The organism is Burkholderia sp. YIM B11467 (assembly GCF_052952715.1).
This window is the reverse complement of record NZ_JBQVSQ010000001.1, coordinates 683398-740202: the sequence shown is the minus strand read 5'-3', so window position 1 is coordinate 740202 and position 56805 is coordinate 683398. Positions and strand designations below refer to the sequence as shown.

The 56805-nt window shown below is 62.4% G+C and carries 50 protein-coding genes and 2 pseudogenes (2 of these 52 cut by a window edge); 36 read left to right on the top strand and 16 right to left on the bottom strand.

Annotated features, from left to right (window positions below):
* The 8 genes and pseudogenes from ACTRWB_RS03310 to ACTRWB_RS03275 all read left to right on the top strand — a co-directional run.
* Window positions 1-50 carry the 3' end of a hydroxyquinol 1,2-dioxygenase gene (locus ACTRWB_RS03310; RefSeq protein ID WP_419687962.1) on the top strand. It extends 970 nt beyond the left edge of the window, so the window shows 50 of its 1020 coding nt (coding positions 971-1020); its start codon lies beyond the left edge, outside the window; it ends in the stop codon at window positions 48-50.
* 44 nt (window positions 51-94) lie between these two features.
* A complete protein-coding gene (locus tag ACTRWB_RS03305) occupies window positions 95-1561 on the top strand; it encodes an aldehyde dehydrogenase family protein (protein WP_446900923.1) in 1467 nt (488 codons plus the stop codon).
* A 7-nt stretch (window positions 1562-1568) separates the two neighbouring features.
* A complete protein-coding gene (locus ACTRWB_RS03300) occupies window positions 1569-2636 on the top strand; it encodes a maleylacetate reductase (RefSeq protein WP_446900922.1) in 1068 nt (355 codons plus the stop codon).
* A 28-nt stretch (window positions 2637-2664) separates the two neighbouring features.
* Window positions 2665-2793: pseudogene (locus ACTRWB_RS03295) on the top strand (6-chlorohydroxyquinol-1,2-dioxygenase); the annotation flags it as partial.
* A gap of 20 nt (window positions 2794-2813) precedes the next feature.
* Window positions 2814-3125 carry a YciI family protein gene (locus tag ACTRWB_RS03290; protein ID WP_096475194.1) on the top strand — a complete coding sequence of 104 codons (312 nt, stop codon included), beginning with the start codon at window positions 2814-2816 and terminating at the stop codon, window positions 3123-3125.
* A 3-nt stretch (window positions 3126-3128) separates the two neighbouring features.
* Window positions 3129-3464 (top strand): Rieske (2Fe-2S) protein, encoded by a 336-nt coding sequence (locus tag ACTRWB_RS03285; RefSeq protein WP_129516472.1) that lies wholly within the window; start codon window positions 3129-3131, stop codon window positions 3462-3464.
* Window positions 3465-3671: 207 nt separating this feature from the next.
* Window positions 3672-4760 (top strand): porin, encoded by a 1089-nt coding sequence (locus ACTRWB_RS03280; protein WP_446900921.1) that lies wholly within the window; start codon window positions 3672-3674, stop codon window positions 4758-4760.
* Window positions 4761-5035: 275 nt separating this feature from the next.
* The gene (locus ACTRWB_RS03275) at window positions 5036-5848 is read left to right on the top strand and encodes a hypothetical protein (RefSeq protein ID WP_446901407.1); all 813 of its coding nucleotides are present in this window, start codon (window positions 5036-5038) and stop codon (window positions 5846-5848) included.
* 137 nt (window positions 5849-5985) lie between these two features.
* Here the strand turns inward: ACTRWB_RS03275 and ACTRWB_RS03270 are convergent, their stop codons facing one another.
* Window positions 5986-6627: a TetR/AcrR family transcriptional regulator gene (locus tag ACTRWB_RS03270; protein WP_446900920.1), complete on the bottom strand. Its 642-nt coding sequence runs from the start codon at window positions 6625-6627 to the stop codon at window positions 5986-5988.
* 407 nt (window positions 6628-7034) lie between these two features.
* On the opposite strand from ACTRWB_RS03270, the gene purU reads away from it, so the two are divergent.
* From purU to ACTRWB_RS03245, 5 genes are read left to right on the top strand one after another with little or no spacing between them, the layout of a single operon-like run.
* Window positions 7035-7910 (top strand): formyltetrahydrofolate deformylase, encoded by an 876-nt coding sequence (purU, locus tag ACTRWB_RS03265; RefSeq protein WP_193101418.1) that lies wholly within the window; start codon window positions 7035-7037, stop codon window positions 7908-7910.
* A gap of 17 nt (window positions 7911-7927) precedes the next feature.
* The gene (locus ACTRWB_RS03260; RefSeq protein ID WP_193101416.1) at window positions 7928-9178 is read left to right on the top strand and encodes a sarcosine oxidase subunit beta family protein; all 1251 of its coding nucleotides are present in this window, start codon (window positions 7928-7930) and stop codon (window positions 9176-9178) included.
* Between the two features lie 12 nt (window positions 9179-9190).
* On the top strand, window positions 9191-9511 hold the full coding sequence (locus ACTRWB_RS03255) for a sarcosine oxidase subunit delta (protein WP_193101414.1): 321 nt from the start codon (window positions 9191-9193) through the stop codon (window positions 9509-9511).
* Window positions 9498-12497, top strand: a complete 3000-nt coding sequence (locus ACTRWB_RS03250; RefSeq protein ID WP_446900919.1) for a sarcosine oxidase subunit alpha family protein — start codon at window positions 9498-9500, stop codon at window positions 12495-12497. Before ACTRWB_RS03255 ends, ACTRWB_RS03250 begins: the two co-directional genes overlap by 14 nt.
* The gene (locus ACTRWB_RS03245) at window positions 12490-13074 is read left to right on the top strand and encodes a sarcosine oxidase subunit gamma (RefSeq protein ID WP_446900918.1); all 585 of its coding nucleotides are present in this window, start codon (window positions 12490-12492) and stop codon (window positions 13072-13074) included. The genes ACTRWB_RS03250 and ACTRWB_RS03245 overlap by 8 nt, the downstream gene beginning before the upstream one ends.
* A gap of 124 nt (window positions 13075-13198) precedes the next feature.
* Here ACTRWB_RS03245 and ACTRWB_RS03240 read toward each other — a convergent pair whose 3' ends face one another.
* Both ACTRWB_RS03240 and ACTRWB_RS03235 read right to left on the bottom strand, forming a co-directional pair.
* On the bottom strand, window positions 13199-14389 hold the full coding sequence (locus ACTRWB_RS03240) for an amino acid aminotransferase (protein WP_446900917.1): 1191 nt from the start codon (window positions 14387-14389) through the stop codon (window positions 13199-13201).
* 65 nt (window positions 14390-14454) lie between these two features.
* Window positions 14455-14808, bottom strand: a complete 354-nt coding sequence (locus tag ACTRWB_RS03235; RefSeq protein WP_446900916.1) for a hypothetical protein — start codon at window positions 14806-14808, stop codon at window positions 14455-14457.
* 196 nt (window positions 14809-15004) lie between these two features.
* Between ACTRWB_RS03235 and folD the strand changes: the two genes are divergently transcribed.
* The 4 genes from folD (at window position 15005) to ACTRWB_RS03215 (ending at window position 20089) form a co-directional block, all read left to right on the top strand.
* A complete protein-coding gene (gene folD / locus ACTRWB_RS03230; RefSeq protein WP_446900915.1) occupies window positions 15005-15868 on the top strand; it encodes a bifunctional methylenetetrahydrofolate dehydrogenase/methenyltetrahydrofolate cyclohydrolase FolD in 864 nt (287 codons plus the stop codon).
* Between the two features lie 433 nt (window positions 15869-16301).
* Window positions 16302-17444: a porin gene (locus tag ACTRWB_RS03225; RefSeq protein ID WP_446900914.1), complete on the top strand. Its 1143-nt coding sequence runs from the start codon at window positions 16302-16304 to the stop codon at window positions 17442-17444.
* Window positions 17445-17813: 369 nt separating this feature from the next.
* A complete protein-coding gene (locus tag ACTRWB_RS03220; RefSeq protein WP_446900913.1) occupies window positions 17814-19061 on the top strand; it encodes an aromatic ring-hydroxylating oxygenase subunit alpha in 1248 nt (415 codons plus the stop codon).
* Window positions 19058-20089, top strand: coding sequence for a flavin reductase family protein (locus tag ACTRWB_RS03215; protein ID WP_446900912.1), 1032 nt, complete (start codon window positions 19058-19060; stop codon window positions 20087-20089). Before ACTRWB_RS03220 ends, ACTRWB_RS03215 begins: the two co-directional genes overlap by 4 nt.
* 3 nt (window positions 20090-20092) lie before the next feature.
* Here ACTRWB_RS03215 and ACTRWB_RS03210 read toward each other — a convergent pair whose 3' ends face one another.
* Complete coding sequence (locus tag ACTRWB_RS03210) at window positions 20093-21004, bottom strand: LysR substrate-binding domain-containing protein (RefSeq protein WP_193101398.1); 912 nt, start codon at window positions 21002-21004, stop codon at window positions 20093-20095.
* Between the two features lie 360 nt (window positions 21005-21364).
* On the opposite strand from ACTRWB_RS03210, the gene ACTRWB_RS03205 reads away from it, so the two are divergent.
* The 12 genes from ACTRWB_RS03205 (at window position 21365) to ACTRWB_RS03150 (ending at window position 35973) form a co-directional block, all read left to right on the top strand.
* Complete coding sequence (locus tag ACTRWB_RS03205; protein WP_446900911.1) at window positions 21365-23788, top strand: GcvT family protein; 2424 nt, start codon at window positions 21365-21367, stop codon at window positions 23786-23788.
* Between the two features lie 17 nt (window positions 23789-23805).
* On the top strand, window positions 23806-24555 hold the full coding sequence (locus ACTRWB_RS03200) for an electron transfer flavoprotein subunit beta/FixA family protein (protein WP_446900910.1): 750 nt from the start codon (window positions 23806-23808) through the stop codon (window positions 24553-24555).
* A 10-nt stretch (window positions 24556-24565) separates the two neighbouring features.
* Window positions 24566-25510, top strand: a complete 945-nt coding sequence (locus ACTRWB_RS03195) for an electron transfer flavoprotein subunit alpha/FixB family protein (RefSeq protein WP_446900909.1) — start codon at window positions 24566-24568, stop codon at window positions 25508-25510.
* Between the two features lie 73 nt (window positions 25511-25583).
* Window positions 25584-26627, top strand: a complete 1044-nt coding sequence (locus ACTRWB_RS03190) for a glycine betaine ABC transporter substrate-binding protein (protein WP_446900908.1) — start codon at window positions 25584-25586, stop codon at window positions 26625-26627.
* 48 nt (window positions 26628-26675) lie between these two features.
* Complete coding sequence (locus ACTRWB_RS03185) at window positions 26676-27617, top strand: ABC transporter permease (protein ID WP_446900907.1); 942 nt, start codon at window positions 26676-26678, stop codon at window positions 27615-27617.
* Window positions 27602-28432: a quaternary amine ABC transporter ATP-binding protein gene (locus tag ACTRWB_RS03180; protein WP_446900906.1), complete on the top strand. Its 831-nt coding sequence runs from the start codon at window positions 27602-27604 to the stop codon at window positions 28430-28432. Before ACTRWB_RS03185 ends, ACTRWB_RS03180 begins: the two co-directional genes overlap by 16 nt.
* Before the next feature lie 92 nt (window positions 28433-28524).
* Window positions 28525-28989, top strand: a complete 465-nt coding sequence (locus ACTRWB_RS03175) for a hypothetical protein (RefSeq protein WP_446900905.1) — start codon at window positions 28525-28527, stop codon at window positions 28987-28989.
* Window positions 28990-29256: 267 nt separating this feature from the next.
* Entirely contained in the window at window positions 29257-30399 is a 1143-nt protein-coding gene (locus ACTRWB_RS03170; protein ID WP_446900904.1) for a branched-chain amino acid ABC transporter substrate-binding protein, read from the top strand.
* Between the two features lie 305 nt (window positions 30400-30704).
* Window positions 30705-31247 (top strand): fimbrial protein, encoded by a 543-nt coding sequence (locus ACTRWB_RS03165; protein ID WP_129516474.1) that lies wholly within the window; start codon window positions 30705-30707, stop codon window positions 31245-31247.
* An 89-nt stretch (window positions 31248-31336) separates the two neighbouring features.
* A complete protein-coding gene (locus ACTRWB_RS03160) occupies window positions 31337-32110 on the top strand; it encodes a fimbria/pilus periplasmic chaperone (protein WP_446900903.1) in 774 nt (257 codons plus the stop codon).
* A gap of 153 nt (window positions 32111-32263) precedes the next feature.
* The gene (locus tag ACTRWB_RS03155; protein ID WP_446901406.1) at window positions 32264-34810 is read left to right on the top strand and encodes a fimbria/pilus outer membrane usher protein; all 2547 of its coding nucleotides are present in this window, start codon (window positions 32264-32266) and stop codon (window positions 34808-34810) included.
* Complete coding sequence (locus tag ACTRWB_RS03150) at window positions 34798-35973, top strand: fimbrial protein (RefSeq protein WP_446900902.1); 1176 nt, start codon at window positions 34798-34800, stop codon at window positions 35971-35973. The genes ACTRWB_RS03155 and ACTRWB_RS03150 overlap by 13 nt, the downstream gene beginning before the upstream one ends.
* Window positions 35974-36075: 102 nt before the next feature.
* On the opposite strand, the pseudogene ACTRWB_RS03145 reads toward ACTRWB_RS03150, so the two are convergent.
* Window positions 36076-36249: pseudogene (locus tag ACTRWB_RS03145) on the bottom strand (competence protein CoiA family protein); the annotation flags it as partial.
* A gap of 228 nt (window positions 36250-36477) precedes the next feature.
* Here ACTRWB_RS03145 and ACTRWB_RS03140 point away from each other — a divergent pair.
* Both ACTRWB_RS03140 and ACTRWB_RS03135 read left to right on the top strand, forming a co-directional pair.
* Window positions 36478-38877, top strand: coding sequence for a hypothetical protein (locus ACTRWB_RS03140; RefSeq protein WP_446900901.1), 2400 nt, complete (start codon window positions 36478-36480; stop codon window positions 38875-38877).
* A 460-nt stretch (window positions 38878-39337) separates the two neighbouring features.
* Window positions 39338-39775 carry a hypothetical protein gene (locus ACTRWB_RS03135; RefSeq protein ID WP_446900900.1) on the top strand — a complete coding sequence of 146 codons (438 nt, stop codon included), beginning with the start codon at window positions 39338-39340 and terminating at the stop codon, window positions 39773-39775.
* Window positions 39776-40083: 308 nt separating this feature from the next.
* On the opposite strand, the gene ACTRWB_RS03130 is transcribed toward ACTRWB_RS03135, so the two are convergent.
* From ACTRWB_RS03130 to glmS, 4 genes are all read right to left on the bottom strand, one after another.
* Window positions 40084-41145: a hypothetical protein gene (locus tag ACTRWB_RS03130; protein ID WP_446900899.1), complete on the bottom strand. Its 1062-nt coding sequence runs from the start codon at window positions 41143-41145 to the stop codon at window positions 40084-40086.
* 101 nt (window positions 41146-41246) lie between these two features.
* Window positions 41247-42599 (bottom strand): nucleotide-binding domain-containing protein, encoded by a 1353-nt coding sequence (locus ACTRWB_RS03125; protein WP_446900898.1) that lies wholly within the window; start codon window positions 42597-42599, stop codon window positions 41247-41249.
* A 4-nt stretch (window positions 42600-42603) separates the two neighbouring features.
* A complete protein-coding gene (locus ACTRWB_RS03120) occupies window positions 42604-43893 on the bottom strand; it encodes an SAVED domain-containing protein (RefSeq protein ID WP_446900897.1) in 1290 nt (429 codons plus the stop codon).
* 1252 nt (window positions 43894-45145) lie between these two features.
* The gene (glmS, locus tag ACTRWB_RS03115; protein WP_446900896.1) at window positions 45146-46975 is read right to left on the bottom strand and encodes a glutamine--fructose-6-phosphate transaminase (isomerizing); all 1830 of its coding nucleotides are present in this window, start codon (window positions 46973-46975) and stop codon (window positions 45146-45148) included.
* 156 nt (window positions 46976-47131) lie between these two features.
* Between glmS and ACTRWB_RS03110 the strand changes: the two genes are divergently transcribed.
* Window positions 47132-47623 carry an Lrp/AsnC family transcriptional regulator gene (locus tag ACTRWB_RS03110; RefSeq protein ID WP_446900895.1) on the top strand — a complete coding sequence of 164 codons (492 nt, stop codon included), beginning with the start codon at window positions 47132-47134 and terminating at the stop codon, window positions 47621-47623.
* Between the two features lie 19 nt (window positions 47624-47642).
* On the opposite strand, the gene panB is transcribed toward ACTRWB_RS03110, so the two are convergent.
* Entirely contained in the window at window positions 47643-48494 is an 852-nt protein-coding gene (panB, locus tag ACTRWB_RS03105) for a 3-methyl-2-oxobutanoate hydroxymethyltransferase (RefSeq protein WP_446900894.1), read from the bottom strand.
* A 77-nt stretch (window positions 48495-48571) separates the two neighbouring features.
* Here panB and ACTRWB_RS03100 point away from each other — a divergent pair, with 77 nt between their 5' ends.
* On the top strand, window positions 48572-49390 hold the full coding sequence (locus ACTRWB_RS03100; RefSeq protein WP_446900893.1) for an AraC family transcriptional regulator: 819 nt from the start codon (window positions 48572-48574) through the stop codon (window positions 49388-49390).
* 28 nt (window positions 49391-49418) lie between these two features.
* Here the strand turns inward: ACTRWB_RS03100 and ACTRWB_RS03095 are convergent, their stop codons facing one another.
* From ACTRWB_RS03095 to ACTRWB_RS03085, 3 genes are read right to left on the bottom strand one after another with little or no spacing between them, the layout of a single operon-like run.
* Complete coding sequence (locus tag ACTRWB_RS03095; protein ID WP_446900892.1) at window positions 49419-49952, bottom strand: methylated-DNA--[protein]-cysteine S-methyltransferase; 534 nt, start codon at window positions 49950-49952, stop codon at window positions 49419-49421.
* Window positions 49949-51418, bottom strand: coding sequence for an AlkA N-terminal domain-containing protein (locus tag ACTRWB_RS03090; RefSeq protein ID WP_446900891.1), 1470 nt, complete (start codon window positions 51416-51418; stop codon window positions 49949-49951). Before ACTRWB_RS03090 ends, ACTRWB_RS03095 begins: the two co-directional genes overlap by 4 nt.
* Window positions 51390-51758: a hypothetical protein gene (locus ACTRWB_RS03085; RefSeq protein ID WP_446900890.1), complete on the bottom strand. Its 369-nt coding sequence runs from the start codon at window positions 51756-51758 to the stop codon at window positions 51390-51392. The genes ACTRWB_RS03090 and ACTRWB_RS03085 overlap by 29 nt, the downstream gene beginning before the upstream one ends.
* Here ACTRWB_RS03085 and ACTRWB_RS03080 point away from each other — a divergent pair.
* On the top strand, window positions 51757-53049 hold the full coding sequence (locus tag ACTRWB_RS03080) for an MFS transporter (RefSeq protein ID WP_446900889.1): 1293 nt from the start codon (window positions 51757-51759) through the stop codon (window positions 53047-53049). The two genes, ACTRWB_RS03085 and ACTRWB_RS03080, sit on opposite strands and share 2 nt — an antisense overlap.
* A gap of 84 nt (window positions 53050-53133) precedes the next feature.
* Here the strand turns inward: ACTRWB_RS03080 and ACTRWB_RS03075 are convergent, their stop codons facing one another.
* Complete coding sequence (locus tag ACTRWB_RS03075) at window positions 53134-54243, bottom strand: LacI family DNA-binding transcriptional regulator (RefSeq protein WP_193101367.1); 1110 nt, start codon at window positions 54241-54243, stop codon at window positions 53134-53136.
* 71 nt (window positions 54244-54314) lie between these two features.
* On the opposite strand from ACTRWB_RS03075, the gene ACTRWB_RS03070 reads away from it, so the two are divergent.
* Window positions 54315-55148: an NAD-dependent epimerase/dehydratase family protein gene (locus ACTRWB_RS03070; protein ID WP_048251719.1), complete on the top strand. Its 834-nt coding sequence runs from the start codon at window positions 54315-54317 to the stop codon at window positions 55146-55148.
* Window positions 55149-55351: 203 nt separating this feature from the next.
* Window positions 55352-56077, top strand: coding sequence for a tetratricopeptide repeat protein (locus ACTRWB_RS03065; RefSeq protein ID WP_446900888.1), 726 nt, complete (start codon window positions 55352-55354; stop codon window positions 56075-56077).
* 66 nt (window positions 56078-56143) lie between these two features.
* Here ACTRWB_RS03065 and ACTRWB_RS03060 read toward each other — a convergent pair whose 3' ends face one another.
* The gene (locus tag ACTRWB_RS03060; RefSeq protein WP_343490819.1) at window positions 56144-56464 is read right to left on the bottom strand and encodes a DUF1330 domain-containing protein; all 321 of its coding nucleotides are present in this window, start codon (window positions 56462-56464) and stop codon (window positions 56144-56146) included.
* Between the two features lie 113 nt (window positions 56465-56577).
* Window positions 56578-56805, bottom strand: partial view of a hypothetical protein gene (locus tag ACTRWB_RS03055; protein ID WP_446900887.1) — the 3' portion only. The gene runs 468 nt beyond the window's last position; only the last 228 of its 696 coding nucleotides appear in the window; its start codon lies off the right edge, out of view; it ends in the stop codon at window positions 56578-56580.

Sequence of the window (56805 nt, the reverse complement as noted above, 5' to 3'; positions counted from 1 at the left end):
CGCAACGCTACGAAAGCGGCGAGCTGGCGCCGTATCCGATCGCGTTCTGAGCAGCGCACCCGCTTCCGCTTCAGCACAATACCGAGGACGATTCATGCAAACCCAACTCTTCATCGACGGCCGCTTCGTTGACGCCGTCGACCGCGGCACGATCGACGTGCTGAATCCGCACGACGGTTCCGTCATCACGAAGATCGCGGCGGCCACAGCGGCGGACGTCGATCTGGCCGTCGAAGCCGCGACCCGCGCGTTTCCCAAATGGTCGGCGATGCCGGCCGCCGAACGCGGCCGGCTGCTGCTGCGCCTGGCCGACGCGATCGAGGCCAACGCCGAGGAGCTGGCACAGCTCGAATCGCTGGACACCGGCCACCCGATTCGCGATTCGCGCGCGCTCGACGTGCCGCGCACGGCGGCCTGCTTTCGCTATTTCGGCGGCATGGCCGACAAACTGCAGGGCTCGGTGATTCCCGTCGAAACCGGCTTCCTGAACTACGTGCAGCGTGCGCCGATCGGCGTCGTGGGCCAGATCGTGCCGTGGAATTTTCCGCTGATGTTCACGAGCTGGAAGATGGGTCCGGCGCTGGCCGCCGGCAACACGGTCGTGCTCAAGCCGTCGGAGATCACGCCGCTGTCGACGTTGCGTATCGTCGAACTGATGGCCGAGGTCGGATTTCCCGCAGGCGTCGTCAACATCGTCCCCGGTTACGGGCATACGGCCGGCCAGCGGCTCGCCGAACACCCGGGCGTCGGCAAGATCGCGTTCACCGGTTCGACGGCGACCGGCCGCCAGATCGTCGAAGCATCGCAGGGCAACCTGAAGCGCGTTCAACTGGAGCTGGGCGGCAAGGGCGCCAACATCGTGTTCGACGATGCCGATCTCGATGCGGCCATCAACGGCGCCGCATGGGCGATCTTTCACAACCAGGGGCAGGCGTGTATCGCGGGTTCGCGTCTGGTGCTGCACGAACGCATCGCGGACGCGTTCCTCGAACGATTCGTTGCGCTCGCATCGTCCATCCGCATCGGCAACCCGCTCGACGCCGATACCGAAATGGGGCCGCTGACGTCGAAGCAACACCTCGAGCGCGTGCTGTCGTTCGTCGACGTGGCGCGCGAGCAGGGCGGTCGCGTGCTCGCGGGCGGCAGCGCGCCGCAAGATCCGGCGCTCGCCAACGGCTACTACGTGCGCCCGACGGTTATCGAAGCGAGGAGCGCGAACGACCGCGTCGCGCAGGAGGAAGTGTTCGGTCCGTTCGTCACCGTGCTGCGGTTCGGCAGCGACGACGAAGCGCTGTCCATCGCCAACGCAACCGAATACGGGCTTGGCAGCGGCCTGTGGACCCAGAACCTCTCCCGCGCGCACAAGATGGCGTCGCAGATCAACGCGGGCATGTGCTGGATCAACTGCTACAAGCGCGTCAATCCGGGCAGCCCGTTCGGCGGTGTCGGGAAATCGGGTTACGGCCGCGAGATGGGCTTCGAGGCCATGCACGACTACACGGAAGCGCGGTCGGTGTGGGTCAACGTCGACGGCAACGTGCCGCCGCACTTCAAGCGCTGAGGCCTTCATGGAGCGCTTCGTCTATCAGGGAACCCCTTCGCGCGTGGTGTTCGAATGGGGCGCGCTCGCCAGACTGCCGGACGAGCTGTCGACGCTCGGCGCCCGCCGCGCGCTCATTCTGTCCACGCCGGAGCAGTGGCATCTCGCCGATCGCGTGAAGGAGGTGCTCGGCGAGCGTGCCGCCGGCGTGTGTGCGCAGGCGGTCATGCACGTTCCGGTCGAAGTCGCGCGCGCTGCACGCGAGATGGCCGCCGAACTGGGCGCGGACTGTTGCATCGCGATCGGCGGCGGCTCGACGATCGGGTTGGGCAAGGCCATTGCGCTTGAATCGTCGCTGCCGATCCTGGCGGTGCCGACGACTTACGCCGGTTCGGAGATGACGCCGATTTACGGACTCACCGAAGGCCGGTTGAAGCGCACCGGGCGCGACGCGCGCGTGCTGCCGCGTACCGTGCTCTACGACCCGTCGTTGACGGTGTCGCTGCCGCCTGGCATTTCGGCGGCGTCCGGTGTCAATGCGATGGCGCACGCGGTCGAGGCGCTCTATGCGGAAGACGCGAACCCGGTGATCAGCCTGATGGCCGAAGAATCGATTCGCGCGCTCGGTGAAGCATTGCCAGTCGTGGTGCGCGATCCGGACGACCGAACGATGCGCAGCCGCGCGTTGTATGGCGCCTGGCTCGCGGGAACCTGCCTCGGCGCGGTCGGCATGGCGTTGCACCACAAGCTCTGTCACACGCTCGGCGGCACCTTCAACCTGCCGCACGCGCAGACGCACGCGGCCATGTTGCCGCATACCGCGCATTACAACCACACCGCCGCGCCTGATGCGCTGCGCCGCGTCGCGCGGGCGTTGGGCGGCAACGACGCGGCCGACACCGGCCCGCTGCTGTTCAAGCTGAACGCGCAGCTCGGCATCGCGCCGGCGCTTGCCGATATCGGCATGCCGGAGGATGGCCTCGATGAAGCGGCCGACATCGCGTGCCGGAACCCGTATGCGAATCCGCGGCCGATCGAACGCGCGGCGATTCGCGCGTTGCTTCAGGACGCGTGGGAAGGGCGTGCGCCGCATTGATTGGCCGGATGCTCAAACGGAGACAGACGTGATGAATGACCACCATGACGGCGACACGAGGCTGACCGAGCAGGTCGTCGCGAGCTTCGGCGGCACGCCGGGCCCGCGCTTGTGCGTGCTGATGCAGAGCCTCGCGCGGCAGTTTCATGCGTTCGTTCTCGACCGGAGCTGATCGACATGGCTCGATTTTTCGCGGTGTTTGCAACGGACCAGCCTGGTATGCGCGAGGTGCGCGACCGCGTACGGCCGAGTCATCGGAGCTACCTGCGCGCGGCAGCCCAGCACGGCGTGTATGTGCGGCTCGGCGGCCCGACGCTGGACCCGCAGGGCGACGCGATGAACGGAACGCTGCTCGTCGTCGAGGCCGACGATATCCATGCGGTAATGCAGTTCGTCGGCAACGACCCGTACGTGAAGGAGGGGTTGTTCTCGCGCGTGGAAGTGCGCCCTTGGGACTGGAGCCTCGGAAACCCCGAGCAGAGAGTGTGATTCATGGAGGCCAGACAACTCTGCCGTGTTTCCGATGTGCCGGACGGCGGCGCGCGGGTCGTCGATGAAGCTTGCATCGGACGTCCCGTCATCGTGGTGCGACGCGGCGAGCAGGTGTGGGCGTACGTGAATCGTTGCCCGCACTTTTCGGTGCCGCTCGATTTCGTACCGGGCAGTGTTTCCTGCTACCGGTCGCAGGTATTGATGTGTGCCCATCACAGCGCACTGTTTCGATTCGACGATGGGGTGTGCATCGACGGACCTTGCTCGGGATCGGCGTTGGAAGCCGTGGCGGTCGAGGTGGATTCGACGGCGTGGGTTGTCTGGCGAGGCGCTTGATTCGAACGTTGCGACCGGTGCGGTGTCGGGTCGATCCACGCGAGACTAAATAGAAGAAGTTGAGATCGAGCAATACGCGCGGCGCTGTTCATTCCATTAAATCAGTAAAACTAATCATATTTACAGCGTTGTCAAACCGAGCATTGGGCGAATACCCGCCACGTAGTGGGTGGCGGGTTCGCATTGACATAAAACGACGGAGACAGAATGAAACTCAGGTTTGGAGCAGTGGCGATTCTTGCCGTGGCGCAGGGCGCATGGGCACAGAGCAGCGTGACGATGTTCGGCCTTATCGACAGCGGCATCTCGTATGTCAGCAACGAGGGTGGCGGAAAGAACGTCAAATTCGACGATGGCATATACGCGCCCAATCTCTTCGGCTTCCGCGGTACGGAAGATCTCGGCGGCGGATATCGCGCGACGTTCGCGCTCGTGAACCAGTTCTCGACGGCGAACGGCAGCATCGTCGGAACCGGAATTTTCGGGCGCAACGCGTACGTGGGCCTCGAGAGCGACCGGTTCGGCAGCATCACGCTCGGCAATCAGTATGACTTCATGGTGGATTCCCTCTTTTCGAAGGGGAATGCGATTGCGAGGGACATCAATGGGCTATACGGTTTTCGGAATGGCCCGTTCCAGCGTCTCGCGCTGCCGGACAATCCGACCGGTGCGTTCGACTGGGACCGCACGGCAGGCAGCAAGCCGATCGCGAATTCCGTCAAATACAGCTCGCCGACGGTCGCGGGGCTGTCCGGCGGCGTGATGTATGCGTTCGGCGGCGTGGCCGGCTCGGTCGGGGCGGACAACGCCGTCAGTGCCGGGCTGAACTATGAGCCGGGGGCTTTCGGTATGGGCGCGGCCTACACGAACGAGAAGTACGGTCCGGCGCCCGGCGTGCCGTCGACGAGCGTGCGCAACTGGGGCGTCGGGATGCACTACGACTTTGGTATCGTGACCGCGAGTGCGCTGGTGACGACCGTGCACAACTCGTTCAACGATGCCGGCGTGTGGATGGCCGAAGGCGGCGGGGTGTGGCACGTCAGGCCGGACGTCGTCCTGGGGGCGAAATACATGTACATGAAGGGTAATGAAGCGGTGAACAACAACCACGCTCATCAACTCAGCGTGGCGCTTCAATACCTGTTGTCGAAGCGGACGATGGTCTATGTGTCGGCTGACTACCAGCGCGCGAACAGCGGGGCGAATGCGCAGGTGAATGGCGTGCTGGATCCGAACGGGGCTTCAAGTTCCGCTACTCAGGCGGTGGCGCGGGTCGGGTTGCATACGGTGTTTTGATTGGGGGGCGGCGGGCGGACCTTTCGTCAGGGTCCGCCCGGCACCGCACGGGTCGCGCGGCGACATGCCGACATGCGCGCCGTCGCTCGCTTCCGGCCGGTTGTTGTCGCCCGGGCAACACGGTAGTGTGCCTGTTGACCTGCTGCCGGGCCGACGATAAGCCTACGATGAGGTGCGCCGGCCATCGGTGAATTTCAAACAGGGGATGCGTTGCCGATCATTCCACCCTATAGTGCTCGTCGTTGACCGATCTGCAAGCCAATCAGGAGCGCGTCGTGTTTCACCGGAAATCCAGACTGGGACTTTCGAACTTCGTGTGCGTCGTCGCCCTGACGATGATGCTGGCGCCAGTCGCGGCGCATGCAGAGGCGGAGGCTGTCGACGGTGCGGCGCGCATCGCGACCGCGGCCAAGCACGACACGTCACCCGCACGACCGATTGTCGGCGATGACCCGGTTGCCATTCGGGATGCCCTGAAGAGGCTGCACATCAGAACCGCCGCGCCTTCCTTGAGCGACCGGGTTCGCGGCCTGGTCCCCGGCGCTACCGACCGGCATGGCGCGAATGCCGACCTGGCGGCCGTCGGTCTGGATCGTGACGTGACGTTCGTGGTGCCGGTGCGGTACGGGCTGAGGTACCGGTCACAGCAGCGCCTGTTGACGCTGGACGTCGACCTGTTCGACGCAGAGCGCGACGACCGGACGGGCATCCTGCTCAGAAAGGTCACGACGGGGCCACGCGGGCGAGGGCTCGTGATCGCACCCGAAGCGAAGGCAAAAGGGTATATCCAGCAGGTCGACATCATCGAACTCGAGTCCGGGAAAGGCAAAATGACTTCGGTTCGTAGCCGCATGCGGCTTTCGCCCGCCGTGTACGCCCAAACGCATGGCGACTTTGCACTCGTTTTTTCCGGGCGCCTGGTTCGGCCTTACCTGAGCGAACAAATCGAGCATGTCGATCCGAGCATCGAGGAGCCGACGGACATTACGACCAGGATCTCCAGCTTGCACATGGATCTCCATGCCATCTGGCTGGTGAGTCCGTCGAGCGGTGTCGTGCTGTCGAAGAAGCTGAGTCTGTCGAAGTAGCGACAGCGCGAAAGTTGGCGCCTTGCGAAAAATTTGAGGTGCGGTCGCAAATCTCACGTTCGGGATGGCCGATCTCGGTTGCCTCATGGGCGAGTCGCGGCGATCTCGCTCGCCCGCGTTTCGCGGGCCCCGGTTCGTTACTTGCCTTTCCCGGCCTGAACGATGACCTGCGTCAAGACCTCCAGCTGGCCGTCAGTCTCCGATTGAGCCACGTCGAATAGACCAAACAGGCTCATACCGCGCAGGGAGGCGAAGACGAAGCCCGCAAACTGCTCCGGATTCGGATGGTTCGCTTCGATCTCCGGGAAGCACGATATGAATCGCGCAAAGAATACGGGGTCCGACCGAGCTCGGGTCGCGTCTATCTTCGCAAACAACTCCGGCGACGCCTTGCAGCCGAAGAACAAGCTCCACGCGGCGATATAGCTTGGGACGCCATAGATCGTCTGCCAGGCGAGGCGCACAAATTCGCGTGCACGTTCCTCCAGCGCGAGGCCGGCCGGCGGCCAGACCACGCCGTCGTCGGACAAGGGCGCCATCACCTCGTCGATCAGTCGCTCCATCAAGACCTGACGATTCGCGAAATGATGCTGAAGTGCGCCCAGCGTGACGCGCGCGCCGCGTGCGATGTCCTGCAGGTTCGTCGCCTTGAACCCCTTCTTGTGCAGCAGGCGCATGGCGGACTGCACGATGCGACGACGCGTGTTGTCGCTACGTTCTTCTTGTGTCCGGCGCGCAGGCGCGCGGCGAGACTTGTCGGATTTCGGTACGGTGCTCATCGGTCGAACGGTCGTTGGCATGCGGGCAGAAGTCTATTACACGGCGGCGGCGGGTGGGGCCTCGGGACGCAAAGTCGGGTTAACCACAAACAAGTAACAATAATTTTTAATTGTTTTTGTGCGCGAGTGCAATCTATACTTGGCCGCACGCACCGCATGAGAATGCTCGGCGCCGCAGGTCGGCACCGCTGCCGTGCCGGGTGGCCCCGCTTCGCTATGAAACATTAAATATTTATTGTTTTTGCGAAGGCCGCAGTGGTGGTTTCGGGGGCCGATGGCGTGCTCATCGCACGCTGCGCGTCTCGGGGACAACCGAGCCGCGCGGAACAACCAGATGGACTGGCAACCGTCTTTGCTTGCAGCGCCAGCCCAAGTACGACTTCGAACCTTTGCCCTTGTAAGCCATCATGACCGCAACGACGCAGACCCCCGAAGCTATCAGCTACCTGTTCACCTTCCAGTGCCCCGACCGGTTGGGCATTCTCGCGAAAGTCTCGAATCTGCTGTTCCGCGAGGGTGCCTATGTCACGGAGTCGTTGCATTACGGCGACCCGCGGACCGAGCAGTTTTTCGCGCGGATGGTCTTTGACGACCACCTGATGAAGGACGGTATCGGGGCGTTGACGCAGCAGATGGCGTCGCTTGCGCGCGAACTGGACATGCAGTTCGAGATTCGTCCGGCGGCGTATCGTCCGAAGGTGCTGATCGCCGTTTCAAAGTTCGATCACTGCCTGAACCTGCTCCTGACGAAGTGGCGCGCAGGCGCACTCGACATCGACATCGTCGGCGTGGTCTCGAATCACAACGACTGCCGCAGTCTCGTCGAGTGGTACGGCATCGCGTTTCACCACTTCCCGATTACGCCTGATACAAAGCCTCAACAGGAAGCACGGATTCTCGACCTGTTCGCCACGACGGGCGCGGAATTGCTCGTCCTGGCCCGGTACATGCAGATTCTGTCCGACGACCTGAGCCGCAAGCTCGAAGGGCGTGCGATCAACATTCACCATTCGTTCCTGCCCGGCTTCAAAGGTGCGCGCCCCTATCACCAGGCCTACGACCGCGGCGTCAAGGTGATTGGCGCCACCGCCCACTTCGTGACGAGCGACCTCGACGAGGGCCCGATTATCGCGCAAGAGGTCAAGACGATTGACCACGCCCATACGGCCGAAGACATGGTTCTCGTGGGGCACGACACGGAAGCGGTCGCGTTGGCAAACGCCGTGCGCCTCTTCGGAGAAGGCCGGATTTTCCTCAACGGCCATCGCACGGTCATCCTGTAATCAGTGACGAGGTTCGCTTGGAAAACTACTCTCTCTGGTCTCTCGCGAAGCATGCGCTCAGCGGTCATCGGCGCTGGGCTCCGGCGTGGCGGACAAGCGAGCCGAAAAGTCGCTACGACGTGGTGATCATCGGCGGTGGCGGTCAAGGGCTGTCGACTGCTTATTATCTGGCCAGGAATCACGGCATCACGAATGTGGCCGTCATCGAGAAGGGCTGGCTGGGCGGCGGCAATACCGGCCGCAACACGACAGCCATCCGCTCGAACTACTTCTATCCGGAAAGCACGCGATTCTTCGAGCGCTCGTTGCAACTCTACGAGGGGCTGAGCAAGGAGTTCAACTACAACGTGATGCTCAGCCAACGCGGCGTGCTCACGCTAGCTCACAGTCCGCATCAGCTGGACGGGCTGAACCGCTGGTCCAATTCGATTCAACTGCAAGGCATCGACGCCGAAATGCTCGGCGTCGAGCAGATTCGCGAGTACCTGCCGCTGCTGGATCTGAGCAAGGACGCACGATTCCCGGTGCTCGGCGGCTTCATTCAGCGTCGCGGTGGCGTCGCGCGACACGATGCGGTGGCATGGGGCTATGCTCGCGGCGCGGACGCGATGGGGGTCGACATCGTCCAGAACTGCGAAGTCACGGGTTTGCGTATCGGGGCAAATCGCATTCAAGGCGTCGAAACCAGCAAGGGATTCATCGCCGCCGACAAGGTGGTCGTCTCGGTCGCGGGAAATTCATCCGTGCTTGCCCGCATGGCGGGCATCAAGCTGCCCATCATTTCGATGCCCTTGCAAGCGATGGTCAGCGAGCCGGTGAAGCCGATCCTCGATGGCGTCGTGAACTCTCCGGCGGTGCATGCGTACGTGAGTCAGTCGGATCGCGGTGAAATCCTGATCGGTGGAAGAACCGACGCGTACCCGTCATACGGTCAGCGAGGATCGCTGCCCGCGCTCGAAGACACGCTGAGCGCAACGCTCAACCTGTTCCCGGCGTTCAGTCGATTGAAGCTCATGCGCCAATGGGCCGGCATCGTCGACATTTCGCCGGACTCGAGCCCGATTCTCGGCAAGACGCCGGTCAAGTCGCTGTTCATGAGCACGGGCTGGGGTACCGGCGGATTCAAGGCGATACCGGTTGGTGGCGAAACCATGGCCTATACCGTTGCCAATGACCGTCCGCATCCTCTCATCGAACCATTTGGCCTTGACCGGTTTTCCACGGGCCGCTTCGTCAACGAAGCGGCTGCCGCCGGCGTCGAACATTGAACGGAACGACTCATGTTACGCATTGCTTGCCCCTACTGCGGAAGCTCGCGGGATGAAGACGAGTTTTCATACGGCGGACCGTACCAGCGCGTGCGGCCTGCCGACCCGGCGCAACTGAGCGACGAGGAATGGGGCGACTACCTCTTCATTCGCGAGAACGCTCGAGGCGCCAGCCTCGAACGCTGGCGCCATACGTTCGGATGTCGCCAATGGTTCGGCATCGAGCGAGACACGGTCAGCCACGCACTGCTCAGGATTTTCACCTTCGACGAGGTTCCTCGCGGTGGTCCGTATGCGTTGCAGCAGGAAGGAGACGTTCATGAAGCGGTTTGAACGCGTCCCGGTCTTCGGCGAGGCGACAGTCACGCCACGTCAGTCGATCGAATTCTGGTTCGACGGAAAACGCTATGCGGGACTCAAGGGAGACACGCTCGCATCGGCGTTGCTTGCCAATGGCATCGGCATCGTTGGCCGAAGTTTCAAGCTGCATCGCCCTCGCGGCATCATGGGCCGCGGTATCGAGGAGCCCAATGGCCTCGTGCAACTCGAGTCGGGAGGTTTCGACGAGCCGAACGTTCGCGCGACGCTCATGCCGCTCTATCCCGGTCTGAAGGCAACCAGCCAGAACGCCTGGCCCAGCGCCAAACACGACGTCATGGGGATGCTCGACACGTTTTCGAGCGTGTTGCCTGCGTCGTTCTATTACAAGTCGATGATCTGGCCCAGCTGGCATTTCTATGAGCGGATGGTCCGCCCGATTGCCGGCCTCGGAACATCGCCGACCGTTGCCGACGCGCAGAAGTATCAGAAGCGCAATGTTCATTGCGACGTTCTGGTCGTCGGCGGTGGTCCCGCCGGGCTCATTGCCGCTTATGTCGCCGGCTTGTCCGGGCTCAGGGTTATCCTCGCGGACGATGCCGAAGCGTTCGGTGGTTCCGTCCTGGGCGAGCGTTTTGAAGTCGACGGCGCGCCTGCCGCACTGTGGGTCCGTGCGATCGTTGCGAAGCTGGAGCAGTTGCCGAATGTTCAGCTTCTATCGCGAACGAACGTGAGCGGTTACTACGAGCACAACGTCGTGTCAGCACAGCAGCGTGTCGCGAATCATCTTGGCCCAGCCGGTCAAGCCGGGCGGCTTCGCGAGCGCCTTTGGAAAATCCGTGCGCGCGCCGTGATCCTCGCAACAGGCGCCATCGAACGTCCTTTGGTTTTTGCAAACAACGACCGGCCAGGCGTCATGCTGGCATCCGCGGTCCGGATGTATGCGAATCAGCATGGCGTCGTGCCCGGCAGCCGCGTTGTCATCGCAACCAACAACGACAACGCATATCTGACGGCATTCGACCTTCACTCGGTAGGCGTGCGGGCTCTCACGGTCGTCGATACGCGGTCGGTGGTCGACGGGGCGCTGACCGCAAAACTGAAGGCGGCGGGTATCAGGCATTACGTTGGCTACGGAATTGCGGACGTCGTCGGGAAGCGCGGAGTCAAGGCGATCAAGCTCGCGCAACATGCCGGTGACGGCGCGCTCGTCGGGCCGACCGAAACCGTGTCATGCGACCTGGTCGCGATGTCGAGCGGCTGGACCCCGACCATCCATCTATACAGTCAGGCCGGCGGTACGCTGAAGCTCGATGCCGAGCAGATGTGTCTCGTTCCCGATTCCTGCGCGCAGAACGTTCGCGTAATCGGTGCGGCCAATGGTGCGTTTTCGTTGGCGGCATGCGTGACTTCCGCCGCTACCGCAACGACGGAAACGCTGCGCGAGCTCGGGCATCAGGACGTGCCCGAATTCCTCGAGCCTCGTGTGCAAGCTGAAGAGCAAGACTCGCTTCACATTCAACCGTACTGGTACACGCAGAGCTCGCCCACCAACAAGCAGTGGCTGGATTTTCAGTACGACGTGAAGGTCTCGGACGTCGAGCTCGCGATGCGGGAGAACTTCGTGTCGGTCGAGCATGTGAAGCGCTACACGACGGGCGGCATGAGCGTCGACCAGGGAAAATCGAGCAACTTCAACATCCTCGCCGTGATGGCCGAGGTGAGCGGCCGTCCGATCGTCAAGGTGGGAACGACGCGGTTCCGGCCGCCTTACCAGCCGGTCACGCTTGGCACATTTGCCGGAGGTACGGTCGGCAAGCTTTACGCTCCGTATCAACGCTTGCACGCGGCGGATGCACATCGTGCACTGAACGCGGTGGTCGGAGATTACGGTTGGCAGCGCCCGGACTACTATCCACGCGAGTCCGAGGACATCCATCAGGCGACGCGCAGGGAAGTGGCGGCAGTTCGCGGCAACGTCGGCATGTTCGACGGCTCGCCGCTCGGAAAACTCGAAGTAAAGGGGCCCGACGCGGCAGAATTCCTGAACCGGATGTACGTCAACAACCTGTCGACAGTCAAACCCGGCTCGGCACGCTACGCGATGTTGGCGAACGAGAACGGCATTCTCATCGACGACGGTGTGGTCGTGCGTCTTGCCGAAGACCATTTTCTTGTCCATACGACAAGCGCGGCGTCCGGAAGGGTCTTTCTCCTGATGGAAGAGGTTCTTCAATGCGAATGGCCGGACCTGAAGGTCTACGTGAATAACGTCACCACGCAGTGGGCGAACGTCACGATTTCCGGCCCCAACGCGCGCGCCGTGATGCAGCGGGTGGAATCCGACATCGACTTCTCGGTCGCCGCATTTGCGCACATGCAGTTCAGGACGGGGCAGTTTGCTGGCGTGGACGCGCGTATCTTGCGTGCAAGCTTCACGGGCGAAGTGACTTACGAAATTTCGGTGCCGGCCCGATATGGGCGTGCGCTCTGGATCTTCATGGCAAAAGCCGGTGAGCCGTTCGGAATCACGCCGTATGGCGTCGAAGCGCTCGAAGTCATGCGTACGGAAAAAGGTTACCTCCACGTCGGCGCCGACACGGATGGTTGCTCCAACGCACTCGACATCGGTTGGGGAAAAATCGTCGAGAAGAAGGGCGGCGACTTCATCGGGCGCCGCTCGATGCAACGCCCGGAAGACAGGAAGAAGGGCCGCCTGGAGTTCGTCGGCCTTGAATGTCTCGACGCTTCGACGCAACTGCCTGTCGGTGGGCACTTTGTCGAAGACCATACGTCCGGACAACCATCACGTTCCGACGGCTACGTCACATCGTCTTGCCTCAGTCCTACCTTGAGCAAGTCGATTGGCCTGGGCATCCTGCGAGATGGGGCGAGCCGGCTTGGTCAGGAAGTACGAATCTATTCCAACGGTCGCATCCTTGCCGCGCGCGTCGTACCTGCCGCGCACTACGATCCGAAAGGAGAGCGTCTCAATGCATGACTTACAGGCCCGATCGACCGTCACGTCCCACCTCGTGACGGGCCGCGTATTCCGGATTGCTGCGCCTTCGTTGCAACTGTCGGAGATTCCGCTGCACGGCCTTGTCCGGATTCAGGGTGACGGAAAATCGTCGAAGTTGAAGGCGAGCATCGAGGCGGGGTTGGGTGTGGCCTTGCCGCTTCCGGAGCGTTCAACCTTGATTGGGACGACCCGGCTCGTGTGGGTGGGACCGAACGAATGGCTGGTACTTTGTGCGCTGGAGGATGAGGCGGCCATCGTCCGGAATCTGACGAACAGCCTTGCGAATCAATTCGTCGCCGTCACCCTGGTATCCGACGCACGCGTGTCATTCCTCGTATCCGGCGGCGAAGCCGTGGACTTCCTCGCCAAGGGGTGCGGGATCGACCTCGACGCCACGGTGTTTCCGGTCGATGCGGCGGTAACGACTCGCTTCGCCGGCCTGCCCGCGATGCTGCTACGCAGGGCGACCTTTGAATATGTGTTGTACTTCGATGTTTCCGTGGCCGGGTTTCTCGTCGACTGGATGACCGACGCGGCGGAAGAATTCGAAGCCTGAGCGTGTTCGTCGCGGAGGAAACAGGAGATCGGATCGTCCGCGACGTCGAGAGGGAGCGAGGGAAGTTCGTGCCGCGTTTTCCTCGATGCCGGTCAGGGCGTCTCCAGCAAGCTGCGATATCGCTTCATCGAAGAACTCGCGCAAAGGCCTCGCCGACGTAATCGATGTTCGAGTGATTCAGACCTGCGACGCAAATGCGGCCACTCGATACCGCGTACACACCGAAGTCGGATTGCAAGGAGGCCACCTGGCCTGCCGACAGCCCGGTATAGGCGAACATTCCGCGTTGCGCGACAAGGTATTCAAAGTCCTTCGATGGCACGAGTTCGCTGAGCGTGTCATACAGCCGCTTGCGCATCGCTGAAATACGAAGGCGCATTCCTTCGAGTTCGCCGGCCCACTGCTGCTGAAGGAGGCCATCGGAAAGAACGGTGGCGATGAGTCTCATCCCTTGAGTCGGCGGGCTGGAGTAGTTTCGGCGGACGGTGAACTTGAGTTGGCCGAGAACATTGGCGGTCTCCCTGGCTTTTGCGCAATGTACCGTCAGGGCGCCGCAACGCTCCCCGTACAGCGAGAAAATCTTCGAGAACGAGTTGCTGGCCAGGAAGTCGAGCTTTCTGCGCGCCAGCTCGCGAAGGACAAACGTGTCGTCAGCCAAGCTCTCGGCGAAACCCTGGTAGGCGATATCGACGAACGGGATAAGGCGACGCTGTTCGACGACATCGAGAATCTTGAGCCACTGGTCTCGCGTCGGGTCGACACCAGTCGGGTTGTGACAGCACGGATGAAAGAGAACGATGTCGTGTTTCGTCAGACGTGCCAGATCCTCGAGCATGCCATCGAGGTCGAGGCCTTTCGTTTCCGAATCGTAGTAGCGGTACCGACCGACCTTGAACCCCGCGCCTTCGAAGATACCGATGTGGTTATCCCAGGTCGGGTCGCTGACGAACACGGCGCTCTGCGGAAAGTGATGCCGGAGGAAGTCCGCGCCTACTTTCAGTGCGCCGCTTCCGCCCAGGGTCTGAATGACGGCGAGCGAATCGGCCGTTGCGTCGACCTCGTTTCCAAACAGCAGGCGAGTCACCCGTGATCGATAGGTTCGGTCACCTTCGATCGGCAGATAGGAAGTCGGCGCGTTGGATTCGAACACGCGCGCGGCAGCGGTCCTGACGGATTGAAGCACGGGAATTCGACCGTCCGCGTCGTAGTAGATGCCTACGCCGAGGTTGACCTTCTGCAGTCGCGAGTCCTGCGCGAATCGTTCCATCAGGCCGAGAATCGGGTCGCCGGCATAAGGCGGTACGTGCGAAAACATTGGGATGTTCCTTGAGCGGGAGAACGGTCGTGAAAACGGTCTGCGTGGACGTGCGGTGCCGGGTCCTAGCGCCATGCATAGCGCGAGCCGCGCCACGGCTTGCCGGGGCCTTCGTACACGAGTTCGACGTATGCGGCCTCGATCGGCGCGCTCATGAGCCCATCAAGTGCGCGGTCGACAAATGCCCACGAGTCTGGCGTACCTGCCTGCAGAAGCGCATCGCGCATCACGCTGTAGTCCAGAACGTCGTTCAGCTCGTCTGTCGTCGCCGAGGCGTTTTCGTAGCGAACCCAAACCTCGACGTTCACGTGCGTTCCATGGAGTTCGTCGACGGGCGCCGAAGGTTTCCAGCTCCGCAGAAAGAGACGTCGACAGTCAAGGCGCCAGTCCACTGGCAGGCAGCGATGCTCGGGTTTCATGATGGCTCATGTACAGGGATGCATTGAATCTATCGTTCGCCCAATGTCTTGGCAACACTCCGAAGTTCATGATTTCTGGCCCTGTAGATGCAAAAAAATGATGCATAGGGCGCTCGATTGCTTATGTAAAGTATGGACATCTGAACGATACAAGGCGGTTCACGAGCTGCCCATCACGGACCATGCGGAGCGGGATATGAGTCAGGCAACAGTCATCGACGGTGTGGCGGTGTCGCACCGCGTGCGGCAGGAAGTGTCGATTCGAGCGGAGGCGCTTCGGGCGAAGGGTGTGGTACCCGGGTTGTCGGTGATTCTGGTGGGGGACGACCCGGCCAGTGCCGTCTATGTGAGAAACAAGGTGAAGGCATGCGAGCAGCACGGATTGCGCTCCACGCTCGACCGCTTGCCGGCGGAGACGACGGAAGCGCAGCTGCTCGATCGGATTCGGGAACTCAACCTGGAACCGACCGTGCACGGCATTCTCGTTCAGCTGCCATTGCCCCGGCATATCGACAGCCACAAGGTAATCGAGGCGATCGCGGCTGAAAAGGATGTGGACGGGTTTCACGTCGCGAATGCCGGTGCCCTCATGACGGGCAGTGCCCGCTTCAAACCCTGCACGCCATATGGCGTGATGAAGCTGCTCGAAGCCTATGACGTTCCGGTCTCGGGGAAGCAGGCCGTCGTCATCGGCCGCTCGAATATTGTCGGGAAGCCGATGGCGCTGCTGCTGCTCGAGGCCGGGGCAACGGTCACCATCTGTCACAGCAAGACGCCCGATCTCACCGCACATACGAGGACGGCCGACATTGTCGTGGCCGCTGTCGGAAAACGGAATGTCGTGACGGGTTCGATGATCAAGCCCGGCGCGACTGTAGTCGACGTGGGCATGAACAAGAACGACGAAGGCAAGCTCTGCGGCGACATCGATTACGCGTCGGTGCGCGAGGTGGCAGGTTTCGCGACGCCTGTCCCGGGCGGTGTCGGCCCGATGACCATCACGATGCTTCTGGTCAATACCTTGCAGTCGGCGGAGCGCGCTGCGGCCGGACGGCTGTAAGGCACCCGCTCAAACCTTCCAATCAGGTTTCCAGTTCTGCCTGACGGGTCTTGCGATCCGTCGGGCTGCCCCTGCGTATCGAATCCGCGATATCTGCCGCTGTTTTCTCATCAGGTTGTTCAGCACTCCACGTTATTGAACATCGGGTTTCCGTGCCGGAATCTTGCGCGAGAGTGGCGAAGCCGCAACAACCCGAGCGTGCATGTACGCGTCGTGCATTGGTGTTTTCACTCAGTGCCCGATGCGTGCGGCCCGTCGAGGCCTTGTGCCACGCAGGCATTCCATAACGAATGCAGTGCATTCGTTTCTTTGGTTTGCGACGTGCATTTCGGCTTCTTAGGCTCCTCCATGCTTCATTTCGCAATGGCCAACAGTCAGGCGGTTCCTGCTCTGCCCGTAGCCACGTTCACAAAGTGCATGTCTGGAGATACAAATGAAAAAGCAACTTACTGTCCTCGCCCTGGCGCTTTCGGCGGCCCCGGCGGCTTTCGCGCAGTCGACGGTTACGTTGTACGGGGTGATCGATGAGGGGGTGAACTATACGAACAACACGGGCGGCCACAGTAACGTCGAGATGCAGTCCGGCTATGCGTACGGTAGCCGCTGGGGGATGAAGGGAGCAGAGGACCTGGGTGGCGGGATGAAAGCCATCTTCACGCTCGAGAACGGGTTCGACCTCAATACGGGACGAGCCAATCAGGGCGGCCGGATGTTCGGCCGGCAATCGTTCGTCGGCGTCTCGAGCCACTACGGCACCCTCACCATGGGCCGTCAGTACGATTCCGTGGTGGACTTTGTCGGCCCCACGACCGCGAATGGTTCGTGGGCGGGTTATCTCTTTGCCCATCCGTACGACAACGACAATACGGACAACTCGTTTCGCGTGAGCAACTCCGTGAAGTACACCAGTCCGGACCTGGGCGGCTTCAAGTTCGGTGGTGTTTATGGCTTCAGCAACACGGCAGGACAATTCGCCAACAACCGGCTGATGAGCATCGGCGCGAGCTATGCGGGCGGCCCCGTCACCGCCGGCGTCGCGTACATGGACATCGACAACGTCGGCGGCAATTCGACGGGTGCGGTCGCGACCAATGACAGCAGCTTCTTTGCGGGACATCAGCGCGAAGTCGCCGCGGGTATCAACTACAACATCGCCGCGGCGACCTTGGGGTTCGCCTACAGCCATGTTCGCCTCGAGAATCCGACGGGCAACGGATACCTGACCCCGGGGACGTTTCCGACGGGCGTCAGCGTCGGCTCCCTGACCTTCGACAACTTCGAAGTCAACGCGCTTTACCACTTCACGACGGCCTTCTATGTCGGCGGCATGTACACCTATACCCGCGGCCGCTATGAAGGCAGCAACGGTAGCTCGCACCCCAACTGGAACCAGTTCGGGCTGATGGCCGACTACAACCTCTCGAAACGGACGGATGTCTACGTGCAGGGCGTCTACCAGAAGGTTTCCGGTTCGACGGGCACGTTCCTCGATCAGGCCTATATCACCGGGACGGACAATTCTTCGTCGACCAGCAAGCAGTTCGTCGCACGTGTCGCACTCCGCCACCTCTTCTGATCAGCGTTTCGGTCGATGTTCATCATGCGAGGCCGCGTGCGGCCTTGCATGTTTCCGTCCCGTTCGGTCGGCGTTCCGCCGGAATTGCCAGGCAGGCCACTCAGGTTGGTGCGCATCGCGATTCAACCGCCACGCCGGGAATCCGCCTGCGCGATGCGAACCGTGTATGAAATTTTGAATGGCATGACGATGCGCTGAGCCGCGTCGACGCATGGGGCATGCGGACGAGTTGACGGATGGCGTTCCTGGCCTCGAAAAACACATGCAAAGCATCAAGAATTCTCGCTTGCGCGGGTTGCTCGTACGGATTCAAATCCGCATGTAGATCAGGTCTCCGCGAACCATCCGAAACGAACACAGGCCCCCATCATGCTGTCAAATTCGCAGCTTTCCGCACTCGTCGATTCCCGTCAGCCCGGCCGGTCGCTGCCGCAACCGTTCTATACGGATCAGGCCGTATTTGACCGGGAGCTCGAACTCATCTGGGAACGTCAGTGGCTGTTTGCGGGCATGACGGCGCAGATTCCGAAGCCGGGCAACTGGTTCACGGTTCAGGTTGGCAAAAGCTCCATCCTGGTCGTTCGCGATCGCACGAAGGCCGTCCGCGCGTTTTACAACACGTGTCGTCACCGTGGCTCGCGGATCTGCGCCGGCGAGAAGGGGTCATCGGGCACGCTGGTCTGTCCGTATCACCAGTGGACGTACGGGCTCGACGGCAAACTGATGTTCGCCAAGGAAATGGGCGAGGAATTCGACACGTCGGCATTCGCTTTGCGTTCGGTGCATTGCGAGACGGTCGAGGGCTACATCTTTTTTTCGCTCGCAGACGACCCCGCGCCGTTTGATGCATTCAAGGCAAAGGTGTCGCCGTATATTCAGCCTCACGGTCTCGATAACGCCAAGATCGCTCACCAGTCGACCATCATCGAAAAGGGAAACTGGAAGCTCGTCATCGAGAACAACCGCGAGTGTTATCACTGCGCCGGCAGTCATCCGGAGTTGCTTCGAACCATCTCCGAGTTCGATGGCCCGACCGACCCACGGTTCGGCGGGGATTACGCGGTCAAGTGCGCCAACGACGAAGCACGCTGGGATCGTGCCGGCTTGCCGCACAAGCCCATCGAAACGGACGAAGGCTACCGCCTTGTACGCGTGGCGATGGAACGCGGGTTGTCGTTCACGATGACGGGGGCGCTCGCCTGCAAGAAGCTGCTCGGAACGAACGAGGATGCGGATGTCGGTTCGCTTCGTCTCCTGCGCTTCCCCAATACCTGGAACCACGTCCTGTCGGACCATGCGGTTGCGTTCCGCGTGCTGCCTGTCAGTCCGACCGAGACCCAGGTGACGACGTGGTGGCTCGTCAGCGGCGACGCTATCGAAGGAGAGGATTACACCCTCGATGAGCTCACCGCAGTCTGGGCGGCGACCAATGCGCAGGATCAGACGCTGGTGGAGGCGAACCAGCAAGGGATCAATTCGAAGGGCTATCAGCCGGGTCCGTACTCGCCTCTGGTCGAGCGCGGCGTGACCGAGTTCATCGACTGGTATCTCGACACGCTTCGGCGTGAATTGGCGGCGGCGCCCAAAGTTTTCCCGGTGGAGTGTGTCGAAGCATGACCGGCAGTCCTTTCGTCGAGGCGACGTGCGTCGACATTCAACCCGAGAGCTGGAATGTGAAAACATTCCGCTTCCGCGTCTCCCGCGCCGGCCAGAAGTTCGATTTCCAGGCCGGTCAGTATGTCACGCTGGGATTGGAAATCGGCGGCGAGAATGTCTACCGTTGCTACACGGTTTCCTGTGCACCGGAAACGACGCAGGCCGGAGCGTTCGAGATCACGGTGAAGTACTCGCCGGGCGGCGTCGTCTCGACGTGGCTGCACGAGGCGCTGCAGGTTGGCACGCGCATCCAGGCGTCGCACGCCGCAGGCGACTTCGTGGTGCCGGAAGCCCACGACGAGCCGCTGCTGTTTGTCGCCGGTGGTGTGGGCGTCACGCCATTGATGTCGATGGCTCGTCACCTGCATGCACGCGCTCGGGCTTCGGACCTTCAGTTTTTCCAGTTCGCGAGAACACCTGAAGACCTCCTCTTTCGCGAGGAACTGGCGGTGATGAGCGCCGCTGGAAGAGGAATGATTCCGCATTTTTATGCGTCCCGTTCAAGCTCCGGCGATTGTCAGGCAGGGCGGCTGTGCGCCGACTTGCTCGACCGGGCTGTCCCCGGGTGGGAGGCTCGTCGCGTCCTTTGCTGCGGGCCGGATTCGTTCATGGCCGATATGCGGGAAGCGTTTGTGAGCAGCGGCGGAGACCCGTCGAAATTTCACCAGGAGAGCTTCACTATCCCGGACGCTCCGCCAGCCCACGTTGTCGCGCGTTCAAATGTGACAAGCGTTCGGCTCTCGGAATCCGGCTTCGACGCGTCGTGCGCGCCGGGCACCACCATTCTGGATGCGGTTCACGCGTCGCCTCAGGGCGTGAAGATTCCCAATGCGTGCCGCTCCGGCGTGTGCGGCACGTGCAAGGTGAAGAAGCTCGAGGGTGACGTGGACATGCGGCACAACGGCGGCATCATGGATGAAGAGGTCGAGGAGGGGTATATCCTCGCCTGCTGCTCGGTGCCGCTCTCCGACGTCACGATCGAATACTGATGGCTAGGTCCAGAGGCTGCGTTTGCCGAAGTCGATCAGCCACTCGAGAAACGTTTGAGCGGGCGCGCTCAATTCTTCGTTTTCCGTATAGATGATGTATTCCGAGAGACCGGTCTTGATGGAGATGTCGAGCGGTCGGACGAGCAGCGTTTCTCGCGCCTCATGCGGGATGCCGTACGCCCAGGCGAGCGCGACGCCTTTGCCGCTGCACGCAGCCCGATAGACGAGGTCGTAGTTGGATACGGTGAGGTTCTTGTGCAGAACACCCGGTTGAAATCCAGCGCCTTCGAGCCATGCGTCCCATGAGTTGAACTCGGAGATGCCCGAGTCCAGTTCAATCAACTCGCATTTCAGCAGATCCTCGATTTCCTTGATGCCGTGTTCGCGTTGGTAGGCGGGCGCGCACACCGGAAAAATCTCTTCGTCGAACAGCTTCACCTTGGTGACGTTCGGCCAGTGCCCATCGCCGTATCGGATCGCGAGATCGACAGGGTCCTGCCACGGGTCCACCGGCGAATTGCTCGCCAGGACGCGAATGTCGATGTTCGGATGCTGGCTCCGGAAATCGATGATGGCCGGCATCAGCCAGAAGCTGGCCATTGCATTGCTTGCCGCGATGGTCACCGTACTCGTGTCGAGCGCTTCGATCATCGTCACCGCACGACGGATCGAATTGAGACTCTGTGCGATCGCCTGCTGAAAGATGAGCCCGGCCCGGGTCAGCTGAATTTCCTTGTGGCGGCGGTTGAACAACGTCACGCCCATGCGCTCCTCGAGCACCTGGATCTGTCGACTCACCGCACCTTGCGAGAGGTGCAGCTCCTCGGCCGCGCGCGTGAAACTCATCAGGCGTGCTGACGCTTCGAAGGCCGCGATGGTGTTCAGGGGGGGAAGACGCTTTCTTTGGCTTGCCACGTATGAGACCTCACAAGGTGCAGGTCCGCTCCCGCACTCGACGCTACATCAGGGGTTCCCGGCAATTTACTGGATTCCAAAAAAGCAGGCTACGCACAGGCCGCCGAGCGGTGTAAGGAATTTCCCTAACCCGGTGACGCCCGTCCGGCATGGCAAGACGGGGAGCCCCGCTGTATCGGCCGTTTGGGCATCGTTTCCCTTTGCATGAGAATTTTCATGCTCAACCTCAGCTCTTTTCGGTTTCCGCCAGATTTCTGACTACCTATTTTTGAGGCTCGAAATTCACTTCCAGTGGATGCGCACTGACGGGCCTGCTCGATTCGCTCGCGCGCAGACGAACAGATTGGAAACTGGCAAAAAATGAAATCTCACTATCAGGCAGTCGTAATCGGCGGTGGTGTCGTCGGTTGTTCCGTCCTCTATCACCTCACCAAGTTCGGCTGGAAGGACGTCGCGCTTCTCGAACGCAAGGTCCTGACCGCCGGCTCGACATGGCACGCCGCAGCAGGTTTCCACTCCATCAACAGCGACCCGAACGTGGTCCGTCTGCAGGCCTACACGATCGCGTTGTACAAGGAAATTCAGGAGGCCGGCGACCAGGATGTCGGTCTGCACGTGCCGGGCGGCGTTGCGTTCGCCGCGACGCCCGAGCGTTGGGAGTTTCTGCGTACGGAGTGGAGCCGTCATCGCTTCATGGGCATCGAGAGCGAACTCATCACGCCTGCCGACATCAAGGCGCTGTGTCCGCTCGTGGAAGTCGGCGAAGTGCTGGGCGGCCTGTGGACCCCGGACGAGGGACACCTGGATCCCTACGGCGCGACGCAGGCCTATGCCCGGGCGGCCAGGAAGCAAGGGGCCGACATTTTTCAGCAGACGAAGGTGGAGCGTCTCGAACAGCGTCCCGACGGAACCTGGAACGTCTACACGGACAAGGGCGTCATCCATGCCGAACACGTCGTGAACGCGGCCGGCCTCTGGGCGCGCGAGGTCGGGATGATGGCCGGCGTGAAGCTGCCGCTCATCCCGATGGAACATCATTACCTGATCACGGAGACGATTCCGGAGCTCGAAGCGCACGGCAAGGAAATTCCCGTCATGGTGGACCTCGACGGCGAGATCTATATGCGGCAGGAGCACAACGGTGTGCTCTTCGGCGTCTATGAGAAGAACTCGACACCCTGGTCGCTGGCCGGCACGCCTTGGGAGTACGGCGAGACCGACCTCCTGCAACCGAATCTCGAGAAGCTCGAGAACGAACTCATGAAGGGCTTCGAGCGCTTCCCGAGCGTCGGCAACGCGGGCATCAAGCGCATCGTCAACGGCCCGTTCACCTTTACGCCGGACGGCAACCCGCTCGTCGGTCCGGTTCGCGGGAAGAAAAACTATTGGGCGGCATGCGGGTGCATGGCCGGTTTCAGTCAAGGCGGCGGCATGGGCCTCGCGCTGGCCCAGTGGATGATTCACGGCGAACCGTCCGACAACGTGTTCGGTTTCGATGTCGCACGCTTCCCGAAGCTGACGCAGAACTTCGTCACCGCCAAGGCTCAGGAATTCTACGAACACCGCTTCTATCTGACCCGCCCGAACGAGCAATGGCCGGCCGGCCGGCCGATGCGTACCACGCCGCTTTACGAGTATCAGCACGAAAAGAATGCGGTGTTCGGTGTCAGCTACGGCCTGGAAACGCCGATGTGGTTCGCGCGCCCCGGCGACGATGCCGTCGAGACGCCCACCTTCAAACGCTCGAACGCGTTCGAGGTGGTCGCCGAGGAGTGCGCGAATGTGCGCGAGAACGTGGGCCTGTTCGATGCGAGCGGGTACGCCAAATACGAAGTCACCGGCCCCGGCGCGTTTGCATGGCTCGACCGCATCTTCGCGTCGAAGATTCCCGCCGTCGGTCGCGCGCGTCTTGCCCCGATGCTCGGCGAGTCCGGGCGCCTGATGGGCGACCTCACCATTCTTCGGCCGGCCGAAGCAACGTTCTTCATCACCGGGTCGGGTTATCTGCAGGAATGGCACATGCGCTGGTTCGAGTCGCATCTGCCCGCCGACGGGTCGGTGCGTGTCGAAAACCGCAGCGATTCCCTTTCGATGCTGGCTGTTGCGGGCCCGAAGGCAGCCGAACTCGTGGAACGCCTGGTCGGCAGGACGGCCGTCGACGCGGCCAAACCGCTGCTTTCCGTGACGAACGCCGAGGCGGGTGTGGTGCCGGTCATGATGGCTCGCATGTCGCTGACCGGCGAGTACGGCTTCGAGCTTTACTGCGAATCCACTTATGTTCGCGCGCTCTACAAACAGCTGTTCGAGAACGGCACGGACCTCGGCCTGCGCGAATACGGTGTGTGGGCACTCCTGTCGATGCGACTGGAGAAGGGCTTCGGTATCTGGTCGCGCGAATTTGCGCCCGAATACACGCCGTTCCAGAACGAACTCGGACACTTCGTCGACCTCGCAAAACCCGCGTTCATCGGCAAGGAGGCGGCACTCAAGGCGAAGGACGAGAAGCCGACGCACCGGCTGGTGATGCTCGAAGTGGACGCGACCGACGCGGACGCGAGCGGCTTCGAGCCGATCTGGATCGGCGACAACGTCGTTGGCTTCACGACGTCCGGTGGTTACGGACATACGGTGAAGAAGAGTCTCGCGCTGGGCTACATCGAGACGGACGCCATCCACGCCGACACCGGCTATGAAGTTCACGTGCTCGGCGAGCGTCGGTCGGCGAGGCTGCTCTCGCAAGTTCCCTATGACCCGACGGGCGCTCGCATGCGCGCACCGAAGTAATTCAAGGATTCGAAAGCATGAAGATTCTGGTAGGCGTGAAGCGCGTCCCCGATCCGAACGTCAAGGTTCGCGTCCGTGCGGATGGCGCGGGTGTCGATCTCGCAAACATCAAGATGGCGGTCAATCCGTTCGACGAAATCGCGGTCGAGTCCGCGGTGAGGCTGAAGGAAAAGGGCGACGCGTCCGAGGTGGTGGTCGTGTCATGCGGAACCACTCAATCTCAGGAGACGTTGCGCACGGCATTGGCGATGGGAGCGGATCGGGCCATTCTGGTTCAGACGGATGTCGACCTTCAGCCGCTGGCCGTCGCAAAGATTCTCAAGAAACTGGTTGCCCGTGAAGCGGCGGAACTGGTGATTCTGGGCAAGCAGGCGATCGACGACGACGCCAATCAAACCGGCCAACTGCTCGCGGCCCTGCTCGACGTTCCTCAGGCGACGTATGCGTCGTCGATCGAGCGCCGGGACAACCAGCTCATCGTGGTGAAGGAAACGGACGACGGTCGGGAAACCGTCGAGATGGGCCTTCCTTCCGTCGTCACCGCGGACCTTCGGTTGAACGAACCGCGATACGTCACGTTGCCGAATCTGATGAAGGCGAAAAAGAAGCCTCTTGAGGTTGTCGACGCTGATAGCCTGGGCGTCGACATCGCGCCGCGTTTTCGCACCGTCGCCGTGCGAGAGCCCGCGTCGCGCAAGCCAGGCGAGCGGGTCGCGGATGTCGCGGCACTCGTGTCGCGTCTGCGTGCCGAGACAACCTTGAACTGAAGGGACGGACATGGCCATTCTTGTTATCGCAGACGTATTCGACGACTGCCTGCTTCCATCGACCCTGAACACCCTGACGGCGGCGCGCGAAGTTGCGCATCTCAACGGTGCCGACGTCCATTTGCTGCTGGCAGGCGATCGACTCGACGCGTCTGCAAATGCTGCGTCACGACTCCCGGTTGCCAAGGTGCTGACCGCAGCGTCCGAGCGGCTCGCCGACCGCAATGCCGAGGGCGTCGCGAAGACGGTGCTCGCCGTCGCTCGCGATGGTTACACGCACGTCTTCTTCAGCACGTCGAGTTTCGGCAAGAGCGTTGCGCCGCGTGTCGCGGCGAAGCTGGATGTCGCGCAGTTCTCCGACGTCACGGCAATCAAAGGGGAATCGCTTTTCGAGCGTCCCACCTACGCGGGCAACGTGTTCGCGACGGTCGAGGCGCTTGATGCGGTCAAGGTCATCACCGTCCGTTCCACGGCATTTCCCGCCGCGCCGAGCGTAGACGCCACGGCGCCCGTCGAGCCTCGTTCCGCCGAGATCGACGCGTGTCACGCGCGAGTGACGGAACGCCACAGCGAAGTGTCGGACCGGCCGGACCTCGGGTCCGCAAGAATCATCGTCTCGGGCGGCCGCGGGTTGGGCAGCAAGGAAAACTACGACCGGGTCCTGATTCCGCTGGCGGACAAGCTGGGTGCTGCGTTGGGCGCGTCACGTGCGGCGGTCGATGCCGGCTTTGCGCCGAACGACCGCCAAGTCGGACAGACGGGCAAAGTCGTCGCGCCCGACGTGTATGTCGCGATCGGCCTTTCCGGCGCCATCCAGCACCTTGCGGGGATGCGCGATTCGAAGATCATCGTCGCCGTGAATTCGGACCCGGACGCGCCGATTTTCGGCGTGGCGGACTATGGCCTCGTCGCCGACCTCTTTACTGCCGTGCCCCAATGGCTTGAGGCCCAGTAAGCGTTGTAACTGATCGACCCCGACTCGGCGGCACGCGTCGAGTCGAACTTTTCCCAGACCCCACGAGGCACCCATGAACCACAGAAAGATTCTCGGAGTAGCGACGCTTGCCATCGGCCTTGCCAGTATCTCTGCGTCGTCGTCAGCCGCGACGACGTCGCCCTGGTGTAGTGCGGGGAAGCCCATCAAGTTCGCGGAAATCGGCTGGGACAGCGGCAAGTTCTTCACCGAGGTCGCCCGTTATGTGCTGGAGAAGGGCTACGGGTGCAAGACCGAGACCGTCAACGGTTCCAACTCCATCACGCTGGGCGCTGTCGCGACCAACGACCTGCAGGTATTCGTCGAGTACTGGAATGGCCGTACCGCAGCGGTCGAGACCGCGGCCAAGGAAGGCAAGGTCAAGCTCGTCGGGGACCTCGTCAAGGGGGGCAGCGTGGAAGGCTTCTACGTGCCCGCTTACGTCGTGCAGGGTGATCCGAAACGCAATATCAAGCCGGTCGCCACCGACCTCAAGTCCGTTTCACAGCTCGCCTCGTTGAGCAAGGCATTTCCCGATCCGGAAGACCCTGGCAAAGGCAGCATCCTCAATTGTCCGATCGGCTGGCAGTGCGAATCGGACAACTCGCAGAAGCTGAAAGCGTACAAGCTGGATGCCGCGTATACCAACACGCATCCGGGAACGGGCGCCGCCATGGATGCCACCATCGCGTCGGCGTACGAGCGCGGCAAGCCGATTGTCTACTACTACTATCAGCCGTCGACGCTGCTCGCAAAGTACCCGTCGGTCCGGCTGAGCGAACCGGCATACAACGCGCAGTGCTGGAAAACCATCAACAACAGCAAGGACCCCAATCCGTGTCCGTCGGCGTCGCCGGTCACCAATCTCAAGGTGGTCGTATCTGCGCCGTTTGCCGAGGCCGACCCGACTGCGGTGGATTTCCTGAGCAAGATGTCATTGCCCATGTCGGCGGTGAATCAGGCGCTGGCGAGCATGGGCTCGACGAAAGCCGACCCGAAGACGCTCGCCATTCAGTATCTGAAGGCCAATCCGCAGGAACTTGCCACCTGGGTTCCCGCCGATGTGGCGCAGAAGGTCGAAGCGTCGATTTCGAAGTAGTCGCAATGCCCGGCGCCTCGCACGAGGCGCCGGGACCTGGAGCAAAGTGTGAAAGACATTTTCGTGTCGGTGAACCTGGCTGATGGCATCAACACAGGTTTCACCCATATCGTCCAGCAATACGCTGACCAGTTCCACGCAGTGAGCACCTGGCTGCTCGTCTGGATCCTCAACCCGGTGGAACACGGCCTCCAGGCCGCACCGCCGACGTTGCTCCTGTTCTCGCTCGGGCTGCTGGCCTGGTTCGGCACGCGGCGATTGGGGCCGACCTTGGTCCTGGTCGGCCTCACTTACGCGATCGGATGTCTCGGCTTGTGGGACAAGCTTGTTTCCACCGTATCGATCATGTTCGTGTCCGTGGTGGTGACGGTCGTCATCGGCATACCGATGGGCATTGCGATGGCGAAGTCGAAGATGTTGAGAAAGGTGCTCAATCCGATTCTCGACATGATGCAGACGCTGCCGTCGTTCGTTTATCTGATTCCGGTCCTGATGCTGTTTGGTCTTGGGCGCGTGCCCGCGGTTTTCGCGACTACTGTGTACGCGTTGCCGCCGCTGATGCGACTGACGGAGCTGGGCCTCAGGCAACTTCCTGAAGATGTGCTCGAGGCGTCTCAGGCTTTCGGGGCGACGCCATCGCAGCAATTGCTTGCTGTCGAGCTGCCGCTTGCGTTGCCGTCCATCATGGCGGGGCTGAATCAGGCGGTGATGATGTCGTTGGCGATGGTGGTCATCGCATCGATGATCGGCGCGAAAGGCCTTGGCGAAGACGTGCTCGCAAGCATCAACAACCTGGACATGGGGCAAGGCATTCAGGCGGGGTTGGCCATCGTCATGCTGGCCGTGGTGTTCGACCGCATCACCCAATCCTACGGCCGCTCGCGTCGTGAGCGTTTGAAGACATCGAAGGCGAACAGGTTGCGCGCACGCAAGTCGAGCAGCGTCGCCGCGATGGAGCAAAAGGAGGCGAAAGTATGGCTGATACGTTGATCGAGTTGCGGAACGTCTACAAGATCTTCGGCAGAGACGCATGGAGCCTTCGCGCCGCTCAGGAGGCCGCGCGCAACGGGGTGAGCCGACAGGACATCCTCGAGAGCACGCAGTGCACGGTTGCCGTTCGCGACGTATCGCTTGAAATCCGCGAGGGCGAAATCTTCGTCATCATGGGTTTGTCGGGGTCGGGGAAATCCACACTGGTCCGTCACTTCAACCGTCTCATCGAGCCGACCTCGGGGCAACTGCTCTTTCGCGGAAGGGACATCCTGAAGCTTTCGAAAGGCGAGGTGCGTCAGATCCGCCGATACAACATCGGCATGGTGTTTCAAAGCTTCGCGTTGTTGCCGCACAAGACGGTGATGGAGAACATCGTTTTCGGCAGGATGCTCAGAGGAGATCCGAAAGCCACGTCGATGGCAGACGCGCACAAGTGGCTCGAAGGTCGCATCGGGCTGCGCGGATACGGCGACAAGTTTCCGGACGAGCTTTCCGGTGGCATGCGGCAGCGCGTCGGCCTCGCGCGGGCACTGGTTTCGGACCCCGACATCCTGCTCATGGACGAGGCATTTTCAGCGCTGGACCCGCTGATTCGTGCGGACCTGCAGGATTTGCTGCTGGAGATGCAGAAGGAGTTGAAGAAGACGGTCATTTTCATCACCCATGACATCGACGAGGCGATGAAGCTGGGCTCTCGAATCGCCATCATGAAGGACGGCGAAGTCGTGCAGGTCGGTACGCCCGAAGAGATTCGCGACTGCCCCGCGAACGATTACGTGCGGCGCTTCTTCAAAAAAGGTGTGCCTCATTGAGTCATTCGGAGCACACGATGAAGGGACGCAAAACCGAACATTCGTCTGGGCATTCACGAGGGCCCATATCGCGAACCTACCGGAACGCACTGTTGGCCGCGCACGAAGGAGAGGTGTCGGGCCGCAGTTTCTTCAGCGAGATGGCGGGCCATTATCGCCGCGACTCGTATGCGAGGCGCGCGTTCTCGATATTGAGCGAGGTCGAACATGAAACCGGCCAACTGATGCTTGACTTGCTGGTCAAGCACCGCGTCGCCTGCTCGGACCGGCACGCAGCGGAGGTCAAGGGGCTGGTGGTTGCCTGGTTGCTCAGGCCGCTCGGCTGGCATGCGCTACTGGACGCGATGGGGCAACGCATCACGCCGGCGCTCTATCGATTCGAGGCGCTTCGAGGCATCGCGCCTGCTGATGACAGGGCGTCGATCGAGCTGTTGCTCGAACACGAACGAGCGCTTTACGCGTTTGTGCAGCGCGATGTGTCGAGGACGAATGACGCGCTTCGACCGAGCCTTCGATACTTGCGTCGGCTCAGAAGCGCCACGCACCTGGCACGTTGAGCCGAGCAGTTCGAGATGCCGCTCGTGAAGGGTTTCGTCTCCACGGTCATTTTTCGATGAGAGGATGACCTTCACGCGTCGTATGGAAGCGCTTCCGTACGGCGCGTTTTTTTATCGAACCCTTCATTTGTCTGGTGACGGCCGCTTGCCCTTCACAGCCGACGCGCGTCGGCGCTGCATCAATTTCCTCATGCAATGCCCCAGTTCTTTCGGGTTGACTGAGCCGTTTTGGCTCGAAATGATGAAACCGGAGACGAGGAGAACCCCATGAAAGCCAAAATCGCAGGCGGCGCCATCGCCGCGATACTCATGTTTGCATGTTGCGGGACTGCAATGGCGCAGCAAGTCGTGAAGATCGGCTATGCCGGACCGATTACCGGGCCGGTGGCCCAGATTGGCAAGGACGGCGAAAGCGGCGTTCGACTGGCCATCGATGAGGCCAATGCGAGCAACATCAGGATCGCTGGCCGGGCGGTCAAGTTCGAACTCGAATCCCAGGACGATATGGGCGACCCGAAGACGGCCACCACCGTGGCGCAGAAGCTGGTCGACGACGGAGTCGTGGGTGTGGTTGGGCACCTGAATTCCGGCGCCACGTTGCCGGCGTCGAAGATTTACTCGGACGCGGGTGTTCCGGAGGTTTCTCCCGCTTCGACCAACTCCCAGTACACGCGGCAGGGATTCAAGACCGCGCATCGCGTCATCGGCGACGACCATGACGTGGTCAGGGTGCTGGTCGCTTACGTTCTCGACAAGATGAAGGCCAGGCGGATCGCCGTCGTCGATGACCGCAGCGCGTACGGGCAATCGTTCTCGGACGATGTCGTCGCCCAGCTCAAGGAAAAGAACGTCACACCGGTCGACCGCCAATACGTCACGACGCAGACCATCGACTTTCGCGGCGTGCTGACGGCGTTGAAGGCCAAAAATCCCGACGTAATCATCTACGCGGGCGTGGACGCCCAGGCCGGACCGATGCGAAAACAGATGATCGCGCTGGGAATGTCCAGGACGCTCATCGCCGGCTGCGCCATCGAGACCGACAAGTTCGTCGACCTCGCCGGCGGCCCCGCCAATGCCGACGGCAACATCTCGTCCGAATCCGGGTTCGCGCTGGACGCGATGCCGAAGGGCAAGGCGTTCACTCAGAAGTTTTCGAAGTATGGAAAACCCGTCCTGTATTCGCCGTACGCGTACGACGCAACGTGGGCGTTGATCAAGGCAATGCAGGCAAGCAACTCGGTGAAGCGCGAGGACATCCAGGCGGGCTTGCGGAAAGTGAACTTCGATGGCGTGACCGGCAAGATTTCCTTTGACGACAAGGGTGATCTTCAGATTGCGCGTGTGACGATATTCAAGGTCGTCGGCGGGAAGTGGAAGGGCGTGGAGTCGGTTGCCGTGTCGAAATGATGCGCGCGCGACCATTGCTGGGACAGTTTCGCTGAGTTGATGCCTCGGGCCGCGGACCTCTTCACCCCCAGCCGGCCCGAAGATTCCACGCCGCATCGGTCACGATTGCATGGTGACAATAGTTCATATTACCGATAGAAAGGTCCGGGTAATATTTTAGAAGTCCAAGGGCAACCGGATCGAAAGCAATGCATCCGACCATGCAATGCGTTATTCGCGCTTGTCATTGGATGACGCGCGGCGATATTGAGTGAATATCGCCTCGGCGTCGTGAATCCATCCAGATCGCTTCTGAAACAAAACCCATGCAAACCAAACTCATTTCCGCGCTGTTGCTCGCGGGCGCCGCCACGGCTTCGCAAGTCGCATCTGCAGCCGACGGCACGATCACGTTCACCGGCAGCGTAACCGCGCAAACCTGCACGATCAACGGCAACGGCAGCAACTCGAACAACTTCAATGTTCCGCTGCTGAACGTGTCGACCAGCGCGCTGGCTGCCGCGGGCCAAACTGCCAGCGCCAAGGCGTTCAGCATCGCGCTGACGGCCTGCACGCCGGCGTCGGGCAAAGTCCACGCCTACTTCGAACCGGGCCCGACGGTCGACACCGCCACCGGCAACCTGTTCCTGAACGCAGGCGGCGCGACCAACGTCGAGATTCGCCTGCTGAACGGCGACTATACGCCCATCAAGCTTGGTGCCGCAGACGCTTCGCAGAACTCACAGTCGGTTGCAATCACCGCTACCGGCACCGCCACGCTGAACTACCTCGCGGAATACTACGCCACCGGCGCCGCAACGGCCGGTGCGGCGACGTCGAGCGTCATGTACTCGCTCGTTTATCAGTAATCGGTTATTTAGAAATACATAATAAGGTAGGGCGGGGCGAAGCGATTTCGTTCCTCCCCTCCTGTACGCTACCTGCATCGATCCCAACCATGAAGTCCCGAACAGCACTCAGATTCTCGATCGCCGCCGTGTGTATCGCATGGCTCGGTTACCTGGCGACACCCGCCGACGCGTCGGTGGTGATCGGCGGCACGCGCGTGATCTACGGCGCGGGCGAATCCGAGGTCACGCTGAAACTGTCGAACGCGGGCCAGGCGCCGGCGCTCGTGCAGTCATGGGTCGATGCAGGTGACGTGCGCAGCGCGCCGTCCAGTATCAAAGTGCCATTCACCGTCACGCCGCCGATTGCGCGGATCGATCCGTCCAAGTCGCAGACGCTGCGCATCGTCTATACCGGCGAGCCGCTGCCGGAGGATCGCGAGTCGGTGTTCTGGCTCAACGTGCTCGAAGTGCCGCCCAAGGCGAGCGCGGCGGACGCGGACATGAACCGGATCCAGCTCGCGTTCCGCTCGCGCATCAAGGTGTTCTATCGCCCGGACAAGCTCAAGGGTTCGTCGGCCGATGCGCCGGCGCAGCTCACGTGGCGCCTCACACAGGCCGACGGCAAGCCGGCCATCGAGGCGCATAACCCGACGCCGTTCCATGTTTCGCTGACCATGATCAGCGTGCAGTCGGGCGGCCGCCGCGCGATCTTCGACGATGGCGGCATGGTCGGGCCGGGCGAGACGCGTGCGTTCCCGCTGAAGGGCGATGCGCCCGACGCGGCTGGCGCCACCGTGCACTTCACGGCGCTGAACGACTACGGCGGCGCGGTCAGCAGCGAGACGCCATTGCGGCTCCGCACCGCGGCACCGTCGCAATGATGCGCGGCTGACCTCTTCGATTGCGCGCGGCGCGGCTAGCGCGCCACGTCCTTCTCATCGCAAGACCAAGCATGCCCGCCCCGGGCAGGGCGCAGGCTTGCTCACGCCCGGCTGTCTATCGTGATCCAACGTATATCTAGCTTGCCGCTGTCCATGCACTGGCGTCCGCGCCCGTGCTGCCTGCTCGCACTGGCGATGTTCGCATCGACTGGCGTGATCGCGGCGACCACGGATGCCACGCAAGTGGCGGAAGTCCAGTTCAACGATCTGTTTCTGCAGCGCCCGGGCGGCGCGCGGGTGGACGTGAGCCGCTTCGAGAAGGGCAATGTCGCGTTGCCGGGTTCGTATCGCGCCGATCTGTTCGTCAACACGAACTGGATCGGTCGCGCCGAGATCACGCTGCGCCAGGTGGGCGACAACCCGAGCAACGTCCAGCCCTGCTTCAATCGCGACCTGCTGCAGCAAGTCGGCGTGGATCTCGCGAAGCTGTCGCCCGAGGCGACGCACATGCTGACGGACCCGAACCAGGCTTGCGCGACGATCGGCATGCTGGTGCCGGACGCGGTTGCCACCTTCGACAATGGCGAGCAGCGGCTCGACGTCAGCATCCCGCAGGCGTCGCTGAGCCGCGCGGCGCGCGGCTACGTGGACCCGCGCTACTGGGACGAGGGCGTGCCGGCCGCGCTGCTGTCGTACAACGGCAATATCTATCGTGCCGAGAACCGCGGCGCATCGTCGACCCAGGCGTTCCTGGGCCTCACCGCCGGCCTGAACGTCGGGCCCTGGCGCTTCCGCCACAACGGCAACACTACCTACGACTCGCGCGGCGGCCCGCACTACCAGAGCGTGCAGACCAGCCTGCAGCGCTCGATCGCGCGCCTGAAGGCGCAGTTCGTGATCGGCGACGCGTTCACCGACGGCACGATGTTCGACAGCGTGGGCTTTCGCGGCGTGCAGCTCGCCAGCGACGAGCGTATGTATCCGGAATCGCAACGCGGTTACGCACCGACCATTCACGGCATCGCCAACAGCAATGCGCTGGTACAGGTGCGCCAGAACGGCAACGTCATCTACAGCGCCAACGTCGCGACCGGCCCGTTCGTGATCGACGATCTCTATACGACCGGTTATGGCGGCGACCTCGACGTCATCGTGACCGAGGCCGACGGCAGCATCCACACATTCAAGGTGCCGTATGCGTCTGCCCTCAGTTCGCTGAGGCCGGGCGTCACGCACTTCAGCGTGACGGCCGGCCAGTACCGCAGTCCGCTGCTGTCGAGCAAGCCGGCGCTGTTCCAGGCGACCGTCCAGCATGGTTTCACCAACCTGATCACCGGCTACGGCGGCGTGACGGCCGCGCCCGGCTACGTGGCCGGCGTGGTCGGCGCCGCGCTCAATACGCAGCTGGGCGCGTTCGCGCTCGACATCACGCAGGCCAATACCGATTTGCCCGGCATCGGCACGCGCCACGGCCAGAGCGTGCGGATCTCGTACAGCAAGCTGATCAGCCCGACCCATACCAATATCGCGGTGGCCGCCTATCGCTATTCGAGCAGCGGCTACCTGGGCCTGCAGGACGCGATGCAGTTGCGCGGCCAGCAGACGGGCGGCGTGAGCGGTCTGCTGTCGGGCGGCGTGCGTCGCGGCCAGTTCCAGGTCACGCTGAACCAGAGCTTGCCGGAGGGTTGGGGCGCTTTCTACCTGTCGGGCTCGACCGTCAACTACTGGAATCGCGGCGGCAACGACACGCAGTATCAGGCCGGCTACAACAATAATTTCCGGCGCATCAACTACGGCGTGTCGGCCGCGCGCCAATTCGACGTGACGCAAAACCGCTGGGACAACCGCTTCATGCTGAACGTGTCGATCCCGCTGAACCTCGGCTCGCGCACGGTGTATTCGTCGACCAGCCTGCAGCACGATTCCCGTGGTTCGACCGTGGTCCAGCAGTCGATGACGGGCGCGCTCGGCGTCGACAACGCGCTCAGCTACGGCGTGAACGTCGGTCGGACCAGTGGCGGCGGCGCGAGAGCGGCGACCAACGTGGGCGGCAACGTGTCCTACATGTCGCCGTATGCGACCGTCACGGGCAATGCTTCGACGGGCACCGGCTTCAAGCAGTACGGCGGCGGCATCTCGGGCGGCATGGTGGCCTATGCGGGCGGGGTTGCCTTTACGCCGACCATGGGCGAGACCGTCGCGATCGTCGAGGCCAAGGACGCGCACGGGGCACGCGTGACGGCCGGCAGTGGGCTGCGCGTCGATCCGTTCGGTCATGCGCTGGTGTCGAGCCTGACGCCGTTTTCGACCAACGAGGTGGAGATCGATCCCAAGGGTGTGCCGATGAGTGTCGAGCTGAAGTCGAGCGCGCAGCACATCGCGCCGACCGCAGGCGCGGTGGTGCGACTGAAGTTCGAGACCGAGGGCGGCGGGCGCGCGGTGATCATGCGCGCGCGCATGGCCGATGGCGAGCCGGTTCCGTTCGGCGCCGAGGTGAGCGATGCGGCGGGGCGGAATGTCGGCACCGTCGCGCAGGATGGCCGCATCGTACTGCGCGGCGTGAAGACCGACACCGGCACGCTGAATGTGAAGTGGGGCGATACGGTCGCCGAGGGCTGTTCGATGTCGTACACGCTGGCGACGGCAAGCAAGACGAGCAAACAACGCTGGACCGATGCGGAAGCGGTATGTACGAAATGAGCGAAGCGGGCGCGATGAACCTGGGAAAGATCATGAAACGAAACGAGACGCCGGCCTCGATGCGCAGGCGCGCAAGATCGGCGCGAGGCTTGGGCCGCCTGGTGGTTTGGCTGCTCACGCTGGCGGTGCTGATGCTTGGCCTTGGCACACGTACCGTGTTCGCCGCGAGCATAAGCTGCTCGGGAACAGCGCAGACGGTGACGTTGTCGATGCCGGCCTCGGTGACGATCCCGCGCGATGCCGCGGTCGGCACCCTTCTGACCGGCTGGGTCAGCACGCCGAATGTCACCAACTACTACACGTGCACGGTGTCGGGTGTGGTGTCCTCGGGTATGGTCTTCGAGCCGCAGTCGATGACCAGGGCCGGCATGACCGTGGCCGCGCCAAGTGGTGCAACCTATACCGTCTGGAATACCAATGTGCCTGGCGTCGGTGTCGCGATTGGCGCGGCTACTTTCGCGAACCAATGCGGAAACCAGCCCTGGAGGGATCTCGGCGTTCCGCTTTCGACATTCCCCAGTCCGTGGACGGGCACCGCCTGCAACACAACCGGCACGGTTTCTTCGATCACCAACGGTGGCCAGGTCCAGGCGGCGCTGGTCAAGACCGGCCCGATCACCGCAGGCACCGTGACGGGCGGCGTGCTGGCCGTGGGGGCGTCTGCAACGAATACCGGCGGCTCCGTCTATACGGTCGCCGCGTCGCCACTCGTGTCGTTTTCGCTAACCCCGACCATCGTCAACGTCGCGGCGTGCATCACGCCGAACGTGACGGTCAACATGGGTTCATATATGCAGTCGGCATTCAAGGGCATCGGCTCGACCACTTCACCGGCCATTCCGGTCACCGTGGCTGTCAATGCCTGCCCGTCGGGCCTGAACACGATCCAGTACCAGTTCATCCCGGTCAATGCCGTGCTCGACAGCACCAACGGCGTGCTGGCGCTGTCGAGCGATTCGACGGCCAGCGGCATCGGCCTGCAACTGAAGGACAACAACGGCAATGCGCTGAAGTACAACACGCAGTACACGTTGACTAGCTACAGCAAATCGACGGGCGGGTCCTACACGATCCCGCTCAAGGCCACGTACTACCAGACATCCGCCAGCGTGAAGGCCGGCAGCGCGAATGCGGTGCTGACCTTCACCATGACGTATCAGTAAGCCATCCACGCAAACTAGCGCTGGCACGCGCAGGTGCCGATGTTCGAGCAGAATTTGTTTAGCCAGTAGGTGGAGGGCCGTTTCGAAACCGCTTGCGCAGTCCGGGCCCGGCCGGTGCGCAAAATGGCAGGTCATTACTTCGCCTTGCTTCAGAATCACCGGGCTTCGGCAGGCCGCGCAAAGAAACGGACCTTCAGCATGCTTTGGCAGGTCGCGCGTGGCAACAAGACGCCCCAGCGGGTTCAGGGCAAATGGGATGGTCAAACCGGCGTTCATGGAGCGAGGGCACAAGGCAGAAGTGGCTACCATAGCAACACGACCTGACCTACTTGTCGGCACGGCGCTCCAATGCTGGGCCCGACCTCTTCTCTTTTCGCGTGTAGTCAAAGGCCGGGGGAGTAGCCATACTATCTTGTCTCTGCATACGTCGACGGGCGGAAAAGCCGGACACCGTTACCGGCCTGGTTGAGGCTCCCAATGAAGGGTTGCGCAGGAGAGGCGCAAATGGATACTGAGAAATACAAAAACGTCGGTGCCGCACAGGGCGCGGTGACGCCCGTTCCAATCGTTGCCGCGTTATTTATTGACCCCGTCAAGAAGTACGTGCCGGTGGGGGAGATTGCCGAAATGACTGCGCGAACCGTTCATTCGAATGGCGGCCTCTTATGGGCCGCTGCGCTGGATTACCACAGACAGCAACTCGACGCCTCGATACGTAGGGGCGAAATCCGCGGCTTTGAACCGTCAACAATGCGGTCGTTGACTGCCCAGCTAACCAGTCTTCCGCTGAAGGGAGCACCGCTTGCCAATGCGTGGGTACCCGTGGAAGACGTGCAGAAATTCGCAGCTGGCGTTGGGGTAAAGGTTACGTTTGACTTCTCCGAGGTCAACTACGAGTTCATGCCCGAAGCCCGCGCAGCGATAGCCGGCGAATCGCATTGGAGCGAAAAAGAGCTTGAGGCCCTTTGTCTTGGAGTGCCGCCTACCCAGTATGACGACGACTGCGCTCCGGAGGCTGAACGGGGGCCAATCCGGCAAGCCATCCTGTCCGCATGCAAGAGCGGCAAGTTAGACGCTCATGAAACTGGCGCTGGTAATGCGGTATACGGCGGGAAATGGAGCATCGAGCGGGTAAGCGCCGTGCGCTGGGCCATCACAAACGACTTCAACAGATTTCCGGAATGGCTGGCAAGGAGCTGCCACGCCGAAATCTGGCAGCAACAGGACGAGGAGCGCCGCACTGCGGGGCGTTACAGGCTTCAAGAAGCCGCCGATGCGCTGGAGCAGCACACGGGCACAACCGCAAAGGATTGGCTGGTCAAACTTGAGCAGGCAGTTCTCAATGACCATTTGCTGGTGTATCGCCCCGGCGAGCAGGCTCGTTACCGTCCGAAAACCGTGAGGCCTTACTATGACGAGGCTTATTGGGATGACCTGAGCGCGTGGTTAAAAGCGAACGAACCTCGCGTTAAGTTCCAATTCGCCGAGCCCGTCACTACCACCACATTGTCGCAGGGCGCGGTAGCGCCTGGAGCGGCAAACGAGCCAGCATCCGCACCGAGCGCCGGTGACGTCAGTTCGACAGAACAAGCGCACACGATGAGAAGGATTCACGTACAGGCCGATTTGTGGGCACGCCGCGAGCCTGCACGCCTTTACGGTGATGGTTTCAGCGAGGAGATGCAGAAACATACGACGCTCACTCGGTATCTCCAATACGACACGTGGACACCCGAAGCGGCTGCAATGCTCGTCTGCGGTCTGCAAGCCCCGATCATCGACGGCCAGCTTTGCACGGAAATTCCTGAAAAAGGCGTAATGGGACTCGATAACTCCCTCATCATTGGCAACCAAGACCCGTTCCACGAGGCGAAACACGTGCTCGGCATCTGGCGCAGCCAGGAGAAACCGCCTGCCAGGGTGCGTCCGCTCGACTTCATCCGGTGGTGTCAGGGCAGGGGCTTCGACACTGCCTGGTTGCGAAGCATCGAGACGGACGCAGCCAGCAAGGAGAAAGAGGACATGAAGGCCGCGCTGGGTTCGGGCGTGGTGGTGATTCCAAGTGCTCCACTGCTTTCCGCTGAGTGGCTGGCCGGCCATATTGCCTTTTCACTGGTCGCGATACCCGACGATGAACGGCTGTCTACGATAAAGAAGGAAGTGCCCGCCGGTGATGGCGTAGCACGTATCGAACTGCTGACCAACGACGACCGGCGGCTTGTACATTCGATATGCGGCAAGTCCCTGGCGGGTTGCTCACGTGCCGAATTTGAGGCGTACCGACAGAAATTCGACGCGGCAGAGGACCGGCCCAAGTGGTCCTTGACAGGTGAGTTCCGCGAGAGTGCCGAAATGACGAAGGCGCGGGCTCGATGGGGCGAAGTGTTGCTGGCGCACAAGCAGCAAATTGAGCAGTGGGCCAGCAATGGCGGCCTGTCGCTCGTGACGGCGGACCGTATCGCAACGACGGACATCGCCAGGGGATTTATTCGCAGGGAAGATGTGAAGCGGTATCTGGACGAATATAACCTGCCGTGGCGCGACATCCAGGCAAAAGTAGCTGCCGTAGACAGAAGCCGCAGCGCTATCGGTCAGCCGAAAATTCTGGAGGCCGACCAAGCACGCAACTCAGGACCAAGGGTCGTCATCACAAAGCGCTCCATCGGGACACGTAGTAATCCCCTCAAGGCGGTTATCGAAAAAGCCAAGTCTTCAGCCGCAGACCCGAGCGACAATCACTCGGTCTGGGCCGCCCTTGTGAAACTGGCACAGGACGCCAACCGTCCGGCCCCGTTGCTCGGATATGCCGATGCTGAGGGCGTCAAGTGGGACGATAACGGGACCGTGAAATTCTTCACGAAGAGGAACCTTGCGGACCGTGCGCGGCGCGCTAAAGCTCGCTAAGGCGCGCGACGCCTCGTCACGGCGCGCGTCTATCGGAGAACGCAACTACATGAAAAAAAATCCGTATCACCTTCAACGAGCGCCAAACGGCGAGATGGTGATACGAGATGAGAAAGCAGCAAGCGACGGCGCGTGCAGTAAGGGAGGTGGAGGGGGCAGGCCCCGTACGACGCCATAGGTTCAGTGTCATGGGGAGCGCCGCGCTCATACATGAGTGCAGCAACTTTGTCGCGCAGCTCGACGCGCACCCGGTCGGCGCCGCTATCTTCCTCGGCATCATTGCCTTGGCGGCCGTTGCATTTGCGGTGACTGTGCGCACCGCGCTGACTTCGCGCGCATGCTGGTCGACCGGAAGCACGCGTGGTCGGCGCGTCGGCCATGGTCGTCAAAAAGTTTCCGCGGGAACGCGCCGCGGGCGGCAGTAGACTGGCATCTCCACATCCGTTCCCGGAGCCTAGGCATGACCGTGCAAACCTACAACCGTGTCGAGCTCGCGCGCGAGCAGCTCGAGACGGCCATCAGCGTGTTTCTCGAGCGTCAGAGCTACGCCGCGGTCATCACCCTGGCCAGCGCGGCCGAGCGAGTCATGGGACAGGCCTTGCGACATGCCGGTCAGCAGGCAGTCCTGGACTGGAAGTTCGAGACGGCTGACCTGGTGCATACGACACTGCATGGCCGGCCGTTGGCCCGTAAGACCTTCAATGACGCGGAAAACCGCGTCGGCAACGTGCTGCGGCACTTTGACGAAACTGACGCGCCGGATTTTGAGGCCGACCTCGAGGAAGCCGCGTGCTGGATGCTGGTGCGCGCCTGTGAGAATGCGCACCGGCTCGGGCTGACCTTGCAGGGCTTCGACGCGTTCAACGACTGGTTCATCGAGCACATCGTCGGCGTGTGACCGTCGGAGACCGCGATACGGCGAGGCACGACGCGTATCGAACGGCGCGTGTGGCGGACCCGACCGGGCTCCGCGTCGACCGAATACACAACTCATCAATGGGATGCCTCTCGGCCAAGCAACTAGTAGCATAAAATCAAGGTGTTGCGGACAGTTGGGGAGCTATTTTTCCAACTATTTACTTTGATTTTTCAGTCGATGTAGGCCATGGTGAGTCCTCTCGTGGTGTGGACAGCAAAGTTGTACACACGGGGGGGACGTAACACCGACAAATACAAATTTTCACCGACGCCTCAAAAGGGCGTGACCTACCCGTCTTTTAGCTCGTTAGCGTTGGTTTGCGGCGCTTTTGGCGATGTGCCGGGTGGACTCAAGGATTTGCGTATCGCATCTTTGACCCACGGAGGTGTCAAGGCATCGGCTATCTCTGCATAGAGGCTATCCGTCCCGTCGAATTTTGCGTCCGGGAATGTCCATCCACGGTCGGTGTATTTGCTATGCAAAATGACACCCTTAGGTGACAGTTCCAGCGCAAATGCACCACCAAGTTGAGTGGGGGCTGCCCGTTTGGCCCGAAATTGGCTGTCGGGCTCCAGCACCTGCTGGGCTAAGGCTTGTAAGTTCCTGCTTAGCCGCATCATCGCGTGAGTGACTCTTCCTGGTGTAGAGGCAGTCGTGACCCCCTGGCCCGGCGAAAAATAGACCTTTCCGTCGATAACGAACGGAGCATCGAGACCGGATGCTCGAAGTTTTTTGCGTTCGGCCTCCGTCCACACGCGTGCTGGAACGAGCACGCCCTTGAGTTCGAATGGCTCCAAGGCGGACGGCCAGTGTTGCGCTACGAGTTTAATGAGGTCTTCTCGAACAAAGCGCAGGTCGTCGCCTGAATGTGGCTGAATATCGAGCAAAAGTGCAACGTCGTGGCCGAAAACGACGAAAAGAAGAAAATCACTACGGGCTGAGAAGTATCCTTCGCGCTCATCTGGCGCTTTGGCGATGTGCAGATGATGGATGCCCCAATCCGCCCAGAGCAAGTCGGTTCTTTCGCTCCGCTTTTTACCGCTTGAGTCGCCGCGCACAATACCTTTGCCTTGGAAAGCATTGATGTCTTCACCTGATGATATGGCTTCAACAAGTTTTCTAAATGCTGTGGCATATGGCTCATCAAGCTGCTTTGGAAACCTGTTTGAGAGGTGAACGGCCCTTGGACGTGGGTCAATGATGCGCAGCCTGAAATCGAGCCAACGCAAGAGCGGCCTTGCAAGATGCTCGACCGATTGGCTGTGCGCCAAGCCGAAGCATGCGATGAGCTGTTCGGCAATCTTGTCCGCGTTAGCGTTGAATGTTTGAGCCAGATTTTCGATAGTCACAGTGTTGATTCGGATTGGCTATCGTGCTCGGTTCGAGATGCGCGTGCACTTGATGTCATGTTCTCGGATACGCGTACGTGCGTTGTATTGACGTGTCTCTTCTATAAAAACAGGCGCCGTCCCGGCCCGATGCGGACAATATGCTCGGCTTGACGCACTGTTTCACCGTTCTTCACGATTTCACAAATCATTTTATGCGTGCCCTTAAACGCCGTGTACGTCCAGTAGGGCTCGCCGGCCCCTAGCAGCTTGTCATGGCTAAGTTGACCTTCTTCTCTGGCCTCATCACCTTCGTTGCGCACCGTCCAGCGCACGCTGTACGGAAGCGCGACTCCCATCGGCGTCGCGGTGAAGCGAAGATGGATGCCTTTCGCCAACGCGGGTGCGCCGCTAATGTGCGTCTTATACACCTTACCCTCGCGTGTTCGGGCGAGCGCACAATCAATGGTCAGGCCAGCTGCCGCGGTGGACTGAGCGACCGACTTTCGTGCGCCGGACCAATAGTTGTGCCAGAAGATTGAATCCCACGCTGCGAAGGCTTGTGCGGGCGTGCACGTCGGCTGATGAAGGATGTCGAGACTTGGGAGCTTCTCTGCGAGCGTGTCGCGAAGTCTCTCAACTTCTCGCTTTCTGCGGTCCGACGAAGTGAACCAGGCACCAGACTGGACTGGATTTTGGACATTGACGCTGGCTCGAAGTCTCGCGAGCAGGGCCTTCAATGTGTTGGCGAGGGCAACGTCGTCGCGCGTCGGGTCCGGTTTGTACACCTCGCAAATCAGGGTCGTGATGATGATGCCGCCGGGCAGCGCCCAACCAGACCGAGACCGGGCAAACGCTTTGACAAATCGTACGATACGCCGCAATTGACTTTCGGCCACGGTGACGCGAGGGGCGAAGAATCCCAAAGGGACCGTCGACGGGCTCTTCGAGTCCACCTGCTTGCTGAACCAGTTGGTGTATGCCAACGGGTCCCGTGCGGTCCAGCCTTCGCCACCGGCATGTTCAATAGTTTGATTCCCGAACCAGTCTGTCCGGCGCCGATAGACAGCGAAGTCAATGTGGTAGCCATCTGCGTACCAGACCGTGACGGCGTTCTTGCGTGCCTCAGGCTCCTTCGTGAAGTTGCTGCACTTCTCTAGTAGTGCGTCGCGGACTCGAGCGCGCGCATCGACTGCGCTTTCCGGGAGGTCGCTAGCTTCGAAGATGACGGCGACGTCGATGTCGTAGTCGATGTGCTCGCATTGATTCAGGGTGTGCATCGCGTAGCTCCCCTGATTCTTGCTGTCTACGAACGTCTTATAAACAACGTTCTCCTTTTCACCGAGTGACTTCAAGCCCGCAGTAAGGCGGTCGAGGTTGAGGTCGCGATAGCCGCCCAAGGCGTTGCGAAGCTGTGTGCCAAGACGCACGTGATTCTCATAGAAAATAGCCAACTCTTTGGACGCGTCATACATGGCTTCACTCCCCGGAAATCCAAAGTTGTCCCGACTGTCCGTCGGCCGCGACGAGGTCGACTGCCCAGAGGTAGGGCGGTGTGCTTCGTTGTGAATAGTTGTAGGCTCGCACCGAGCGATGCATTGTCTGGCTCACCATCTGTCCGAGCCGGAAGGAAACAGACATCGGCGTCGCTGCGAAAACGTGGTGGGTAGTCGTAGGATTTTCGTTGTGAATCTTGTCGAGAGCCTCACGAAATGCATTGGCAATTGCACTTACTTGGTCGTAATGGGTGATAACTCCGCGCTTGGGCTCCGCGATGCGAATGACAAAGTGCCGGTAGGGGCGGTCGATGCTCTGATCAATATCAGTTTTAGCGATTCGTGCGCTAACATCGACCTGAATGACAGCGTTGGGACCACCCACTGGTCCACCCATGTCCACCAACTCCACGCCGAGGTCAGGTGCGTTTCCATCGAGCAGCGGATTCCACGCATTTTCCGCCGCAGTGGCGTCGAGTTCATAGAGGCGCACGGGCTGCTTCGTCGAGACGGCGGTGCCTGCATGCATTGCCAGCGGGATGTGTGCAATCCCGAAGTACGCGACCGTCGCTTTGGGATGAGCGCGCAGTTGCGCGGTCACATCGCGATATAGATTGCGTTGGAGCGCGAGAGCACCTCGAACATCAAGCACTCCGCCTTCGTAAAAGGCGGAGGCGTCCATGTGCACTGGGTGAAATCCGTCGGCGGCCGCTGCCGGGTCCACATCGTCAAACATCCCAGCGTGCTGAAACGACTGATGGCAGATTGCGATTAGCTCTGCCGGCGCGTCGATTTGGGATAGCGCTACAAGCAGGGGACGGAAGTGCGCACGCGCTACCTTCGGGTATTTATGAAGCAACGCGAGCAACTGCTCCCAACCGAATACCTGGACGGGGAATTTTCCTTGGGATGCGTGAGCGGAGCTTATTAGACGCGCCTCCTCTTGGACGGCGACGTCTGCGGTGCCGCTCGTTACTAGATAGTAGTGGCTGGGCTGAGGCTTGAAGGTGAGCGCCTTGTCCACTTCGGCGCGCAGCTCGTCTTTGGTCACCGAGTGGCCATAGCGGCTGTCCTTTCCTTTGCATTGGACGGCTTCGAGCTTTCCGGTGGAGAAGTTAATTCCATACACGTCAACACCGGCCTGCGCTTGTCCGGCCCGACCGTTCATCTCAGCGGTCGGACAATTCCAGTGTGCGGCGAACAAGTCGCGCGTAAAACGTTCGAATGCCTGCCAATCGGCGGGGGGAGGAAGCTGGTATGTGCCGAAACTCACGGTGTCTTTTCTCAGGTACTACTGCATTGTGTGTTGTAGGGCAATGAGCAGCTAGGCACCACAATGGCCTAGCTGGAGCTCATACTATATATAGGCAAATGTGCCGGCACAATATCCACATCTTGTGTTTCGTGGTTGCGGTGCAATAAGAGATTTCAGCGCGTGAAGTGACGTCGGGGCGGGAAAATCACGCAAACGTTAGCGGGCGCCGGGGCGAAGCTGTTGGGCCTCCGATTCTGGCCCGAATGATCCAAATCTCGGTTGCTGGCCGGAAAAGTTGCTAGCAGGTTACGTCACGTACAGTCCGGACCGAGGCCATTAGACCGACTAGATGCGTATGTGCTTGTGTGCTGCAACATGCGACGTGAGGTCGGACAAACTGCGCGCATGCCTGTCGAGCGCGCTCGTGTTTCATAGTCTCCATCCAACAACTGTTTACCCGAACGTGTTCAGTTCCATGCGGGTAATCTTCCATTTCGGGTCGTGGCCAAGCATTGCGGCGGTCATGATCGCGGCTGTATATCAAAGTAGCTGTAGCGAACGCTGACCACTACACCAGTCGGTTTGGAAGCGTTAATAACTCAACTGCAGGTAGGCGCACAGCCGAATGAAAGGGATGTTTTGCGGAATCTAATGAGCGACGCGAACTGCGCGTTAGGAATACGGTGTGGAGCAGCTGCCACGCTACTGCTACAACCATTGCAGCTTCGCGAACTCCTAAAAATTCAATGCTGGCTCGCGGCGGCTACCGTAGTTGATGCAAGTTCGGCACGCCAGGAGATATTCAATCTTCACGTCGCCAATCGCTTTGCACAACAGTGGACACTGATGTTGCAAAGTCCTTTTCTGCTGCCAACTCCAAGGACCACCGTACCCACAATCCAGGCTTCGGTCGCGACGCTTGCGAGCGGGCGCGGGACGCTCCATACCCTGCTGACAGGGGTATCACGTGCACAGGCACAACCTCTAGGCGAATTTTTGACCAATGTCCGATAGTGTGAGCGTCACTGTCGTTGTCGGTCTCGCATGACAAATCCTGCTGATGAAAGCGCCCCGAAAACTATCCGTCAAATTTTGAAGGGGGCGGCAGCCACAAATCTTATAAAAATTCTTGGTGGCCTGTAATAGCGTCCCGCGCATTGCGGGGCTGGCCGCTCCGGCAAAAAGTGCCCTCCCTTCGGGACGCTTCTATTTGGAGCCACGGGACGCTCTCATTTTTGGCGAACAAGACTCGCGCGGCGCGAGCGGTAGTTCACTCCACCGTCACCGACTTGGCCAAATTCCTGGGCTTATCAATATCCGTCCCCCTGGCCAACGCCGCGTGATACGCCAGCAACTGCATCGGCACCGTATGCAGAATCGGCGAAAGCGGCCCGTAGTACTCATTGAGCCGAATCACCTCGATCCCGTCACTCGGCACCAACCCACAGTCCACATCCGCGAACACAAAAAGCCTTCCATTCCGCGCACTGACCTCATGCATGTTCGACCGGAGCTTCTCGAGCAGCATGTCATTCGGCGCAACCGCAATCACCGGCATCTCGTTGCTGACCAACGCAAGCGGCCCATGCTTCAGCTCCCCTGCCGGATAAGCCTCCGCATGGATATAAGAAATCTCCTTCATCTTCAGCGCACCCTCTAGCGCGATCGGGTAATGCATCCCGCGCCCGAGAAACAGCATGTTGTCGCGCCTTGCGAGCAGTTCCGACCACGCCATGATCTGCGGTTCCAGCGCGAGCACCTTCGACATCGCATCGGGCAGATGCCGCAGCGCACGCAAATGTTCCTTCTCCTCGTCGTCACTCAAGCGCCCGCGCACCTGCGCAAGCGACAGCGTGAGCAGGAACAGCGCGACAAGTTGCGTCGTGAACGCCTTCGTCGAAGCCACCCCGATCTCGATCCCCGCACGCGTGACGAACTGCAGCGCACATTCACGCATCAACGCACTCGTCGCGACGTTGCAGATCGCGAGCGTATGCATCATCCCGCTCTGCTTCGCGACATGCACCGCGCCGAGCACATCGGCCGTCTCACCGCTTTGCGACACCGCGACGACGAGCGTGCGCGGATTCGGCACGCTGTCGCGACAACGAAACTCGCTGGCAATTTCAACGCTTGCCGGCAGCTTCGCGATGCTCTCGATCCAGTACTTCGCGGTCAGCGCCGCGTGATAGCTGCCGCCGCATGCGAGTAGCAACACCGAATCGACATCATTGAACACGCGCCACGCACCGTCGCCGAACAGCTCGGGCATGATCGACGCGACGTCGAGCAGCGTATCGGCCACCGCCTGCGGCTGCTCGAAGATCTCCTTCTGCATGTAGTAGCGGTACGACCCGAGATCGGCCGCGCCGCTATGCGCGGCGACCCGCTGCACCGCGCGCTCGACGCGCTGGCCGGCCGCATCGACGATCCAGTAGCGATGCAGCTGGATATCGGCGACGTCGCCGTTCTCCAGATACGCGATGCGATCCGTGATTCCCGACAGCGCAATCGCATCGGACGCGAGGAAATTCTCGCCTTCGCCGACACCGACCACGAGCGGCATCCCGTCACGCGCGCCGACGATCCGGTGCGGCTCGTCGCGGCACATCACCGCGATCGCGTAGCTGCCGCGCAATCGCGCGACCGCGCGGCGCACCGCGTCGAACAGGTCGCCGTCGTACAGATGGTCGATCAGGTGCGCGATCGCCTCGCTGTCGGTCTGGCTCGCGAACACGTAGCCGTGCGCTTGCAGTTCCGCGCGCAACGGGTCGCAGTTCTCGATGATCCCGTTATGCGACAGCGCGATGCGCGCGTTGGCGTCGCTCGGCGAGAAGTGCGGATGTGCGTTGAGCGTGACGGGCGCGCCATGCGTGGCCCAGCGCGTATGCGCGATGCCGGTGTAGCCCGACAGCGCGTGCTCGGCGATCTCGCGCTGCAGGTTCGCGACGCGGTCGACGCTGCGGGCCCGCGCCAGCGCCCGGTCGCGATAGACCACGACGCCGCACGAGTCGTAGCCGCGGTATTCGAGCCGCTTCAGGCCGTCGACAAGGTTCGGCAGGATGTCCCGCTGGGCGACCGCCCCGACAATTCCACACATATCGCGCTCCGTAAATGTCCTGTCTGGACCAGTGAGAGCGATGGTAGAGGCGGCAGAATGGAATTAAATTTCAAAATACAAGAAGAAATGAAACAAACGGCAGATCGTCTATCATATTGAAATTAAATTTCACTTCGTGACCGGAAGGAGCCGCCGATGGCCGGCATCACCCTCGACGATCTCGACCTGCGCATCCTCGCGATCCTGCAGGACGACGCATCGGTGTCGAACCTGCAACTGGCCGAGCGTGCGCTGTCGTCGCCGCCCACCTGCATGCGTCGCGTGCGCCGGCTGACGGAGGCCGGCGTGATCCGCCGGCAGGTCGCGGTGCTCGACCCGGTGGCGCTCGGCACGGCCGTCACGGCGCTGATCGAGATCAGCCTCGACCGGCAGACGGCCGAAGACTACGACGCATTCGAAGCATACGTATGCGCGGAGCCGGCCGTCACGCAGTGTTATCGCGTGTCGCCGGGGCCCGATTTCGTCGTGGTGGCTGATCTGGCCGACGTCGCCGAATACGACGAATTCGCGCGACGGCTGTTCACCGGCGCATCGAACGTTCGCAACGTGCGCACGTTCTTCTCGACGCATCGCGCGAAGTTCGAAGCGAACGCGCGGGTCGCGCATGCGATGCGCAAGCGCCCGTGATCGCTTCGTTCGCGCCGCATCACGCGGCGGACACGTCCACCAGTTGCAGCGGCTTGCCGTACCCGAAGCAGTGCGCCGGCTCCGGAAACACGCGTTGCCGAACGTCGTGCGCGTACTGGCGGATCGCGTCGCGCATCACCGCATTCGCATCGGCGTAGCGCTTCACGAAGCGCGGCGTGTACGCATCGAATGCACCGATCATGTCCTCGGTCACGAGCACTTGCCCGTCGCAGGCGGGCGATGCGCCGATACCGATCGTCGGGATCGTCAGCGTTTCGGTCAGGTGGCGTGCGAGCGCTTCGGCGGTGCCCTCGATGACGACGCTGAACGCGCCGGCCCGCTCGGCCGCGCATGCGGCATCGAACACCTGCGCGGCCGAACGCGGGTCCATTCCCTGCGCGCGGAAGCCGCCTGTTGCATTGGCCTGCTGCGGCATGAGGCCGACATGCGCCATCACCGGAATGCCGCGATCGGTCAGGAAGCGGATCGTGTCGGCCATCTCGCTGCCGCCTTCGAGCTTCACGGCTTGCGCGCCGGTTTCGGCGAGCAGGCGCGCGGCGGAGCGATAGGCCTGCGCGGGCGATTCCTGGTACGTCGAGAACGGCAGGTCGACGACGACACACGCTTGCGCCGCGCCGCGTACGACGGCCGCACCATGTGCAATCATCATGTCGAGCGTGACGCGCAGCGTATCGGGCATCCCGTACAGCACCATGCCGACGGAATCGCCGACGATGATCACGTCGGCCACGTCGTCGACCAGCTTCGCCATCGGCGCGGAATAGGCGGTCAGCGACACGAGGCTGCCGATGCCTTTGGTCGAGCGGATCGCGGTGACGGTCTTGCGGGTGGTGCGGGTGTGAGCGCTCATGAGCGGAAGCCGTGTGAAAGTAGAGCCGTCACGGTAGCATCGCGCTCGTTCGTGCAATGACCTTCGGAGGACGTCTTATGTTGCTGGCGGGACAATCGGTTGACCCTTACGCAGTGCCGCCGATGGCGCGCCTGCCGAGGCCGCTGTTCGTGCGTGCGTTCGAGATTCCCGGCAACGCGAGCGTCGACGCGCACAGTCATCCGTGGGCCCAGCTGATGTATGCGACGAGCGGCGTGCTCGAGGTGTCGACGCCGTCGGGCCGGCAGCTGCTGCCACCGCACTATGCGATGTGGATTCCGCCGCACGTGCCGCATGCGGTGTCGACGCGCGATTGCGTCGCGTTCCACAGCCTGTATCTTGACGAAGCGATCGCGCGCGACGACGCAAACGACGATTGCACAATCCTCTGCATGACGCCGCTGCTGCGCGAACTGGTGATCGCGACCGGCGAGTTGCCGGTGAACTACGACGAGACGGGGCCGGACGGCGCGCTGGTCTGCCTGATCGCCGACCGGATCGCGCGCATGCGCCCGGCACCGCTGACGGTGCCGCTGCCGCGCGATCCGCGCCTGCTGAAAATCGCACGCGCGTTGCATGCGTATCCGGGCGATACACGCAGCCTCGACGAATGGGGGCATCAGGTGGGCGCGACGCGGCGCACGTTGTCGCGGCTGTTTCGGCAGGACACGGGGCTGTCGTTCACCGAGTGGCGGCAGGCCGTGCGGCTGCTCGCGTCGCTGCCGCTGATCGATGCGGGCGAGCCGATCGGCGCGGTGGCCGCGCAACTGGGCTACGACTCGACGTCGTCGTTCATCGCGCTGTTCCAGGCGAAGTTCCGCATGACGCCCGGTGCGTATGCGAAGCGTGAAGCGCGCCGGCCTGTCTTGACTGCGTGACGCGGCGACGCGCGCCGCTCACGGTCGTTCAGAACGCGAGCGCCGTCTGCACCGGATGATGCGCGCCGCGCTGGAACCCGGCGCCTTCGAGCGACAGCAGCGCGCGCTTGCGGTCGATGCCGCCGGCATAACCGGTCAGGCTGCCCGACGCACCGACCACGCGATGGCACGGCACGATGATCGATACCGGATTCCGGCCAACGGCACCGCCCACCGCGCGTGCACCGCTCATCGGCAACCCGACGCGTTCGGTGATGTCCCCGTACGACACGAGTTCGCCGAACGGAATCGCGAGCAGTTCCTTCCACACGCGCCGCTGAAACGTCGTGCCGCGCAGGTGGATCGGCACCGAGAACGTTTCGCGCGTGCCGGTGAAGTATTCCGCGATTTCTTCCGCGACCTTGCGCGCGATCGGCGACGACGCGTGCGCGTCTGCTTTATCCGCGATCGCAAGCGACGGGAAGTATTTCTGGCCGAGGAAGAACAGGCCGGTCAGCGCATCGTCCTCGATGCGCACGGCGATGTCGCCCAGCGGGCTCGGAATCAGGTGAGCGGGAGTCATCGCGATATCTCTCCATGAAGGCGCCACACATGCAGTGCGGCATACGCGCGCCAGGGTGCCCAGCGCGCGGCATGCGGCGCAGATGATGGCACACGTGCGCGATCGGTGCGGGCGGGCAGCAACCCATCGTCGGCCGGGAACGCATTCGGCCAGGCCATCGCACGCATCGCGACGTACTGCACCGCGCGCTCGTCGAAGCCGGGCAGCGTACGCAGCGCGGCGAGCGTCGCGTCGAGCGGCGCCATCGGTTCGAGTGCGAGCGTGCCATCGGCGACCGCGCGTGCGAGCGACACGATCGCCTGCGCCACTTCGCGTGCGATGCCGAGTGCGTCGAGGGCGGCCGGCGGCAACGCGGCCAGCGTCGCCGCGGAAGGCAGCGCATGCGTCAGCCCCGGCGGCGCGCCGTCCACCGCAGTGCCGAAGCGTTCGGCGATGCGTGCCAGCACGGCACTCGCCTGCGCTGCCGCGAGCTGCTCGCCCGCGATCGCGCGGATCGCGATCTCGAGGCCGTCGAACGCGCCGGGCACACGCAGGCCGGGCGAGCCGCTCGCGAGTTCGCCGAGATGCGCGTCGATCACGTCGGGGCGGCTGTCGAGATCGAACAGCCGCCGCACGCGTGCGAGCACGGCCGGCACGACCGGCGTCAGCGCGGGCGACACGGTGACGGCCAGCGCGAACCGCTGCGGCACGTGCGCGACGGACAGCCAGCCCGTCACGCGGCCGGTGCCGCTGTCGCGGTTCGGATTCGGGTTCGGGTTCGGCAATTCGACGACGCGCGCATAACGCTGCGCGTCGATCCGCTCGACGCCGTCGATCTGCCGCTGCGCGAGGAAGCGCATCAGGTCGGCCCATGCGAACGGCGGCCGGTACGGCAGCGGGAACGTCATGTCGCCCTCGGCGGAGGGGCCGGCCCCTTTACGCAGCCGCAACGGATTGAGGCCGTAGCGCTGGCGGAACAGGTCGTTGAAGCGCCGCACGCTGCCGAACCCGGCCGTCGACGCGACGACGGCCACCGGCAGCGCGGTGTCGGTCAGCAGCCGCTTGGCCATCAGCAGCCGGTGCGTCTGCGCGAATTCGACCGGCGACACGCCGAACTGCGCGGCGAAGATTCGGCGCAGATGGCGTTCGGTCACGCCGACCCGCTGCGCGAGAGCATCGACGGAATGCAGGTTCAGGAAACCGTCCTCGATCAGCGTGGCGGCCGCGTCGGCGAGATTGCCGGACAGGTCGAGCAGCCCGTGGCCGGGCGCGAGTTCGGGGCGGCACCGCATGCACGGCCGGAAGCCCGCTTTCTCGGCGGCCGCGGCGGTCGGGTAATAGCGACAGTTCCGCGCTTTCGGCGGCTTGACCGGGCAGACGGGGCGGCAATACACGCCGGTCGTCGACACGCCGACGAAGAACCAGCCGTCGAAACGGCGGTTCCGCGAAAGCAGGGCGTCATAACAGGTGTCGGGATCGAGGCGCATGAAACGACTGTAAACCAATCGCGCCACCGATTCTGGCTGGAATCGGACATGTGTATCGGCCGCCGCGTGCGCCGTCCGCGCGTTGGAAAATCCGGGAAAAACGGTTAATGCCGGGCTGCGAAACAGTCGTCTCTTTTGCCGCGACGAATTTGAGATGACTCATCGAAATCCCCGACTGACAGGGCGCCGTAAGACGCTCTATCCTTTGAAAAACGTTTTCCAGATTGATTGGCGATCGGCCGTGCCGCGACAGCGTGCCCGCGGCCCGCCCCGGCGCCGGTCGCCGGTCAACGAACATCGTGCGGCGCGACGGGCGCGGCCGCGCATCGGAGACATTCATGCAATCTGCCGTCGTCGGCACGGTCCGCGCCGTCGCCAGCCGCTACCGCTGGACCGTCTGTGCGCTGCTGTTTTTCGCGACCGTCATCAACTACATGGATCGGCAGATTCTCGGCCTGCTCGCGCCGATGCTCCAGCACGACATCGGCTGGAGCCAGGTGCAGTACGGCCGCATCGTGATGGCGTTTTCCGCGTTCTACGCGCTCGGGCTGCTCGGCTTCGGGCGCATCGTCGACTGGCTCGGCACACGCATCTCGTACGCGCTGGCGATGCTGGTGTGGAGCATCGCCGCGATGCTGCACGCGGCGGTCGGGTCGGTGATGGGCTTTGCCTTCGTGCGCGCGCTGCTCGGGATCGGCGAGGGCGGCAACTTCCCGGCAGCGATCAAGACGACGGCCGAGTGGTTCCCGCGCCGCGAACGCGCGCTCGCCACCGGCATCTTCAACTCGGGCGCGAACATCGGCGCGGTGTTCGCGCCGGCGATCATCCCGGCGATCGCGGTGGCCTACGGCTGGCGCGCGGCGTTCGTGATCATCGGTGCGATCGGCCTCGTGTGGCTCGCGGTGTGGCTCGTGCTGTATCGCCAGGCCGACACGCGCGCGCTCGCCGCGGAATACGACGAACCGCGCGACGAGGCCGAAGTGCTCGACGCGGCGAACGCGAACGCCGGCGCGCCGCGCTGGGGCGAGCTGATCCGCAAGCGCGAGACGTGGGCGTTCCTGATCGGCAAGTTCCTGACCGATCCGGTGTGGTGGTTCTACCTGTTCTGGCTGCCGAAGTGGCTCAACGAGTCGCGCGGGATGGACATGCAGCACATCGGCCTGCCGCTCGTCTGCATCTATGCGCTGACGACGGTCGGCAGCATCGGCGGCGGCTGGCTGTCGTCGATGCTGCTGCGCGCGGGCTGGAGCGTGAACGGCGCGCGCAAGACGGCGATGCTGATCTGCGCGTGCTGCGTGCTGCCGATCGCGTTCGTGTCGCAGGTGCAGAGCCTGTGGATCGCGGTGCTGATCGTCGGCCTCGCCGCCGCCGCGCACCAGGGCTGGTCGGCGAACCTGTTCACGACGGCATCCGATTTGTTCCCGCGCCGCGCGGTCGCGTCGGTGGTCGGCATCGGCGGGATGGCCGGTTCGATCGGCGGCGTGCTGTTCTCGGAAGTGATCGGCCAGGTGTTGCAGCGCACGGGCCACTACTGGGTGCTGTTCGCGATCGGCGCGTCGGCCTACCTGATCGCGTTGGCCGTGATGCATGTGCTCACGCCGAAGATGAAGCCCGCGAAACTCGACGCTTGATGGTGCGTCGTTCAAGCGAACGCGCCGCCCCTGGGGCGGCGCGTTTTGTTTTGGCGTTCGGGGAAGCGGTGTGCCCCGCGCGCTTCAACCGGCGGCGGCCGCGGCCGTCGACGCACGCATGATCAGCCGCGGCTCGAACGTCGAATAACTCGCATCGGTGCGCCCGGCGAGCGCGTCGATCAGCTTCTGCATCGCGAGCTCGCCCATGTTCTCGCTCTGGATGTCGACGGTGGTCAGCGCGGGCGCCGCGTATTCGCCGTACGGCACGTTGTCGATGCCTGCGACGGATACGTCCTGCGGCAGTCGGAAGCCGAGCGACGCGGCTTCCTTCATGAAGCCGAGCGCGATCAGGTCGTTGTAGCAGATCACTGCCTGCGGGCGCTGCGGCCCGAGCATCACGCGCGAGCACGCGCGCTCGCCGGCCTCGGCGGTCGGCGCATGCGCGTCGTGCACGTCGAGCGTGAGCCCCGCTTCGGCGAGGCAGTCGCGCGCGCCCTGGATCCGCTCGTCGTTCACGCGTGCCGTGCCGAAACCGAGATACGCGATGCGCGTGTGCCCGAGATTGAGCAGGTGACGCGCGAGCATGTAGGTCGACAACCGGTTGTCGATGCCGACGCTCGGAATCGGCAGGCCGGGGCTGCGGCGCAGCAGCACGAGCGGCTTGTTGAGATCGAGCATCCAGCCGGCTTCGTCGTCGGGCATCCGCGTGCTGACGATCAGCCCGTCGACGCGCTGCGCGAGCGCCTCGATCAGCGAGCGTTCGCGCGCCTGGCTCTCTTCGGTATCGACGAGCAGCAGCGTGTAGTCATGCTGGAGCGCGATCCGGTTCGCGCCCTTGACCACGTTCGTGAAGTGCGGGTTGCTGATGTCGAGGATCACGAGGCCGATGGTGCGCGTGCGCCCGGTAATCATCGAACGCGCGAGCGGGTTCGAACGGTAGCCGAGCCGCTCGATCGCTTCCTTGAGCCGTGCCTCGACGGTCGGCGAGAAGCGCTGCGTGCCGTTCACGTACTTCGATACCGTCGCGACCGACACGCCGGCTTCCGCGGCCACGTCGCGGATCGTCGGGGAAACTTTTTTCATCCGAAGGGTAACGTTTTCGTTCATTAACGCCGGATTGTGGCAGAAAAAGCCGGTGCACGGCCACGGGGCGATATCGGGAAAGTGCGGATGGCTGCGAACGGGTTCGACCATTGACGTTCGGCCGCGGTCCCGCGTATAGTTGGAAAACGTTTTCCATTCTGGGTCAGATTCAAGGAGATTCGATGAACGCCTCATCCACCGGCGCGCGCAAACCGTTCGGGCGCCTGTTGCTGACGGGCGCGGCCGGCAACCTCGGCCGCCAGTTGCGCGGCGCGCTCGCCGACTGGGCCGACGTCGTGCGCGTCAGCGACATCGCGGTGCTGGACGACGCGGCCGCGCATGAAGAAACCCGCGTCGTGGATCTGGCCGACCGGCCGGCCGTGATGCAGCTCGTTGACGGCGTGGACGCGATCGTCCACCTCGGCGGCATTTCGGTCGATGCGCCGTTCGACGATCTCGTCGACGCGAACATCACCGGCACGTACAACCTGTACGAAGCCGCGCGCAAGCACGGCGTGAAGCGCGTCGTGTTCGCGAGCTCGAACCATGCGATCGGCTTCCACCCGGTCACGGAAGTGCTCGACGCCGATTCGCCGCTGCGCCCCGACAGCCTGTACGGCGTGACGAAGTGCTTCGGCGAATCGCTGTCGCGCTATTACTTCGACCGCTTCGGCATCGAGACCGTGTGCCTGCGGATCGGCTCGTCGTTCGAGGTGCCGAAGAACCCGCGCATGCTGGTGACGTTCCTCAGCTATCGCGACTTCATCGAACTCGTGCGCTGCTCGCTGCTGACGAACCGCGTCGGGCACGCGATCGTCTACGGCGCGTCGGACAACCCGGTGAAGTGGTGGGACAACACGAAGGCCGGCTTCCTCGGCTTCCGCCCGCGCGACAGCTCCGAGCAGTTCGCGGGGCTGTTCCCGGTCGCGGCGCCGACCGCCGACTACGACGATCCTGCGCAGCGGTTCCAGGGCGGTGGGTTCGTCGTTGGCGAGCCAATGGAGCGGAAGGCGTAGGCGGCACGGTCGGCCGAGGGGCCGCTTCATTGACGACGGATTTGCGGTTGCGGTAAAAGGAAAACCATCCGGTGCGACAGGTTCCGCCATGCGGGACTGCAAAACGACGAACACGCCGGAAGGCTGCATGCGTTGCGCGACGCTCGGGGGCACGACGTCGCGCTTCGCCGCAATCCGATCGAATAATCACAATATCGAGAGCAATGAAGAAAACCCTGTTGACGCTGAGCCTCGTGCTGGCCATGGCGCCGGCGTTTGCCGACCTGCAGGCCGGCCTTGACGCCTATGAGAAGAAGGACTACGAGACCGCCATCCCCGAACTGACGACCGCGGCGAACGCGGGTAACGCCGAAGCGGCTGCGCTGCTCGGCGAGTACTACCAATACGGGCACGGGGACAAGGAGGATGCGGTGAAGTGGAGCTTCATCGCCGCCCAGCACGGCGACGTGAAGATGCAGTACGACATGGGCATGCGGATCGACGATATCGCTTGGCAGCTGTTCCGGTACGAGGAGAATCCGGCCAAGCGCTATTTCCGCGTGGCCGCGGACTGCTTGCAGCTGGCGGCCGATCGTGGCTACGCGCCCGCGCAGAGTGCGCTCGGCATGATGTACGACCAGGGGATGAAGCTGCCCGAAGACCTCGGCAAAGGGATTGCACTGTATCGTGCGGCCGCGCGCCAGGGCGACCCGCTGGGGCTTGAAAGCATGGGGACGCTGTATCAGCAGGGGCGTGGCGTGAAGGAGAGTCTGCCGACCGCGTATACGTTCTACCTTGCCGCGGTGAAAGCGGGGAACGGCAGCCACATGGTCAGGTTCTCCGAGTCGATGGTCAGCCAACTCGATACCGTCTTGCCGGCGCGTGACCGCGCGCGGGCGAAGGCGACCATCGACGCGTGGCAACCGGGGCAGCCGCTCAAGGGAATGTAACGAGGTATCAGGTCGCGGCACAGGCCGATGGCGCGAACGTGTCGCAAGCAGCACCGGCGTCGCAGATCAGCGCAGGACGTCGGTCGCCTTGTGCCGTTCGTCGACGCCGTCGATCAGGATCAGCGGGCCGCTCGCGTGCCGTGCGCGCAGCGGCTGGATCTGCTGGTACGCATCCGATTCGTACCACGCGCGCGCCGTGTCGAGATCGGGAAACGCGATCGCGATCAGGTCGCCGCGCCACACGCCTTCGCGCACCTCCGGTCGTGCACCGTGAATGACGAACTGGCCGTCGAACGGCACGAGCGTGCCGTCGATGCGTTCGAGGTACTCGACGATGTCGTCGCACATGTCGACGTCGTGCAGGTGGGCGATGGCGTAGGCGGTCATGGCGGGGCTCCTTGTCGTGACGCGGTTCGTGCGTCGATGGAGCCATGATCGCGGCGCGCAACGCGCGCGTCGATTACCTGAGACGTAAGCGAATCGTGGCAACCGCACCACCCTCAATGCTTGCGGCACACCGGATCGCTTTCGCGCCGTTCGGCCGAATCGCACCAGTAACTCGGCCGCCATGCTTCGAACGCGACGGCCTTCGCCGCATCGGCGCGCGTGACGCGCACCGGGTCGGCCTTCAGCGCATCGCCATCCTGCTCATAGTTGAATCGCCAGTTGCGGAACACTTCGCGATGAAACACCCACGTGTGGTGCGCGACGTCATAGCGGAACGTCAC

What these genes read in the sequence shown, in the direction of transcription:
- ACTRWB_RS03305 (WP_446900923.1), top strand. Translation starts at nt 95, where the DNA reads ATGCAAACCCAACTCTTCATCGACGGCCGCTTCGTTGACGCCGTCGAC.
- ACTRWB_RS03300 (WP_446900922.1), top strand. Translation starts at nt 1,569, where the DNA reads ATGGAGCGCTTCGTCTATCAGGGAACCCCTTCGCGCGTGGTGTTCGAA.
- ACTRWB_RS03290 (WP_096475194.1), top strand. Translation starts at nt 2,814, where the DNA reads ATGGCTCGATTTTTCGCGGTGTTTGCAACGGACCAGCCTGGTATGCGC.
- ACTRWB_RS03285 (WP_129516472.1), top strand. Translation starts at nt 3,129, where the DNA reads ATGGAGGCCAGACAACTCTGCCGTGTTTCCGATGTGCCGGACGGCGGC.
- ACTRWB_RS03280 (WP_446900921.1), top strand. Translation starts at nt 3,672, where the DNA reads ATGAAACTCAGGTTTGGAGCAGTGGCGATTCTTGCCGTGGCGCAGGGC.
- ACTRWB_RS03270 (WP_446900920.1), bottom strand. Translation starts at nt 6,627, where the DNA reads ATGAGCACCGTACCGAAATCCGACAAGTCTCGCCGCGCGCCTGCGCGC.
- purU (WP_193101418.1), top strand. Translation starts at nt 7,035, where the DNA reads ATGACCGCAACGACGCAGACCCCCGAAGCTATCAGCTACCTGTTCACC.
- ACTRWB_RS03255 (WP_193101414.1), top strand. Translation starts at nt 9,191, where the DNA reads ATGTTACGCATTGCTTGCCCCTACTGCGGAAGCTCGCGGGATGAAGAC.
- ACTRWB_RS03250 (WP_446900919.1), top strand. Translation starts at nt 9,498, where the DNA reads ATGAAGCGGTTTGAACGCGTCCCGGTCTTCGGCGAGGCGACAGTCACG.
- ACTRWB_RS03245 (WP_446900918.1), top strand. Translation starts at nt 12,490, where the DNA reads ATGCATGACTTACAGGCCCGATCGACCGTCACGTCCCACCTCGTGACG.
- ACTRWB_RS03240 (WP_446900917.1), bottom strand. Translation starts at nt 14,389, where the DNA reads ATGTTTTCGCACGTACCGCCTTATGCCGGCGACCCGATTCTCGGCCTG.
- ACTRWB_RS03235 (WP_446900916.1), bottom strand. Translation starts at nt 14,808, where the DNA reads ATGAAACCCGAGCATCGCTGCCTGCCAGTGGACTGGCGCCTTGACTGT.
- folD (WP_446900915.1), top strand. Translation starts at nt 15,005, where the DNA reads ATGAGTCAGGCAACAGTCATCGACGGTGTGGCGGTGTCGCACCGCGTG.
- ACTRWB_RS03225 (WP_446900914.1), top strand. Translation starts at nt 16,302, where the DNA reads ATGAAAAAGCAACTTACTGTCCTCGCCCTGGCGCTTTCGGCGGCCCCG.
- ACTRWB_RS03220 (WP_446900913.1), top strand. Translation starts at nt 17,814, where the DNA reads ATGCTGTCAAATTCGCAGCTTTCCGCACTCGTCGATTCCCGTCAGCCC.
- ACTRWB_RS03215 (WP_446900912.1), top strand. Translation starts at nt 19,058, where the DNA reads ATGACCGGCAGTCCTTTCGTCGAGGCGACGTGCGTCGACATTCAACCC.
- ACTRWB_RS03205 (WP_446900911.1), top strand. Translation starts at nt 21,365, where the DNA reads ATGAAATCTCACTATCAGGCAGTCGTAATCGGCGGTGGTGTCGTCGGT.
- ACTRWB_RS03200 (WP_446900910.1), top strand. Translation starts at nt 23,806, where the DNA reads ATGAAGATTCTGGTAGGCGTGAAGCGCGTCCCCGATCCGAACGTCAAG.
- ACTRWB_RS03195 (WP_446900909.1), top strand. Translation starts at nt 24,566, where the DNA reads ATGGCCATTCTTGTTATCGCAGACGTATTCGACGACTGCCTGCTTCCA.
- ACTRWB_RS03190 (WP_446900908.1), top strand. Translation starts at nt 25,584, where the DNA reads ATGAACCACAGAAAGATTCTCGGAGTAGCGACGCTTGCCATCGGCCTT.
- ACTRWB_RS03180 (WP_446900906.1), top strand. Translation starts at nt 27,602, where the DNA reads ATGGCTGATACGTTGATCGAGTTGCGGAACGTCTACAAGATCTTCGGC.
- ACTRWB_RS03170 (WP_446900904.1), top strand. Translation starts at nt 29,257, where the DNA reads ATGAAAGCCAAAATCGCAGGCGGCGCCATCGCCGCGATACTCATGTTT.
- ACTRWB_RS03165 (WP_129516474.1), top strand. Translation starts at nt 30,705, where the DNA reads ATGCAAACCAAACTCATTTCCGCGCTGTTGCTCGCGGGCGCCGCCACG.
- ACTRWB_RS03160 (WP_446900903.1), top strand. Translation starts at nt 31,337, where the DNA reads ATGAAGTCCCGAACAGCACTCAGATTCTCGATCGCCGCCGTGTGTATC.
- ACTRWB_RS03155 (WP_446901406.1), top strand. Translation starts at nt 32,264, where the DNA reads ATGCACTGGCGTCCGCGCCCGTGCTGCCTGCTCGCACTGGCGATGTTC.
- ACTRWB_RS03150 (WP_446900902.1), top strand. Translation starts at nt 34,798, where the DNA reads ATGTACGAAATGAGCGAAGCGGGCGCGATGAACCTGGGAAAGATCATG.
- ACTRWB_RS03140 (WP_446900901.1), top strand. Translation starts at nt 36,478, where the DNA reads ATGGATACTGAGAAATACAAAAACGTCGGTGCCGCACAGGGCGCGGTG.
- ACTRWB_RS03135 (WP_446900900.1), top strand. Translation starts at nt 39,338, where the DNA reads ATGACCGTGCAAACCTACAACCGTGTCGAGCTCGCGCGCGAGCAGCTC.
- ACTRWB_RS03125 (WP_446900898.1), bottom strand. Translation starts at nt 42,599, where the DNA reads ATGTATGACGCGTCCAAAGAGTTGGCTATTTTCTATGAGAATCACGTG.
- glmS (WP_446900896.1), bottom strand. Translation starts at nt 46,975, where the DNA reads ATGTGTGGAATTGTCGGGGCGGTCGCCCAGCGGGACATCCTGCCGAAC.
- ACTRWB_RS03110 (WP_446900895.1), top strand. Translation starts at nt 47,132, where the DNA reads ATGGCCGGCATCACCCTCGACGATCTCGACCTGCGCATCCTCGCGATC.
- panB (WP_446900894.1), bottom strand. Translation starts at nt 48,494, where the DNA reads ATGAGCGCTCACACCCGCACCACCCGCAAGACCGTCACCGCGATCCGC.
- ACTRWB_RS03100 (WP_446900893.1), top strand. Translation starts at nt 48,572, where the DNA reads ATGTTGCTGGCGGGACAATCGGTTGACCCTTACGCAGTGCCGCCGATG.
- ACTRWB_RS03095 (WP_446900892.1), bottom strand. Translation starts at nt 49,952, where the DNA reads ATGACTCCCGCTCACCTGATTCCGAGCCCGCTGGGCGACATCGCCGTG.
- ACTRWB_RS03090 (WP_446900891.1), bottom strand. Translation starts at nt 51,418, where the DNA reads ATGCGCCTCGATCCCGACACCTGTTATGACGCCCTGCTTTCGCGGAAC.
- ACTRWB_RS03080 (WP_446900889.1), top strand. Translation starts at nt 51,757, where the DNA reads ATGCAATCTGCCGTCGTCGGCACGGTCCGCGCCGTCGCCAGCCGCTAC.
- ACTRWB_RS03085 (WP_446900890.1), bottom strand. Translation starts at nt 51,758, where the DNA reads ATGAATGTCTCCGATGCGCGGCCGCGCCCGTCGCGCCGCACGATGTTC.
- ACTRWB_RS03075 (WP_193101367.1), bottom strand. Translation starts at nt 54,243, where the DNA reads ATGGTCGAACCCGTTCGCAGCCATCCGCACTTTCCCGATATCGCCCCG.
- ACTRWB_RS03070 (WP_048251719.1), top strand. Translation starts at nt 54,315, where the DNA reads ATGAACGCCTCATCCACCGGCGCGCGCAAACCGTTCGGGCGCCTGTTG.
- ACTRWB_RS03065 (WP_446900888.1), top strand. Translation starts at nt 55,352, where the DNA reads ATGAAGAAAACCCTGTTGACGCTGAGCCTCGTGCTGGCCATGGCGCCG.
- ACTRWB_RS03060 (WP_343490819.1), bottom strand. Translation starts at nt 56,464, where the DNA reads ATGACCGCCTACGCCATCGCCCACCTGCACGACGTCGACATGTGCGAC.